This is a genomic window from Bradyrhizobium iriomotense, assembly GCF_030160715.1.
GTDB classification, from domain to species: Bacteria; Pseudomonadota; Alphaproteobacteria; order Rhizobiales; family Xanthobacteraceae; genus Bradyrhizobium; species Bradyrhizobium iriomotense.
Genome location: NZ_BSOW01000029.1, coordinates 56,301 through 111,452 on the forward strand (window position 1 = coordinate 56,301; position 55,152 = coordinate 111,452).

The 55,152-nt window shown below is 65.0% G+C and carries 60 protein-coding genes (2 of these 60 running past the window's edge); 24 read left to right on the forward strand and 36 right to left on the reverse strand.

Annotated features, from left to right (window positions below):
• On the forward strand, positions 1–640 hold the 3' end of the coding sequence (locus QQL28_RS33150; RefSeq protein ID WP_284272345.1) for a CHASE2 domain-containing protein. The gene continues 1,250 nt to the left of window position 1, outside the view; only the last 640 of its 1,890 coding nucleotides appear in the window; the start codon falls outside the window, past its left edge; it ends in the stop codon at positions 638–640.
• Between the two features lie 13 nt (positions 641–653).
• On the opposite strand, the gene QQL28_RS33155 is transcribed toward QQL28_RS33150, so the two are convergent.
• The 4 genes from QQL28_RS33155 to QQL28_RS33170 form a co-directional block, all read right to left on the reverse strand.
• Complete coding sequence (locus QQL28_RS33155) at positions 654–2,156, reverse strand: glycosyltransferase family 39 protein (RefSeq protein WP_284272347.1); 1,503 nt, start codon at positions 2,154–2,156, stop codon at positions 654–656.
• Between the two features lie 6 nt (positions 2,157–2,162).
• Positions 2,163–3,308, reverse strand: coding sequence for a glycosyltransferase family 2 protein (locus tag QQL28_RS33160; RefSeq protein WP_284272370.1), 1,146 nt, complete (start codon positions 3,306–3,308; stop codon positions 2,163–2,165).
• 238 nt (positions 3,309–3,546) lie between these two features.
• Complete coding sequence (locus tag QQL28_RS33165) at positions 3,547–3,750, reverse strand: hypothetical protein (protein WP_284272372.1); 204 nt, start codon at positions 3,748–3,750, stop codon at positions 3,547–3,549.
• Between the two features lie 91 nt (positions 3,751–3,841).
• Positions 3,842–4,204: a hypothetical protein gene (locus QQL28_RS33170; protein WP_284272373.1), complete on the reverse strand. Its 363-nt coding sequence runs from the start codon at positions 4,202–4,204 to the stop codon at positions 3,842–3,844.
• A 195-nt stretch (positions 4,205–4,399) separates the two neighbouring features.
• Here QQL28_RS33170 and QQL28_RS33175 point away from each other — a divergent pair, with 195 nt between their 5' ends.
• Positions 4,400–5,257, forward strand: coding sequence for a DUF72 domain-containing protein (locus QQL28_RS33175; RefSeq protein ID WP_431309683.1), 858 nt, complete (start codon positions 4,400–4,402; stop codon positions 5,255–5,257).
• 8 nt (positions 5,258–5,265) lie between these two features.
• Positions 5,266–5,727: a DUF488 domain-containing protein gene (locus tag QQL28_RS33180; RefSeq protein WP_284272375.1), complete on the forward strand. Its 462-nt coding sequence runs from the start codon at positions 5,266–5,268 to the stop codon at positions 5,725–5,727.
• 88 nt (positions 5,728–5,815) lie between these two features.
• On the opposite strand, the gene QQL28_RS33185 is transcribed toward QQL28_RS33180, so the two are convergent.
• The 9 genes from QQL28_RS33185 to QQL28_RS33225 all read right to left on the reverse strand — a co-directional run bounded on the left by QQL28_RS33185 (position 5,816) and on the right by QQL28_RS33225 (position 14,802).
• The gene (locus QQL28_RS33185) at positions 5,816–6,730 is read right to left on the reverse strand and encodes a PhzF family phenazine biosynthesis protein (protein ID WP_284272376.1); all 915 of its coding nucleotides are present in this window, start codon (positions 6,728–6,730) and stop codon (positions 5,816–5,818) included.
• Positions 6,731–6,849: 119 nt separating this feature from the next.
• Positions 6,850–7,749, reverse strand: a complete 900-nt coding sequence (locus tag QQL28_RS33190) for an amidohydrolase family protein (RefSeq protein WP_284272378.1) — start codon at positions 7,747–7,749, stop codon at positions 6,850–6,852.
• Between the two features lie 23 nt (positions 7,750–7,772).
• Positions 7,773–9,017 carry an MFS transporter gene (locus QQL28_RS33195; protein ID WP_284272379.1) on the reverse strand — a complete coding sequence of 415 codons (1,245 nt, stop codon included), beginning with the start codon at positions 9,015–9,017 and terminating at the stop codon, positions 7,773–7,775.
• A gap of 47 nt (positions 9,018–9,064) precedes the next feature.
• The gene (locus QQL28_RS33200) at positions 9,065–9,796 is read right to left on the reverse strand and encodes a GntR family transcriptional regulator (protein ID WP_284272380.1); all 732 of its coding nucleotides are present in this window, start codon (positions 9,794–9,796) and stop codon (positions 9,065–9,067) included.
• A gap of 79 nt (positions 9,797–9,875) precedes the next feature.
• Positions 9,876–11,180: an adenylate/guanylate cyclase domain-containing protein gene (locus QQL28_RS33205; protein WP_284272381.1), complete on the reverse strand. Its 1,305-nt coding sequence runs from the start codon at positions 11,178–11,180 to the stop codon at positions 9,876–9,878.
• A gap of 31 nt (positions 11,181–11,211) precedes the next feature.
• Positions 11,212–12,375: an ABC transporter permease gene (locus QQL28_RS33210; RefSeq protein WP_284272383.1), complete on the reverse strand. Its 1,164-nt coding sequence runs from the start codon at positions 12,373–12,375 to the stop codon at positions 11,212–11,214.
• The gene (locus QQL28_RS33215) at positions 12,372–13,310 is read right to left on the reverse strand and encodes an ABC transporter ATP-binding protein (protein WP_284272385.1); all 939 of its coding nucleotides are present in this window, start codon (positions 13,308–13,310) and stop codon (positions 12,372–12,374) included. Before QQL28_RS33215 ends, QQL28_RS33210 begins: the two co-directional genes overlap by 4 nt.
• Entirely contained in the window at positions 13,307–14,110 is an 804-nt protein-coding gene (locus QQL28_RS33220) for an HlyD family secretion protein (RefSeq protein ID WP_284272387.1), read from the reverse strand. Before QQL28_RS33220 ends, QQL28_RS33215 begins: the two co-directional genes overlap by 4 nt.
• The gene (locus QQL28_RS33225; protein WP_284272389.1) at positions 14,107–14,802 is read right to left on the reverse strand and encodes a TetR/AcrR family transcriptional regulator; all 696 of its coding nucleotides are present in this window, start codon (positions 14,800–14,802) and stop codon (positions 14,107–14,109) included. The genes QQL28_RS33220 and QQL28_RS33225 overlap by 4 nt, the downstream gene beginning before the upstream one ends.
• 110 nt (positions 14,803–14,912) lie before the next feature.
• Between QQL28_RS33225 and QQL28_RS33230 the strand changes: the two genes are divergently transcribed.
• Genes QQL28_RS33230 through QQL28_RS33240 form a run of 3 tightly spaced genes read left to right on the forward strand, consistent with a single transcriptional unit; the run spans position 14,913 to position 16,147 of the window.
• Positions 14,913–15,248, forward strand: coding sequence for an ArsR/SmtB family transcription factor (locus tag QQL28_RS33230; RefSeq protein WP_284272502.1), 336 nt, complete (start codon positions 14,913–14,915; stop codon positions 15,246–15,248).
• The gene (locus tag QQL28_RS33235; RefSeq protein ID WP_284272391.1) at positions 15,245–15,718 is read left to right on the forward strand and encodes an SRPBCC family protein; all 474 of its coding nucleotides are present in this window, start codon (positions 15,245–15,247) and stop codon (positions 15,716–15,718) included. The genes QQL28_RS33230 and QQL28_RS33235 overlap by 4 nt, the downstream gene beginning before the upstream one ends.
• A 15-nt stretch (positions 15,719–15,733) precedes the next feature.
• Entirely contained in the window at positions 15,734–16,147 is a 414-nt protein-coding gene (locus QQL28_RS33240; protein ID WP_284272393.1) for a GFA family protein, read from the forward strand.
• Positions 16,148–16,246: 99 nt separating this feature from the next.
• On the opposite strand, the gene adhP is transcribed toward QQL28_RS33240, so the two are convergent.
• The gene (adhP, locus tag QQL28_RS33245; RefSeq protein ID WP_284272395.1) at positions 16,247–17,272 is read right to left on the reverse strand and encodes an alcohol dehydrogenase AdhP; all 1,026 of its coding nucleotides are present in this window, start codon (positions 17,270–17,272) and stop codon (positions 16,247–16,249) included.
• Between the two features lie 143 nt (positions 17,273–17,415).
• The gene (locus QQL28_RS33250) at positions 17,416–17,826 is read right to left on the reverse strand and encodes a DUF2000 domain-containing protein (protein WP_284272396.1); all 411 of its coding nucleotides are present in this window, start codon (positions 17,824–17,826) and stop codon (positions 17,416–17,418) included.
• Positions 17,827–18,160: 334 nt separating this feature from the next.
• Here QQL28_RS33250 and QQL28_RS33255 point away from each other — a divergent pair, with 334 nt between their 5' ends.
• Positions 18,161–19,834: a CYTH and CHAD domain-containing protein gene (locus QQL28_RS33255; RefSeq protein ID WP_284272397.1), complete on the forward strand. Its 1,674-nt coding sequence runs from the start codon at positions 18,161–18,163 to the stop codon at positions 19,832–19,834.
• Between the two features lie 168 nt (positions 19,835–20,002).
• Here the strand turns inward: QQL28_RS33255 and QQL28_RS33260 are convergent, their stop codons facing one another.
• The 9 genes from QQL28_RS33260 to QQL28_RS33300 form a co-directional block, all read right to left on the reverse strand.
• The gene (locus QQL28_RS33260; protein WP_284272398.1) at positions 20,003–20,392 is read right to left on the reverse strand and encodes a DUF4189 domain-containing protein; all 390 of its coding nucleotides are present in this window, start codon (positions 20,390–20,392) and stop codon (positions 20,003–20,005) included.
• Between the two features lie 186 nt (positions 20,393–20,578).
• Entirely contained in the window at positions 20,579–22,183 is a 1,605-nt protein-coding gene (locus QQL28_RS33265) for an NTP transferase domain-containing protein (RefSeq protein ID WP_284272399.1), read from the reverse strand.
• A complete protein-coding gene (locus QQL28_RS33270) occupies positions 22,180–22,881 on the reverse strand; it encodes an XdhC family protein (protein ID WP_284272402.1) in 702 nt (233 codons plus the stop codon). Before QQL28_RS33270 ends, QQL28_RS33265 begins: the two co-directional genes overlap by 4 nt.
• A gap of 2 nt (positions 22,882–22,883) precedes the next feature.
• Positions 22,884–23,207, reverse strand: a complete 324-nt coding sequence (locus QQL28_RS33275) for an XdhC family protein (protein WP_027525321.1) — start codon at positions 23,205–23,207, stop codon at positions 22,884–22,886.
• Between the two features lie 10 nt (positions 23,208–23,217).
• Positions 23,218–24,420, reverse strand: coding sequence for a vWA domain-containing protein (locus QQL28_RS33280; protein ID WP_284272405.1), 1,203 nt, complete (start codon positions 24,418–24,420; stop codon positions 23,218–23,220).
• A 141-nt stretch (positions 24,421–24,561) separates the two neighbouring features.
• Positions 24,562–25,470, reverse strand: a complete 909-nt coding sequence (locus QQL28_RS33285; protein WP_284272407.1) for an AAA family ATPase — start codon at positions 25,468–25,470, stop codon at positions 24,562–24,564.
• A gap of 104 nt (positions 25,471–25,574) precedes the next feature.
• Positions 25,575–26,378 carry an FAD binding domain-containing protein gene (locus tag QQL28_RS33290; RefSeq protein ID WP_284272409.1) on the reverse strand — a complete coding sequence of 268 codons (804 nt, stop codon included), beginning with the start codon at positions 26,376–26,378 and terminating at the stop codon, positions 25,575–25,577.
• A gap of 38 nt (positions 26,379–26,416) precedes the next feature.
• Positions 26,417–26,902, reverse strand: coding sequence for a (2Fe-2S)-binding protein (locus tag QQL28_RS33295; protein ID WP_027525325.1), 486 nt, complete (start codon positions 26,900–26,902; stop codon positions 26,417–26,419).
• 133 nt (positions 26,903–27,035) lie between these two features.
• Positions 27,036–27,482 carry an SRPBCC family protein gene (locus QQL28_RS33300; RefSeq protein ID WP_284272413.1) on the reverse strand — a complete coding sequence of 149 codons (447 nt, stop codon included), beginning with the start codon at positions 27,480–27,482 and terminating at the stop codon, positions 27,036–27,038.
• 169 nt (positions 27,483–27,651) lie between these two features.
• Between QQL28_RS33300 and QQL28_RS33305 the strand changes: the two genes are divergently transcribed.
• The 3 genes from QQL28_RS33305 to QQL28_RS33315 all read left to right on the forward strand — a co-directional run bounded on the left by QQL28_RS33305 (position 27,652) and on the right by QQL28_RS33315 (position 30,312).
• Positions 27,652–29,007, forward strand: a complete 1,356-nt coding sequence (locus QQL28_RS33305; RefSeq protein ID WP_284272415.1) for a 3-carboxy-cis,cis-muconate cycloisomerase — start codon at positions 27,652–27,654, stop codon at positions 29,005–29,007.
• Positions 29,008–29,021: 14 nt separating this feature from the next.
• Positions 29,022–29,804, forward strand: coding sequence for a 3-oxoadipate enol-lactonase (pcaD, locus tag QQL28_RS33310; RefSeq protein WP_284272416.1), 783 nt, complete (start codon positions 29,022–29,024; stop codon positions 29,802–29,804).
• 115 nt (positions 29,805–29,919) lie between these two features.
• Complete coding sequence (locus tag QQL28_RS33315) at positions 29,920–30,312, forward strand: carboxymuconolactone decarboxylase family protein (RefSeq protein WP_284272418.1); 393 nt, start codon at positions 29,920–29,922, stop codon at positions 30,310–30,312.
• Here QQL28_RS33315 and QQL28_RS33320 read toward each other — a convergent pair.
• Both QQL28_RS33320 and QQL28_RS33325 read right to left on the reverse strand, forming a co-directional pair.
• On the reverse strand, positions 30,274–30,837 hold the full coding sequence (locus tag QQL28_RS33320; RefSeq protein WP_284272420.1) for a hypothetical protein: 564 nt from the start codon (positions 30,835–30,837) through the stop codon (positions 30,274–30,276). The genes QQL28_RS33315 and QQL28_RS33320 overlap by 39 nt on opposite strands.
• A 201-nt stretch (positions 30,838–31,038) precedes the next feature.
• The gene (locus QQL28_RS33325; protein ID WP_284272422.1) at positions 31,039–31,197 is read right to left on the reverse strand and encodes a hypothetical protein; all 159 of its coding nucleotides are present in this window, start codon (positions 31,195–31,197) and stop codon (positions 31,039–31,041) included.
• Positions 31,198–31,459: 262 nt separating this feature from the next.
• Here QQL28_RS33325 and QQL28_RS33330 point away from each other — a divergent pair, with 262 nt between their 5' ends.
• The 5 genes from QQL28_RS33330 to QQL28_RS33350 all read left to right on the forward strand — a co-directional run bounded on the left by QQL28_RS33330 (position 31,460) and on the right by QQL28_RS33350 (position 36,551).
• A complete protein-coding gene (locus QQL28_RS33330) occupies positions 31,460–32,377 on the forward strand; it encodes an ABC transporter permease subunit (protein ID WP_284272424.1) in 918 nt (305 codons plus the stop codon).
• Between the two features lie 13 nt (positions 32,378–32,390).
• Positions 32,391–33,716: a high-affinity branched-chain amino acid ABC transporter permease LivM gene (gene livM / locus QQL28_RS33335; RefSeq protein ID WP_284272427.1), complete on the forward strand. Its 1,326-nt coding sequence runs from the start codon at positions 32,391–32,393 to the stop codon at positions 33,714–33,716.
• Positions 33,713–34,546 carry an ABC transporter ATP-binding protein gene (locus tag QQL28_RS33340; RefSeq protein ID WP_284272429.1) on the forward strand — a complete coding sequence of 278 codons (834 nt, stop codon included), beginning with the start codon at positions 33,713–33,715 and terminating at the stop codon, positions 34,544–34,546. Before livM ends, QQL28_RS33340 begins: the two co-directional genes overlap by 4 nt.
• On the forward strand, positions 34,543–35,283 hold the full coding sequence (locus tag QQL28_RS33345; protein WP_284272431.1) for an ABC transporter ATP-binding protein: 741 nt from the start codon (positions 34,543–34,545) through the stop codon (positions 35,281–35,283). The genes QQL28_RS33340 and QQL28_RS33345 overlap by 4 nt, the downstream gene beginning before the upstream one ends.
• Before the next feature lie 149 nt (positions 35,284–35,432).
• Positions 35,433–36,551: a branched-chain amino acid ABC transporter substrate-binding protein gene (locus tag QQL28_RS33350; RefSeq protein ID WP_284272433.1), complete on the forward strand. Its 1,119-nt coding sequence runs from the start codon at positions 35,433–35,435 to the stop codon at positions 36,549–36,551.
• A 108-nt stretch (positions 36,552–36,659) separates the two neighbouring features.
• Here QQL28_RS33350 and QQL28_RS33355 read toward each other — a convergent pair whose 3' ends face one another.
• Positions 36,660–37,037 (reverse strand): response regulator, encoded by a 378-nt coding sequence (locus QQL28_RS33355; RefSeq protein ID WP_284272435.1) that lies wholly within the window; start codon positions 37,035–37,037, stop codon positions 36,660–36,662.
• Positions 37,038–37,331: 294 nt separating this feature from the next.
• On the opposite strand from QQL28_RS33355, the gene QQL28_RS33360 reads away from it, so the two are divergent.
• Positions 37,332–40,112 (forward strand): PAS domain S-box protein, encoded by a 2,781-nt coding sequence (locus tag QQL28_RS33360; RefSeq protein WP_284272437.1) that lies wholly within the window; start codon positions 37,332–37,334, stop codon positions 40,110–40,112.
• A 62-nt stretch (positions 40,113–40,174) separates the two neighbouring features.
• Entirely contained in the window at positions 40,175–41,173 is a 999-nt protein-coding gene (locus tag QQL28_RS33365) for a P1 family peptidase (protein ID WP_284272439.1), read from the forward strand.
• Positions 41,174–41,270: 97 nt separating this feature from the next.
• On the opposite strand, the gene QQL28_RS33370 is transcribed toward QQL28_RS33365, so the two are convergent.
• Entirely contained in the window at positions 41,271–42,113 is an 843-nt protein-coding gene (locus tag QQL28_RS33370; protein ID WP_284272441.1) for an EF-hand domain-containing protein, read from the reverse strand.
• Positions 42,114–42,371: 258 nt separating this feature from the next.
• Between QQL28_RS33370 and rpe the strand changes: the two genes are divergently transcribed.
• A complete protein-coding gene (gene rpe, locus QQL28_RS33375) occupies positions 42,372–43,073 on the forward strand; it encodes a ribulose-phosphate 3-epimerase (RefSeq protein WP_284272443.1) in 702 nt (233 codons plus the stop codon).
• 500 nt (positions 43,074–43,573) lie between these two features.
• Positions 43,574–43,765 (forward strand): hypothetical protein, encoded by a 192-nt coding sequence (locus tag QQL28_RS33380; RefSeq protein WP_284272445.1) that lies wholly within the window; start codon positions 43,574–43,576, stop codon positions 43,763–43,765.
• A gap of 9 nt (positions 43,766–43,774) precedes the next feature.
• Here QQL28_RS33380 and QQL28_RS33385 read toward each other — a convergent pair whose 3' ends face one another.
• From QQL28_RS33385 to QQL28_RS33405, 5 genes are all read right to left on the reverse strand, one after another.
• Entirely contained in the window at positions 43,775–45,214 is a 1,440-nt protein-coding gene (locus tag QQL28_RS33385; RefSeq protein ID WP_284272447.1) for a serine/threonine protein kinase, read from the reverse strand.
• A gap of 3 nt (positions 45,215–45,217) precedes the next feature.
• Complete coding sequence (locus QQL28_RS33390; protein WP_284272448.1) at positions 45,218–45,958, reverse strand: metallophosphoesterase family protein; 741 nt, start codon at positions 45,956–45,958, stop codon at positions 45,218–45,220.
• Positions 45,959–46,075: 117 nt separating this feature from the next.
• Positions 46,076–46,681, reverse strand: a complete 606-nt coding sequence (locus tag QQL28_RS33395; RefSeq protein WP_284272451.1) for a hypothetical protein — start codon at positions 46,679–46,681, stop codon at positions 46,076–46,078.
• Positions 46,674–47,345, reverse strand: coding sequence for a DUF2135 domain-containing protein (locus QQL28_RS33400; protein ID WP_284272452.1), 672 nt, complete (start codon positions 47,343–47,345; stop codon positions 46,674–46,676). Before QQL28_RS33400 ends, QQL28_RS33395 begins: the two co-directional genes overlap by 8 nt.
• Positions 47,342–48,112 carry a MotA/TolQ/ExbB proton channel family protein gene (locus QQL28_RS33405; protein ID WP_284272454.1) on the reverse strand — a complete coding sequence of 257 codons (771 nt, stop codon included), beginning with the start codon at positions 48,110–48,112 and terminating at the stop codon, positions 47,342–47,344. The genes QQL28_RS33400 and QQL28_RS33405 overlap by 4 nt, the downstream gene beginning before the upstream one ends.
• Positions 48,113–48,300: 188 nt before the next feature.
• Between QQL28_RS33405 and QQL28_RS33410 the strand changes: the two genes are divergently transcribed.
• The 3 genes from QQL28_RS33410 (at position 48,301) to QQL28_RS33420 (ending at position 50,725) form a co-directional block, all read left to right on the forward strand.
• Complete coding sequence (locus tag QQL28_RS33410) at positions 48,301–49,671, forward strand: sensor histidine kinase (protein WP_284272456.1); 1,371 nt, start codon at positions 48,301–48,303, stop codon at positions 49,669–49,671.
• Between the two features lie 7 nt (positions 49,672–49,678).
• Positions 49,679–50,332 carry a response regulator gene (locus QQL28_RS33415; RefSeq protein ID WP_284272458.1) on the forward strand — a complete coding sequence of 218 codons (654 nt, stop codon included), beginning with the start codon at positions 49,679–49,681 and terminating at the stop codon, positions 50,330–50,332.
• A 96-nt stretch (positions 50,333–50,428) separates the two neighbouring features.
• Complete coding sequence (locus QQL28_RS33420) at positions 50,429–50,725, forward strand: hypothetical protein (RefSeq protein ID WP_284272459.1); 297 nt, start codon at positions 50,429–50,431, stop codon at positions 50,723–50,725.
• Positions 50,726–50,732: 7 nt separating this feature from the next.
• Here the strand turns inward: QQL28_RS33420 and QQL28_RS33425 are convergent, their stop codons facing one another.
• Positions 50,733–51,320 carry a TetR/AcrR family transcriptional regulator gene (locus QQL28_RS33425; RefSeq protein WP_284272461.1) on the reverse strand — a complete coding sequence of 196 codons (588 nt, stop codon included), beginning with the start codon at positions 51,318–51,320 and terminating at the stop codon, positions 50,733–50,735.
• Positions 51,321–51,844: 524 nt separating this feature from the next.
• Here QQL28_RS33425 and purB point away from each other — a divergent pair.
• Both purB and QQL28_RS33435 read left to right on the forward strand, forming a co-directional pair.
• The gene (gene purB, locus QQL28_RS33430) at positions 51,845–53,152 is read left to right on the forward strand and encodes an adenylosuccinate lyase (RefSeq protein ID WP_284272463.1); all 1,308 of its coding nucleotides are present in this window, start codon (positions 51,845–51,847) and stop codon (positions 53,150–53,152) included.
• Between the two features lie 109 nt (positions 53,153–53,261).
• The gene (locus QQL28_RS33435; protein ID WP_284272465.1) at positions 53,262–54,434 is read left to right on the forward strand and encodes a M20 aminoacylase family protein; all 1,173 of its coding nucleotides are present in this window, start codon (positions 53,262–53,264) and stop codon (positions 54,432–54,434) included.
• Between the two features lie 12 nt (positions 54,435–54,446).
• Here the strand turns inward: QQL28_RS33435 and QQL28_RS33440 are convergent, their stop codons facing one another.
• On the reverse strand, positions 54,447–54,944 hold the full coding sequence (locus QQL28_RS33440) for a YcxB family protein (protein ID WP_284272467.1): 498 nt from the start codon (positions 54,942–54,944) through the stop codon (positions 54,447–54,449).
• Between the two features lie 118 nt (positions 54,945–55,062).
• A protein-coding gene (locus tag QQL28_RS33445) for a LysR family transcriptional regulator (RefSeq protein WP_284272469.1) crosses the window boundary here: on the reverse strand, positions 55,063–55,152 show its final stretch. Its footprint extends 837 nt past the window's final position; the window shows 90 of its 927 coding nt (coding positions 838–927); the start codon falls outside the window, past its right edge; its stop codon occupies positions 55,063–55,065.

A 55,152-nucleotide genomic window follows, 5' to 3' on the forward strand; every position in this document is an offset into this window, starting at 1 on the left:
CGATCCCGATTTCCTGGCAGAACCGGTCCACCAGAATGCCGCCGTCGTCTTCATCGACCTCTCCGGCTTCACGGCACTCAGCGAACGGCTCGATCCGGACACGCTTCGCGACCTGTTGAAGGCGTTTCATGCGCTGGTCGACAAGACGGCGCTCTCGTACGGTGGAATGATAACCGGATTTCTCGGCGACGGCGCCATGATCCTGTTCGGCCTGCCACGCGCAGCGCCTGACGACGCGGCCCGCGCCGTCAAATGCTCAGTCGACCTGCACCGCGCTGTGGAAAGCTGGATGGCATCGCTGCCGGTGCCGATCAGGGATCAGCTCGGCTTCAAGATCGGCGCGCATTTCGGCCCCATCGTCGCCTCGCGTCTTGGCGAAAGCCACCAGCACATCACCGCGACGGGCGACACCGTCAACGTGGCGAACCGGTTGATGGAGGTCGCCGCCCAGCACGATGCGCGGCTCGCGTTCAGCGATACCCTGCTTGATACGGCCGACTTCCACGGTGATCCCCACGGCGTTCTGACAGGACCGTTGCAGACGCAGGTTCGCGGCCGCTCCGGCGCGGTCACCGTCTGGTTCTGGCGCGAAGAGCGGCAGCCGGGACAGGCCGCGGCTGAGGCCGACGTCGCGGGCTGAAGGCTCGAAACCGTTACCGGACTTCCGGCGGCGACGAACGGTCGAGGACCTCGCCCTTGGCGCCCTCCAGCAGATCGATCCCGTAGGTCTCGACGACAAGCGGCCCGCGCTTGCGCTGCAGTTCCGTAACGCGCGTCACCTGCGAGAAGATCTCGTTGAGGGAGGGATGACCGTCGGCGCGCAGCTCGTCGACATAGAGCAGCTTGCCGGCAAGCAGCTTCGGATCGGGCTCACCCATGTTGACCCAGCGGATGCGCTGGCCCTGCTGAACCACGCAGGTGCCGCGCGGCAGATAGAAGGCGAGCCAGCCTGTGGTGCCGTAGTCCGGCGTCAGGATGCAGGTCGCGCCGGTCTTCACGCGTACCACCTCGATCTCGGACGCAAGCGCGCGCCAGCCGACGCCGACGCTGCGCACGGTGGCGTCGCGGCGATAGAAGGATAGCCAGCCGGTATTGGCCTGCACGATGAGGGCCGCAAACATCGCGATGCCGGCGGGTGCCGCCCATTTCAGGCAGAATGCGACGAGCTCCTGCTGTCGCGGCTTCCATTGCGCGATGTGCGCGGCGACCGCAGCCGCGACCGCGAAGGCGGGATAGACCGGCGCGAACCAATTGGCCTCGACGCGGGCGTGCAGCGAATGCCAGACGAAATAGACGACGATGGTCCAGAACATCGTCTCGATCAGGATGCGCGAGGCCGATGCGCCGGTCCGCCGCCATGTCAGCACATGAAGGCCCATCGCACCGAGGATGAAGACGAGCGGAGTTGCGAAGGCGAACTGGGTCGGGATGAGCTCGGCGATGAAGACGGGACGGAAATCCTCGATCCGCGCGCGGCCGAACTGCTTAAGGAACGACACCCATTGATGATCGGCATTCCAGAGCACCACGGGCGAGAAGATCGCGAACGCCACGATGCCGCCGAGATAGGGCCAGGGCGAGATGAACCAGCGCCTGAGCTTCGGTACCGCCGCGAGCCAGATCAGGATCGCGACACCGAAGAACAGCGCGGTGTATTTCGACAGCAGCGCAGCGCCGACCGCAGCGCCCACCGCAAGCCACCACACGCCGCGGCCGGTCTCCAGCACCTTTGCGAGGAAGAACAGCACGAAGCTGGAGGCAACCAGCAGCGGCGCATCGGGCGTGACGATCAGCGTGCCGACGGCGGCCATCAGCGTCGCGTTGAGCAGGATCGCGCTGGTTGCGGCAACGCGCGTGCCGCCGAACAGGATCGCGGCGGCGCGATACACCGCATAGCTCATGGGCAGCGCAAGCAGGATCGAGACCAGCCGAACGCCGAGCTCGGTATCGCCCGCGATCATGGTGCCGGCGCGGATGACGTAGGCGACCATCGGCGGGTGGTCGTAATAGCCGCCCGCCAGGCTCTTCGACCACATCCAGTAATAGGCTTCGTCGAAGGTGATCGGCGTGAAGGCGGCGGCGACCAGCCGCAGCACGACCATTGCAATGATGATCAGCGCGGTATTACGAACGATCCGCGCGTCGGCCCCGCCCATGATGCGCTATTTCTTGCGCCAGACGAACAGTCCGGACATCGCGTAGTTCCACACCACGCCCATCAGCGCACCGGCCATGCCGGCAAGCCACCAGATCGGCTCCTGGTCGTAAACCGAGAAGGCGACGCCGACATTGGCGAACAGGCCGACGCTACAGACGATGTAGAAAGCGATCAGGCCGCGCAGGATCGCAAGCCCCTTCAGCCGCTGGTCGCGATAGGTGAGGAAGTTGTTGAGGATGAAGTTGCTGGTCATGGCGACGAGCGCGCCGGAGGCCTGCGCCTCCGCGAACGGCGCCTTGAAGATCTCGAGCCCGATGAACAGCGTCGTGAGATGCACGACGAGGCCGATGCCGCCGACCATCGCGAACAGGAGGAAACGCAGCGACACCGCGTCGTTGGTCAGCTTCGCCAGCACCAGGCCCAAAAAGTCCAGCGCGACCATGGAATCGAGCTTGCTCTCACCGTGCTGGCGTGCGCCAAAGGTGTAGGGAATTTCGACCGTGCGCAGCGTGCCGCGCGCGGTCGCGACGATATCGAGCAGGATCTTGAAGCCGTGCACCGAGAGTTTTGGCGCCAGTTGCTCGAAGCGGTCGGTGCGGATCATGAAGAAGCCGCTCATGGGATCGGCGATCTCGACCTGCAACGCCTGCTTGGCGACTTCGGTCGCAAGCGCGCTGGCGCCGGCGCGCTGCTTGTTGAAGCCTTCGCTCTTGTAGCCCTCGATATAGCGGCTGCCGACGACGAGCTCGGCCTGCCCGCTCGCGAGCAGCGAGAGCATCTTCGGCAGTTGCGTCTCGTCATGCTGGAGATCGGCGTCGATCACGGCCGCATAGGGCGCGCTCGAGGCCAAGATGCCTTCGATGCAAGCGCCCGACAGGCCGCGGCGGCCGATGCGGCGAATGCAGCGCACCCGGCTGTCGCGCCGGGCGAGCGCGCGCACCACGTCCCAGGTGCCGTCGGGCGAATTGTCGTCGACGAACACGACCTCCCAGGCGATGCCGGCCAGGCTCGCCTCCAGCCGCCGGTACAGGACCGTGACGTTGTCACGCTCGTTGAAGGTCGGGACGACGACGGACAACTCCGGCGACCGCTGACCCGGCTGCGGAGCCTGCGGCTGGGATTCGGGGCCCGGTCTGATCGCTTCATTCATGACGGGGAGCGTATATCCGCCGCGTCCCGTGATGCCAAGCCGGGGTTTTAAGGGGAAAGCGCCGAAAACGGGGCCAAAAATGCCAACGACCCCAGAATAACGGGCGCGCGTACATCCGGCGCAGCCGAGCTATTCCAAGGTCGTCCCGGCGCCGGAGCGGTGAGCTGCAACGTCGCCGTTAGAACCTAAATAGGAACTGCAATGCCCGTCCGCAAGGGGCAAAATCCCTCTTGAGGCTCTATTGGTTCGGCACTTCCCGAATCACCGGTCCCCGCGGGGCCGGAGTCGCAGGGGCTGAGACAGCAGCCGGTGCAGGCTGGGCCGCGGCCTTGGGCTTCGGCGGCTTGCCATATTGCCCGATCGGACCGAACACGACGGCGACCGCCAGCACGACCGCCGCGACGATCGCGCCAAAAATGCCTCCGACCGACTCAGACGTCATCCTGCCCGTTCCCGTTCCGATGAGCCCTTCTGATATCACGGAAGCGCGTCCAGCCGGAAGAGCCGCAGGTTCCGACGGTTAATTCGTCCGGCTAGCGCTGAGGCGGCCTGTGCTTCGCGAAGGCCGTCACGATGTCCTTCTGCGCCGATTCGACCGCCCTGTTCGCGGTCGCGAGATGAGCGCCGGCATCGATGTTGGGATATTGCGTCGTCAGATAGTCGAGCAGCGCGACCCGATAATACTGCCGCTCGGAAGGACAGGCGCCCGCGACCGAGCGGGAAAAATCCTGTTCCGAGAGGCCCTGATTGCTGTCGCGCGAATATTCCCGTGCCAGGCAGTGCCAGTAGTCGTCGCGGCCCTGAATCGCCAGCTTCTGCCCCCCTCCCGCATCATCGTCATCGGCAATGGCGGCAGACGTCATCATGACCAGCGCCAGCGCGATCAGCATCCGCATCTTGTTCTTCTCCTGTTATCGCAGATCCCGATCGCGAGCTTAGACGGGATGCTGCAACTGGCCAATCACATCTCGCGACTAAAGCGCGATGAAATCGCGCTTTAGGTTATTGTTTGAGCATGATCTCCGCGCAAACGCGTTCCGCGTTTGTCGCGAGCGAAAACCGCTTCACACTTTTCCGGATCATGCTCTAGGATGAATGCCCTCCCCTCATCCGCGCGAGACCCTCCCGTGGCCAAAGCAAAAACCGCGTCGCAAAAATCGGGCAACATCTTCATCGGCATCGGCGGCTGGACCTTCGAGCCCTGGCGTGGCGTGTTCTATCCGGAGAAGCTCACGCAGGCGAAGGAGCTGTCCTATGCCGCATCGAAGCTGACCTCGATCGAGATCAACGGCACCTATTACGGCTCGCAGAAGCCGGAGAGCTTTCGCAAATGGGCCTCCGAAGTGCCCGACGGTTTCGTCTTCTCGGTCAAGGGACCGCGCTTTGCCACCAACCGGAGGGTGCTGGCGGAGGCAGGCGACTCCATCAAGCGCTTCTACGACTCCGGCGTGCTGGAGCTGCGCGATCGCCTTGGACCCGTGCTGTGGCAATTCGCCCCGACCAAGAAATTCGATGGTGCCGATTTCGGCAAGTTCCTCGAGCTGTTGCCGCGCAAGCTCGACGGGCGCGCGCTGCGCCATGTGGTCGAGGTTCGTCACGACAGCTTCTGCGCGCCCGACTTCGTCGCGCTGCTGCGCGAGTTCGAAACCCCGGTGGTCTTCGCCGAGCACGGCAAATATCCGGCGATCGCGGATGTCGTCGGCGATTTCGTCTATGCGCGACTCCAGAAGGGCAATGACGAGTTGAAGACCTGCTATCCGCCGAAAGACCTCGATGCCTGGGGCAAGCGGTTTCAGGCCTGGGCCTCGGGTAGTGAACCGGATGACCTGCCGAAGGTTGACAAGGCAAAGCCCAAGAAGGAGCCGCGCGACGTGTTCGCCTACGTCATCCACGAGGGCAAGGTGCGCGCGCCGGCCGGCGCGATGGAACTGATCGCGCGGGTCGCCTGAGGTCTGGCATGGCCAAAGCGAAAAAGCTCTTCACCATCGGCTATGAGCAAACGCCGCCCAAGGCGGTATTGGATGAATTGGAGCAAGCCGGCGTCAAGCTGCTCGTCGACGTGCGCGCGGTGACGTCGTCGCGCCGGCCGGGCTTTTCCAAGAAGCAGCTCGCGGCCGGGCTCGACGAGCGCGGCATCGCCTATGTCCATCTCGCGGCCCTCGGCACACCCAAGGAGGGACGGCTCGCCGCGCGCAGCGGCCAGTACGCGGTGCTTGAAAAGATCTACTCAAAGCACCTGAAGACGCCGCAGGCCAAGGAAGAGCTCGACGAATTGTCGGCACTGGTGAAGAAGGCCGGCCCCGTCTGCCTGCTCTGCTACGAGCGCGACCACACCCACTGCCATCGCCAGATGATCGCCGAGATCATCGAGGAGCGCGACGGCGTGAAGGTGGAGAATTTGGCGGGGCGGCAGGTGTGAATGTCGTTCCGGGGCAGCCCGCAGGGCTGAACCCGGAACCTCGAGATTCCGGGTTCGATGCTGCGCATCGCCCCGGAATGACAGCAATCTAGCCCTCGCCCGCCAGGCGGAACGTTCCTTCCATCATCTGCACGCACTGGCCGCCGACATGGGAGGACAGAAGCGCGCCGTTCCGCTTCACCACGCGCGTCCGCAGGATGCTCGGCCTGCCCATGTCGAAACCCTGGCCGATCGTGAGCTTCAGCTCGCCGTCGCGCTGGGGATCAAGATCGGCGAACAAGGCGGCGGCGGCGACCGTGGCACTGCCGGTGGCGGGGTCCTCGATCAGGCCGCTGGCGCCGGGGAAGAACATCCGCGCCTGGAGATCGCTGGGCGCTTCCGCCGCAAGCACCTCGCGCGTGTAGAAGTAGATCGCGAAGGCCCCGTCGCGCGGCAACACCCGGCCGTAGGCCGCAGCGTCGGGCTTGGCCTGCCGCACCGCATCGCGCGAGCGCACTTCCGCCACCACGAACGGCGTTCCGACGCCGACGACCTGCGGCGCGTGGCGATCGATCGCGATGTCCTTCGCGCTCAGCGAAAGACAGGCTGCGACGTCATCAGCAGAGACCTGCGAAAGGCGGCTCAGCGGCTGCGGCGCGGTGAGCTCGGCGTTGACCACCCTGCCCTGCTCCCGCTGAACGTCCACCGGCACGAGGCCCGCCTTCTCCTCGAACAACAGACGTGGCTTCTGCTCCCTGGCGAGCGTTGCGAGCACGAACGCCGTGCCGACATTGGGATGCCCCGCAAACGGTAGCTCCCTCACTGGCGTGAAGATGCGCACCTCGGCATCGTTTGCCTTGTCGCGCGGCGGCAGCACGAAGGTGGTCTCGGAATAGTTGAACTCGGTCGCGATCGCCTGCATCTGCTGCGTCGATAGCCCGCCGGCATCGAGCACGACGGCGAGCTGGTTGCCGCCGAAGGCGCGGTTGGTGAACACGTCGACAGTGATGTAGCGCCGTTGCATCTTTCTTCCCTCACGCAAAGTGCAGCCTCGACCGGCTGCATCGCCCTGCATGTTACAGGCCGATGCTATCAGCCGTCATGCCCCAAAACTCGGAGCACTCGGTGCAATCGCGTGAGAGATCAGAAGCGGAAGAGCTGACGTGGCGATGCCAGCACCTGCGCGCGCTCGCCCTTGTCAGGCACGAGTTCGTCGAGGAAGCGGCGGTTCTTCTCGTAAGTCTGCGTCGCCTCGAACTGCGTATGCGGCCAGTCGCTCCCCCATAACAGGCGATCGAGACCATAGGCCGTGCGCAACAGCGGATAGGCTTGCTTCGCAAAGCTCTCGCCGGCTGCGCCGTTGCGGTATGGCGCGGAGATCTTGACCCAGACGTTCCTGGTCGCACCCAGCTTCAGCACCGCCTGGAAACCGGGATCGGCGACGCCGAGCTTTGGATCGGGCAACGCGAAGTGATCGAGCACGACGGCGACGCCGCGGTCGAGAAGCTGCGGCGCCAGCGTTGCGAGATCGGAGGCATTGCGCTGGATCTCGACCTGCCAGCTCAGCGATTTGACCGATGTGAGCAGCGCCTTCCATTCCGGCGCAGCAAGATCCGGCAAGGGCTGGCCAACGAGATTGAGTCGGATGCCGACGACGCCGACGCGATCGAGCGCGGCAAGCTCCTCCGCAGGAACCGCGGGATCGACGACGGCGATGCCGCGCAGCCGGCCGCCGGTCGCCTTCAGGCATTCGACGAGATAGGAATTGTCGGTGCCGAGAAAGCTCGGCTGCACCAGCACGCCGTTGGTCATGCCGTTGCGATCGAGCTGATCGAGATAAAGATCGAGCGGCGCGTCATAGTCCGGCGCATAGCGCCGGCCGGGCGCAAGCTTCAGGCCGCGATGAAAGACGTGCGCGTGGGTGTCGATCGCCGGCATCGTCACCTCACTCATCGCCCTGCCCGCACTGGCGATCGCTGAGGCAAGGGCAACGGCGCCCGCGCCGAATTGACGGCGCGTGAGGCCGCGTTCGCTTCTCGTCATGTTCGTTACTCCACATACGCAGGTCAGGCGCGCCCGGCGGCGGTCTGCTCAAACACCTTGCCGCGGGTTTCGGGCAACATCAGCACCGCGATCAGCACCAGCGAATAGGCAAAGGCCGCATCGATGCCGATCGCAGGCCCGAGGCCGATGTGGTCGCTGAGATAGCCGACGAGAAACGGAAAGGCGGCGGAGACGATGCGGCCGAAATTGTAGCAGAAGCCGACGCCGGTGCCGCGCACGCCGGCCGGGTAGAGCTCGCTGAACAGCGCCGCCATGCTCGCCGGAATGCCCGCGGAGAAGAAGCCGAGGGGAAAGCCCAACAACAGCATCTGCGAATTGGTCAGCGGCGCGAAGATGTAGATGAGCACGGTGACGATGCAGGCAGTGGCGAACAACGCGACGTTGGCGCGCCGACCGATGCGATCGCTGATGATGCCGCTCGTCACGCAGCCGCAGAAGAAGGCGATGATGATGACGGCGAGATAGCCGCTCGAGCCCAGCACCGAGAGCTGCCGCACCTCGCGCAAATAGGTCGGCAGGAACGTCGTCAGCGCGGCGTAGCCGCCGTGCGCACCGATTCCAAACAGGCCGCCGATCATCGTCGCGCGCAGCACGTCGGGATGAAAGATGCCGGCGAGAGTAGCGAGGAATGGCGGTTCGACGTCACGCGACACGGCGCGCTGCGGCTCTTTCAGGCCGCGGCGGATGAAGATGATGAGGAGCGCGGGCAATAGTCCGACTGCGAACAGCATCCGCCAGGCGATGTCCGCCGGCGCATAGGTGAAGACCAGTGCGGACAGCAGCACGGCTGCGCCCCACCCTACCGCCCAGGCGCTCTGCACCGAGCCGAGCGCCTTGCCGCGATGCTCGGGGCGGATGATCTCGGCCATCAGCACCGCGCCGCAGGCCCATTCCGCGCCAAAGCCGAGACCTTGAATGGCTTTGAGGACGAGAAGCTGGGTGTAGCTCATCGCGAAGGCGCAGGCGAAGGTCGCAAGCGCAAAGGTCGCAACCGTGATCTGAAGCGCCTTGACGCGGCCGAAGCGATCGCCCAGCGCGCCGCCAATCCAGCCGCCGAAGGCGCCGAAGAACAGCGTGATCGAGCCGAGCAGCCCGGCATCAGCCTTGCTGATGCCGAACGCCGCGATCAGCGCTGGAATTGCAAGGCCGAACATCTGGACGTCGAGCGCATCGAGCGCCCAGCCGCCAAAGCTTGCCCAGAAGGTGCGCCGCTCCAGCGGCGAGCTTTCGCTGTACCAGTTTGCCATCGTCTCTTCCCTGAATTCGTTGTTGGTTGATTGTCTTAAGTCCGCGCTCACCGGATCTCGGCGTGGTAGCGGAAGCGGTTGGCCGGCCCGCGCGAGCGGCGCCATTCGATCGGGCGCCGTTCGAGATCGAGCGCGAGGCGCTCGATGACGATCAGCGGCGCGTTGGCCTCGAGCCGCAGCAGGCGCGCCTGCATCTCACTGGCGGTCTCGACCGTCAAAATTTCCTCGGCCGACACCACCACCTCGCCGCAACGCTCCTCATAGAGCGGATAAAGCAGGTCGCCGAACTCGGACGGGTCGATGTCGAGGATCGCCGCGAAGCGCGATCTTTGCAGCCAGATCTCTTCGGCAAGCAGCGGCACGTCGTCGATCAGGCGCAGGCGCGACAGGCTGATCACGGGCTCGCCGACGGGGATGCGTAGCGCGGATGCAACGGCGGAGGTTGCCGGCACGCATTTCCGCCTGAGTATGCGGCTTTGCGGCACACGGCGCTCGCCGCTCTCGGACTGGAAGCGGAAGAAGCGGAAGAGCGAGGAGTTGAAGCGCGCGCGGCGGACGAAGGTGCCACGGCCCTGCTGGCGCTCCAGCACCGCGTCGCTGACGAGCTGGTCGATCGCCTTGCGCACCGTGCCGATCGCGACGCCGTAATGCGCGGCGAGCTCCGCCTCGGACGGGATCGGCTCGCCCGGCCGCCATTCATTGCGATTGATCCGCGCAGCGAGATCGTCGCGCAGGCGCTGATAGCGTGGCAGGCGGTCGTCAAGCGGGGCTGAATTCATATAGTCATATAGATGACTATATGAGAAACGAGTCAAGCGCTACCATATTACCCTCACATTCGATTTCTGAAGGTTGGCCCTACCCCAGCTGGAAAACCGCCATCGGCCGTTCGTAGCCGCGCACCTCGACCTCGCCGAGCGAGACGGCATCGCCGCCGTCATCGCCCAAGGCTTCGCGCACGGCGGACGAGATCAGGAGCTGAGAGCCGAAATCCTTGTTCAGCGCCTCGAGCCTTGAGGCGAAGTTCACGGTGTCGCCGATCACCGTGTACTCCTTGCGCCGGGGCGAGCCGATATTGCCGGCGACGACCTCGCCGAAATGGATGCCGATGCCGATCCGCAGCGGCCAGCTCGAGCCAGCGTTGATATGATCCATCGCCGACAGCATCTCGCGGCCGGCAGCTACCGCCCGATGCGCGGCGTCGGAGGCCGCGAGCGGCGCCCCGAACAGCGCGAGAAAGCCGTCGCCCAGAAACTTGTTCACGATGCCGCCATGGCGGTCGAGGATGTCGACCAGCACGGCGAAGGCGCCGTCGAGCCGGTCGACGACGTCCTGCGGCGAGCGCGAGCGCGCGCCCGCGGTGAAGCCGCGAAAGTCGACGAACATCACCGCGACGCGCCTGATGTCGCCGCCGCCGCTGGTGCCCTCTGCCATCAGTCGCTCGACGACCTGCGGCGAGACGTGCTGGCCGAACAGGTTCGTCACGCGGTCACGGGCGGTCGCGGCGGCAATGCTCGCGGCGAATTGCCGGCGAAGCTGCGCGCCGACGGCGCCCGCGAGCATGCCGCAGATCAGGATGATCGTGCTGCGCACTGCGTGGAAGTAGGCCTGAGGCTCGCCGGCGGAAGTGACAGGATCATAATAGAGTGCGACGGCGAGGAGCTGGGCTGCCGCCACAAAGCCGGTGAAGGCCGACAGCCGGAAATCGAGGCGTAGCGTCGAGAGAATGATGAAGATGAAATAGACGAGCGGCACGGCAAAGCCGAGTGCCGGGCTCGCCCCCATGCTCCGAATCTCCAGGACCAGGATGACCGTCGGCAACGAGGTCTCGATCAGCGCGCCGATGTACCGCCTGACCACAGGCAGATCGCGATCGAGCCTGAGGTTTCGGCCAATCTGGGAGTAGATCCAGACCTCGAACAGAACGAACCCGACCAGTAGGCCGTACACCTCGATCAGCCCGGACGTCCCGCGCCAGACTCGGTTCACGACGCTGGGGGCGATCAGGTAGAGCGCGGTGATGAACAGGATCATCACGCATCCGGTGATGATCAGGGCCTTGACGCGCAACAGCTCGGTTCGCAGGACCTCGCGCGCCAGTTCGTGCTCGAAATCCGCCGATATCTCGGCACGCCCGGCTGCCTTGCTCCCGAAACTCACCATCTCGCCCCTCGCCTTTCCGGGGCATTTTGCCTCAATCGAGCGTGCGGCGGAAGCGCGTCACGGCGATGACCATGGCGACCAGCATGAGGGCTGCCAGCGCCAACGTGTCGTATTGCAAGTTCTGGACGGTTGCGCCCTTGAGCATGATGGCGCGGACGATCCGTACGTAATGCGTCAGCGGCAGCCCCTCGCCGAGATATTGCGCCCAGACCGGCATGCCGGCGAACGGGAACATGAAGCCGGACAGCAAGATGCTCGGCAGGAAGAACATCATCGACATCTGCATGGCCTGGAGCTGGTTCTGCACGATGGTCGAGAAGGTGTAGCCGATCGCGAGATTGGTGGTGATGAACAGCGTCGACAGCAGCGCCAGCAAGGTGAGGCTGCCGAGCACGGGCACGCCGAACAGCAGCACGCCGATCGAGAGGATCAGGAAGGCCTGGATGAAGCCGACCAGCACGTAAGGGATGATCTTGCCGAACATCACCTCGACCGGCTTGATCGGCATCGAGAGCAGGCTTTCCATGGTGCCGCGCTCGACCTCGCGCGTCACCGACAGCGCGGTGAAGATCAGCATGGTCATGGTCAGGATCGTGCCGACGAGGCCCGGCACGATGTTCAGCCGCGAGGACGCGGCCGGATTGTAGCGGGCGTGCGCGCGGATCTCGAACGGCATCTCCGGTGGATCGCCGATATAGAGATCATGCTGGAGCGCGGTCTGCACGACCATGCCGAGCGAACCGAGCGCGGCGCTTGCCGCGACCGGATCGGTGGCGTCGGCCGCGACCAGCAGCGCCGGCTTATCGCCGCGCCGCACCGCCCGCTCGAAGCCGCGGGGGATCTCGACGCCGAACAGCACCTTGCCGGATTTCAGGAGGTTGTCGAATTCGTCGACGTCGTGCACCTCGCGGGTGAAACGGAAATAGGCGGTGTTCTCAAGCGCCTTCAGCACGGAGCGCGCGAGATCGCTGTCCTCCTGGAGCAGCACGGCGCTCGGCAGGTTGTGCGGCGTGGTGTTGATGGCATAGCCGAACAGCAGAAGCTGCATCACAGGGATCATCACGATCATGGCGAAGGAGACGCGGTCGCGCCGGAGCTGAATGAACTCCTTCACCACCATCGCATAGGAGCGCCGCCAGAAGCCGAAGCGCTCGCGGATGTCGTGACCGTGATCTGATAGGTCTGTAGCGCTCATTGGAAGTTGTCCTTCGAGCGGTTCATGAGTTCGATGAAGACGTCTTCGAGCGAGGGATGCGATCTCTGCCAGTGCAGGCCATCTTTGTCGCGCCAGGGCGCGATGCTGGCCTCGAGCGCGGCGACATCGCGGCCCGAGACGTGCAGCGAGGTGCCGAACGGCGCGACCATGTCGACGCTGGGCTTGCCGGTGAGCTCTGCGGCGAGGCCGTTCAGGTCGTCACCGGTGACAGTGTAGGTGGTGAGCGCGGATTTCGCGATCACCTCGTCGACCGTGCCGTGCGTCAGGAGATGGCCGTAGGCGATGTACGCGATCTCGTGGCAGCGTTCGGCCTCGTCCATGTAGTGGGTGGAGACCAGCACGGTGAGACCTTCGGCGGCGAGCGCATGGATCTCGTTCCAGAAATCGCGCCGCGCCTTCGGGTCGACGCCGGCGGTCGGCTCGTCCAGCAACAGGAGCTGCGGATTGGGCAGCGTGCAGGCGCCAAGTGCCAGCCGCTGCTTCCAGCCGCCGGAGAGCTCACCCGCAAGCTGCTCCTCGCGGCCGGAGAGACCGAGCCGCTTGATCATCTCACCTGCCGCGCCGCGCGCATCGCGCATGCCGTAGAGCCGCGCGACGAATTCCAGGTTCTCCCGCACCGAGAGATCCTGATACAGGCTGAAGCGCTGGGTCATGTAGCCGACCTGGCGCTTGATGCGCTCGGCGTCGCGCCTGATGTCGTAGCCGAGGCAGGTGCCCTCGCCGCTGTCGGGCGTCAAAAGCCCGCAGAGCATGCGGATGGTCGTGGTCTTGCCGGAGCCGTTGGGACCGAGAAAGCCGTAGATCGAGCCGCGCTTCACCTGCATCGACAGATCATGCACGACCTCGCGGCCGGCAAAGGACTTTGTCAGCCCCTTGACGTCGATCGCGATACCGTTGCCGGCTGTCCCGTTCATCGCTTGTCCGCCACCGGAGTCTTGATTTCAGACGTCTTGGGATTGAGATAGATGTCGATCGGCTGGCCCACGCGCAGCGCATCGGGCCGCGAGGGCCGCGCCTGGATCAGATAGACCAGCTTGTTGCGCTCATCGAGGCTGTAGATGACGGGCGGCGTGTATTCGGCTGTGGTCGCTATGAAGTAGATCTTCGCGGTGAGATCGGCCGCGCAATTGTCGCAGACGACGCGCACCTGATCGCCGATCGCGAGCTTTGGCAGCTCGGTCTCCGGCACGAAGAAGCGCAGCTTCATGTTGCCCGGCGGCATGATCGACAGCACCGGCCGTTGCGCCGCCACCATCTCGCCCTCGCGGAAATAGATCTGCTGGATGGTGCCGGCGACCGGCGCAAAACCCTTGCGCCGCGCTAGGCGCGTTTGCGACGTCACCACCCGCGCCTCCGCGACCCGCAGGTCAGAGACGGCGGAATCGAGGGTCGCCTGCGTGCCGGAGCCGGTCTTTCGCAGCGACTCCGCGCGATCATGGGTCTGCTGCGCATTCGCCAGCGTCGCCTTGGTCTGGTTTAGATCGGCAAGCTGGAGATCGTCGTCGACGGAATAGAGGGCATCGCCGACCTTCACCTCCTCGCCCTCGCGGATGTTCAGCTTCGTGACCCTGCCGGCTTCGTCGGGGCTGACGAAAATCATGTCGGCCTCGACCCAGCCCTGGAAGCCGGGGTCGCGCTGCTCCTTGCAGCCGGCAAGCCCGGTTGCGAGCACAGCGACCAATGCAAATGCAAAAATTGGTTGCGACGACCTCATGTCGTCCTCCGTTCGCCAAAAATCAAATCGAGATGGACGCGCAGCATTTCCTGCGCGTCGAGCGGCGCATGCCGCGCAAACAGACTCTGCCAGATCACCGCGATCATCGCGGGCGCGACCAGGATCTGGGGAAAGCGCGCCAGGTTCTTCTCGCGGATCTCGCCGCGGGCAATCCCGAGCTCGATCAACGCGCGCATGCCCGCGATCCCGCGCGAGACGACCTCGCGATAGTAGAAGTCGGCCACGGCCGGAAAACGCGGTCCCTCCGCCACGATCAGGCGCACGAGATCGCCGCGCCTGGTGTTCGCAACCTCCTTCAGGAAATTGGTCGCAAAGGCCTCGACGAGGTCGCGCACAGAGCCGGTCGGCGGCGGCAGCGTGGTGAGCCGCTCGACCACCGGCACGATGACGATGCGGACCAGCTCCTCGAACATGGACTCCTTGTCCTTGAAGTGCAGGTAGATCGTGCCCTTCGCGACACCTGCGCGCTTGGCGATGTCGTCGAGCCGCGTCGCCGCGAAGCCGCGCGCGATGAACTCTTCCAGAGCCGCCTCCACGATCGCAGCGCGGCGCTCCGCCGCGCGCGCGGCGCGGCTTGAAGCGGGAGCGGCAGCCTCTTCGCTGGTCACGGGCACGTTGCCCTTGGCGCTGGCTGCTGACCGCGTGGCTGCTTTGGTTGGCTTCTTTGTCATCCTCGAATTATGACTGACTAGTCAGTCATTGTCAATGAATTAACTCGCGCGAAAGGGGCCGCAACGAATTAGCCTTGACTTATGCATTAGTTATCGCTAATTGAATGACGATGCTCGAAGCCGCCCCAAATGCCGTCACCACCGTCATGCGCGCGCTCGCCGATCCGACTCGCCGCGCCGTGTTCGAGCGCGTGTTCGAGAGCAAGGAGATCAGCGTCGCGGAGCTGACGCGCGGCAGCGGCGTGACCCAGGGCGCAATCTCGCAGCACCTGAAATCCCTCAAGCTGGCCGGTCTCGTCGTCGAGCGCGCGGAGGGCCGCAACGTCTATTACCGCGCCGCGCCGCAAGGCCTCGAGCCTCTGGTCGAGTGGATGGATCATTACGGCGTCTTCTGGCGCGAGCGCTTCCAGAACCTGCGTAGCCTGTTGAAGGAGATCGATCCGTGAGTGCTGTCGCTTCCAATGTTCAAACCCAGGACATCGTCCAAGACATTATTTTGGACGAGGTCTTCCCTCACGCGACCGAGACGATCTGGAAGGCGCTGACCAGCGCGCAGTTGATCGCGCGCTGGCTGATGCCGCCGACCGGCTTCGCGGCGATCGAAGGCAACACCTTCACGTTCCAGACCACCCCGGGCGGCAACTGGGACGGCGTGATCCATTGCCGGGTTCTGGAGGTCGTGCCGAACCGCCGCCTCGTCTACGCCTGGAAGGGCGGCGATGAGCGCAACACCGGCTACGGCGCGCCGCTCGACACCGTCGTGACGTGGTCCCTCACCCCGGTCGAGGCCGGCACGCGGATCCGCCTGGTTCATGCGGGCTTCGTCATGCCAAGGAACGAGTCGGCCTACACCGTCATGAGCGGCGGCTGGAAGAAGGTCGTCCGCAAGCTCGACGAGATCAGCGGCGAAGAGTGAGTGGGAGATATCACGATGGACAAGCCCTATACCGGCGGCTGCGCCTGCGGTGCGATCCGCTATTCGATTTCCGACGAGCCGCTGTTCGCCAACCACTGCCAGTGCCGGGACTGTCAACGTGAAAGCGGCACCGGCCACGGCTCGTACCTCACCTTCGCGCGCGACGGCGTCACGGTGACGGGCGAGGCCAGGAAATGGGACATGGTCGGCGACAGCGGCAACGTGAAGACGCGCGCGTTCTGCTCCGTGTGCGGCTTGCCGGTCTACATGACCTTCGCAGCACAGCCCGACATCTTCACCATCCGCGCCGCAAGCCTCGACGAGCCGGCCCGCTACAAGCCGCAGGTGATCACCTACGCCGCGCGCGGACATGGCTGGGATCACCTCGATCCGAGCCTGCCGAAATTCCAGACCATGCCGCCGGCGTGAGGCGCCGGGGCTCGGTTGTTGTTTGAGCATGATCTCCGCGCAAACGCGTTCCGCGTTTGTCGCGAGGGAAAACCGCTACGCACTTTTCCGGATCATGCTCTAGGCGAAATCGAGCACCATCCGGCCATCGATCTTGCCGGCCTTCATCTTGTCGAACACCGCGTTGATCTCGGCGAGCGGCACCTTGGTGACTTCGGCGTGGACCTTCCCGTCGGCCGCGAAGGCGATGGCCTCGTCGAGATCCCTGCGGGTGCCGACGATCGAGCCGCGCACGGTGATGCGCTTCAGCACGACGTCGAAGATCGGGGTCGGGAATTCGCCGGGCGGCAGGCCGACGAGACTGACGGTGCCCTTCCGGCGCACCATCTTCAGCGCCTGCGCGAAGGCGGCGGTGGAGACGGCGGTCACGAGCACGCCATGCGCCCCTCCCCCGGTTGCAGTAAGCACTTTATCGACGGCATCCGCATTCAGCGCATTGACGGCGAGGTCGGCGCCAGTCGTTCGCGCCAGGGCGAGCTTGTCCTCGGAGATATCGATCGCAGCCACCTTGAGCCCCATGGCCTTGGCGTATTGGATCGCGACATGACCGAGACCGCCGACGCCCGAGATCACCACCCACTCGCCGGGCCGCGCCTCGGTCTCCTTCAGTCCCTTGTAGGTCGTCACGCCCGCGCACAGGATCGGCGCAACACCGGCGAAATCGATATTGGCCGGCAGCTTCGCGGCGAAGGCGGCGGAGGCAATGACGTATTCGGCAAAGCCGCCATTCACGCTGTAGCCGGTGTTGTGCTGGTGCTCGCACAGCGTTTCCCAGCCGGTCTCGCAATATTCGCAGTGCATGCACGAATCGTGCAGCCATGCGACGCCGACGGCGTCGCCGATCCTGAGATTGGTGACGCCGGGTCCCAGCGCCGTGACGGTGCCGGCGACCTCATGGCCGGGAATGAAGGGCGGGGCCGGTTTCACCGGCCAGTCGCCGGAGGCGGCGTGCAGATCGGTGTGGCAGACGCCGCAAGCCTTCACCTTGACCAGGACCTCGCCAGGACCGGGCTGCGGCACCGGTACATCCTGGATCTCGAGCGGCTTGCCAAACTTCGTGACGACGGCGGCTTTCATTTTCGGCATCGGTCTGCTCCTTTGCATTGCGGGGGGCAGACTAACGGCCGCGCGCGGCGCGCCCTTGATTGGAGTCAAACAGCACAATGTTTGCGCAAGTCACGCGATGACGATCCGGTGACAACGACGCGGCCCGCGCGCCGCGCCAGGCGTCAGGTATGGAACTTCAAGCCGTCGACAATTTTATCGATCACCTTGCGCTCGGCGCGCATCGCGATGCCGACGAGGTTGAGATCGGTGCGCTGAACCGCCCTCACCGCCTCGCGATTGGCGACATCATGCGTGGTCGCGAACATGTCTTCGGTGTAGACCGCAGGCGTGACGTTGCGCGACAGCGCGCGATCAAGCGCGCGGGACAAGGCCGGACCATCGGCGCCATAGATCAGGATCGGCTGGCCGATCAGGGAGAGATATTTCGTCCCCGAGGCGTCCTCGTAGGGCTCGCCGATGCATTCGGGAAACCCAGCGGCGATGCCGCCGGCGAGAAACGACGCGACGTTGAGCTTTTGCCAAGCCTGAAGGTCGGCGCGGATCACGACGGCGATCTTGGTGTCGAATTGCATGAATTCTCCCCCGCACCCCGACACACCGAGAAAGTCAATTCTTTGTGCGCGGCCTGTTTGAGCATGAACGTAATCCAGATTGACCTAATCCACACAACTTGAAAATTTCAAGCTGGATGCAACTTGGCCGGCTTCTCGCCGCGAATCGAGTCGGGTATACGTTCCTGCTCTGTCATTAAAATGTCATACAGTCTAAATGTCGGAAACTGGCACGATAAAGCCGCCCCCCGAATCCGTGCGGAGTTTTGCGGGGCCCAACGGTCATCTTGTCGTGGAGGACCGGAATAAATCCGAAAGCAAAACCAAGAGCTCCATCGCTTCGAGCACGAAGCAAATGCCCAACTCCGAGGAGCTCTTTCACAACGAGTTCTCTCGCAACGAGTCGGTTCGCGCCGAAGAGCTTCGCGCTGACGAGCCTCACGCTGATGCACCTGCACCAGAGGTTTCTCCGTCTCGCGACGTCGTGCTGCGCGACACCGAGCTCGAACTCAAGCTACTTGTCGACGCCGATCGGTTGGCCACTTTCGGCGATGCACCGATCATCGCGGCGAACGCGCGCAACAAGGGGACCCGAAAGCACCTCAAGGCCGTGTACTACGATACGCCCAAGCGTGCGCTTCGACGCAACGGATTGAGCTTCAGGGTCCGCCAGAGCGGCGCGCGCTTCACCCAGACCGTGAAAGCCGAGTTCGGAAACGATCCGCTCCGGCGTGGCGAATGGGAAGCGAGCGTGCCTTCCGCTGCTCCCGATGTCGCACTGGCGCTGCCCTTCATTCCTGACCAGCTGCGGACCGATCTCGAACGTCGCCCGCTCGAGGCCGTCTTCACTACAGACATTCACCGGCATCAGCGCATCGTCGACTTGCCGTCCGGCACGGTCGAGATCGCTTTCGACCACGGCGTCTTGAAATCCGGTGACCGATCGATGCCGGTCAGCGAGATCGAGTTGGAGCTCAAGTCCGGCAACCCCTCTGCGATCTACGAGCTGGCACTTCGCCTCACGGAGCACGGGCCGATAAAACCCTCCATCCACAGCAAGGCGGCGCGCGGCTTCGACCTCGCGGCTGACACCCCGCCGGCTGCGCGAAGGCCGCGCAAGCTTCGCCTCGACCCATCGGCCTCTCTCGATGAGGCCTTTGCCGCGATCCTGCGCGCATGCCTTCACCATCTTCTCCAGTCACTTCCTGCTGCCGAGGATGGTCGCGATCCAGAGGGGATCCATCAGCTTCGTGTCGCGCTGCGCCGCCTCCGCTCCGCCCTGGACCTGATGCGATCGGTCGTCTCATTGAGCAAGCTCGACACGCTGCGGTCCGAGGCCAAGTGGCTGGCGCAAAGCCTCTCTGCCGCGCGTGAGTGGGACGTCTTCCAGCGCGAGACACTGCGCATTGTCGCGGAAGGTTGCCCCTCGATCCCCGGCTTCGACGCGCTGGAGGGCGTCTCGGAAAAACGCCGGACGGCCTCCTACGACGCGGTACGTCTGGCGATGGCCGACCGCCGTGCCTCGTGTTTCATGTTCGGGCTGGGCGGATGGATCGAAACGCGCGGCTGGCGCAGCGACGTCGCTCCGGAACATCTCGCGCAACTGGCCGAGCCCGCCATGAACTTTGCGCGACGCATTCTGTCAGCTCAGCATGCAAAAGTGCTCAAACGCGGCCGCCGCTTCAAATCGCTTGGCGTCGAAGAGCTGCACCGGCTGCGGCTTTCGGTAAAAAGACTGCGCTACGTCGCCGATTTCCTGTTGCCGCTCTACGGACAGCGAAAGTCCGCCAGACGCTTCTCCAACAGGCTGGCCGATCTCCAGCATGAACTCGGCATCTACAACGACATGGCGACGACGGCTGCGCTGCTTGCGGATATCGGCACGGAATCGTCGGGGACCAGCACTGCGGCAGCCGCGATCGCCGGCTGGCAGGCGCACGCAATGGTCGGCGCCGAACCGCGCCTGAGGAAGGCATGGTCGGATTTCGTGAAAGCGAAGGTGCCCTGGTCGATCGAGGCGGAGACTTGATCGACCACGCTGCCGCAAGCCACCGCGCGAGGTTTAAAGCATGATCCGGAAAAGTGTGAAGCGGTTTTCCCTCGCGACAAACGCGGAACGCGTTTGCGCGGAGATCATGCGCAAACAACAATCTAAAGCGCGATGACGATTTATCCTGATCCCATCGCGCTTTAGGCCTCACCCCTTGGCGTCACAGGCCCAGGCGCGGATCACGCATTCCTTGCCGCCATATTTATAGCATTCGCGCGTGGCGGCATTGAGCGTGCTCGAGATCTTCGGCTTCACGGCATAGCCATAGGCGCCGCAGGGATTGGCAAGATCGACCGACATCGCGGCGCAGGCGCGCTTCATGGTCACGGTCGTGCACTCGCCCTTGCACTGTTTTTGCGCGGCAGCCCGCGCCGCGGCTTCGCCGGGAAAGTCATAGGCATGGCCGTAGGCGCCACATTTGCCGACCGCGAAGGCGCCGGCGGCGTGCGCGTCCGTGACGTAGCGGGCCCCCGCCACGACAACGCTCAGCCCAAAGAAAAACATCGCGCAACGGCGCGCGACGACGTTCGAAGCCATGGAAATTCCCCTCCCCCGAGGCAGGCGGAGGCGACTCTATCGGCCGGTCGTTTCCAGATGGTGAACGAGTGGTTGAAATCGGCGCGAGATCGTACGGTGGGTTAGCGGAGCGCAACCCACCTCTTTGCGATCCGTGTTGTGACAAGTGGTGGGTTACGCCTTCGGCTAACCCACCGTACCGCCTTGTCAGCTTCGCCGTGCCGCTTCCAGCGCCTGCGGCGTGTCGATGTCGAGGAAGGCGCTCTCGCCGTCGACTGGCACTTCGGCCACGACTTCCGCATGCTTGGCGATCAGATGCCGCGCGCCGATGTCGCCGTCGAGCGTCATCAATTCGCCGAAGAAGCGGCGCGACCACAGCACGGGGTTGCCGCGACGGCCTTCGCTGACGGGCACCGCAATCAGATTGCCGCGGTCGGGCGCAAAACTGTCGATGAGACGATCGACCAGACCGGCATCGATCAGCGGCATGTCGCCGAGACAGACCATCGCGCCATCACAGCTGTCTGGCACGGCGGCGATGCCGGCCTTGACCGAGCTTGCGATGCCGCCAGCAAAATCCGGATTGCGAACGAACTTCACCTTCAAGCCTTTGAGCGCCTGCTCGACCAGCTCCGCCTGGTGGCCGGTGACCACGATCACCTCGGACGCTTTCGAGGCCAGCACCTGTTCGGTCGCGATCCGCACCAGCTTCTTGCCTTCGAGCTCGGCGAGCAGCTTGTTCGGCCCGCCCATCCGCGTCGAGCGTCCGGCGGCAAGCACGATCGCCGCGACGTGGCTGTTGCCCTCAATCTCGGGTTTCGCGCGCGGCTGCGGCCGCGTGACGATCTCCATCAGGAGGCCGCCGACGCCCATGCCCATCAGCTCGGCGCGCGTGACCTTGATGCCGGCGAGGAGCCGCATCAGCACCCAGTCAAAGCCGTTTTCGACCGGCGATCGTGCACAGCCCGGCGCGCCAAGCACCGGCACCTCGCCGGCGCGGCCGATCAGCAGCAGATTGCCGGGATCAACGGGCATGCCGAAATGCTCGATCGCGCCGCCGATCTCCGTGATTGCCGCGGGGATCACATCGCGGCGGTCGGCGATCGCGGAGGCGCCGAACACGATGACGAGCTCGGCGCCGAGCCCGAGTAGCTCCTTGATCGCAGCCGACAGTGCCCGCTCCTCATGCGAGACCCGCCGCTCGGCGATGATGCTCGCGCCGGCCGGCGCCAGCCGCTCGGCGGTGACGCGCAGCGTCTTGTCGACGACCTTGGAGGACAGGCCCGGCAGCAGCGTCGAGACGACGCCGACCCGCTTGATCACGTAGGGCGCAACGCGCAGCACGTCGCGACCTGCAGCCTTCACCGCGGCGTCGCGCAAATTGCCTTCGACACCGAACGGGATGATCTTGACCGTGCCGACCATCTCGCCTTCGACCACCGGCTTGAAGGCGGAGAGCGTTGCGAAGGTGATGGCTTCATCGACGTTGTTGATGCGGTCGACCGCCGCGCGGTCGATCACCAGCACGCCGGCACGGGCGGCGAACAGATTCGCGCGGCCGGTGAAGGCGCGCTCGACATGGATGCCTTCGCCGCCGACGGCGAGCGCAATGCTGGCGGCCGCGACGTCCTCGGAGACGTCGCCCGCCTCCATGCGCACCACGACGATGTCCTTGATGCCGGCGCGCGTGAGCGCTTCGACCTCGGCAGGCCCGATCGTCGTGCCTTTCTTCAGCACCAGCGGTCCCTGGCGCAGGGTGTGGACGGTCACCCCGCCGATCGCATCCTTCGGGCTCGCCGGGCCGAACTTCATGCCGCTTCTTCTTTTTCTTTCGGAGGCAGGCGGAGCACCGCCGTGATCTCGGCCATGATCGACACCGCGATCTCGGACGGCGAGACCGCGCCGATTGCAAGTCCGATCGGCGCGTGGATGCGGGCGATGTCGGAATCCTTCGCGCCCTGCACCCGCAGCCGGTCGCCGCGCTTGGCATGCGTCTTCCGCGAGCCGAGCGCGCCGATGTAGAAGCAGTCGCGCTCGAAGGCGTGCAGCAGCGCAGGATCGTCGATCTTGGGATCGTGCGTCAGCGCGACGAAAGCCGTGTAGTGGTCGATGTTGAGCGGCGGCAGCGCGACGTCGGGCCACTCCGCGATCAGCGGCACGTCCGGGAACCGCTCGGGGCTCGCAAAGGCCGTGCGGGGATCGACGACCGTGACGTCGTAGCCGAGCGAGCGCGCCAGCGGTGTCAGCGCCTGGCTGATATGGACCGCGCCGACGATCACCATCTTCGCGGTCGGCGCATAGACGTTGAGGAACAGCTTCTTGCCGCCGGCCTCGACATTGCCGCTCTTGCCCATGCGGAGCTGCTTTTCCAGCTCGGCGCGCAGCGGATCCTTGGCAAAGTCCTTGGCCTTCACCAGGCGCTGCTCGCCGCTCTCGGTGTCGGTGACGAGGATGACCGGCCGCCGCGCGGCGCGCTCGGCATTGAGTTCGTGCAGGGTTTCCAGCTTCACGGCTAGCCGACCTTCTCGACGAAGACGCGGATAGTGCCGCCGCAGGACAGCCCGACGTTCCAGGCGGTCTCATCGGCGACGCCGAACTCCAGCATTTTTGGCTTGCCCGTCTCAATCACGTCCATGGCCTCGGTGACCACGGCGCCCTCGACGCAGCCGCCCGAGACCGAGCCCAGAAAGGTGCCGTCGTCGTTGATCACGAGGCTCGAGCCCGCGGGCCGCGGCGCCGAGCCCCAGGTCTCCACCACCGTTGCGAGGGCGACGCCATGGCCGGCCTTCTGCCAGTCCTCCGCCGCCTTCAGGATATCCTCGTCGCGATCGAGCATGGCCTACCTCTCAAGCTGCGGAACGGATCAGGCTGCGGTGATGCGGCGGCAGCGGCTGGGAGAGCGTCTTGATCAGCTCCTGGATCGAACTCAAATTATGCACGGGGCGGAATTCGTCAACGTGGGGCAGCATCATTTTGATGCCCTGCGCCTTGGCCTCGAAGCCGCCGAACCTTAAGAGCGGGTTCAGCCAGATCAGACGGCGGCAGGAGCGGTGCAGCCGGTCCATCTCGAAGGCGAGCTTGGAATCCGCCTCGCGCTCCAGCCCGTCGGAGATCAGGAGCACGATGGCGCCCTGGCTCAGCACGCGACGCGCCCATAATTTGTTGAAGTTGTGCAGCGAGGTCGCAATCCGCGTGCCGCCGGCCCAGTCTTCCACCGCGGCCGAGCAGCTTGCCAGCGCCTCGTCCGGGTCGCGCTGGCGCAGCGCGCGGGTGACGTTGGTAAGGCGGGTGCCGAACAGGAACACGGAGACGCGCTTGCGGGCGTCGGTGATGGCATGGAGGAAGTGCAGGAACAGGCGGGTGTACTCGCTCATCGAGCCCGAGATATCGAGCAGCGCGACGATGGGCGCCGGCTTCTCGATCCGCCCGAGGCGGTGAATGTCGATGATGTCGCCGCCGGTGTGCAGCGAGGCCCGCAAGGTTCGGCGCAGGTCGAGGCGCAGCCCGCGCCGATCGGGCCGCTGCCGCCGCGTCAGGAGCTCGGCCTGCGGCAGCTTCATCCTCTCGATGGCGCGCAGCGCCTCGGCGATCTCCGCGGCGCTCATCTGCGCAAAATCTTTCCTTTGCAGGATTTCCTTGTCGGAGACCGACAGGCGCAGATCCTGCTCCTGGCGCTGCGGCGTCTCCGTCATCTGCGGCTGCGACAGCGCCTCCTGGACCCGGCGCGAGGCCGGCGGCGGCTTCTTCTTGGCGTGATCGGGTAGCGGCACCGAATCCAGCATGTGCTTCCACTCTTCGGAAGGCCGGAAGAACAGGTTGAAGGCCTGCCTGAAGATCAGCGCATGCTCGCGGCGCTTGACGAAGATCGCCTCCAGCGTGGTGAAGACGTCGGCGCGGCTGCCGATGTCGATCACCTGGAGCGCGTTGACGGCGTCGATCACCGCGCCGGGGCCGACGGGAAGACCGGCGGCACGCAGCGCGCGGGCGAAGCCGACGATGTTGTCGGCGAACTGCTCGGTCTTGTCAGGCGCAAGGTGGTTGATGGCCATGGTCTCGTATCCATCCCTCGTCATCCCGGGGCGCCGCGCCAGCGGCGAACCCGGAATCCATTGATCCACAGTCCCTGCGGCCCGATGGATGCTCGCGCTACGCGCGCCCCGGAATGACGAGTCAGTTATGACGCACGCGCGTCAACTCTCGCTCGTCGCGTCCTTCAGTACCTTCTGCAAGGCATCGCCCTGCATGCGGACGATGTCGTCCTGATACTTGAGCAGCGCGCCCAGCGTGTCGCCGACGACCTGCGCCGTCAGCGAGCGGGCGTCGAGCTCGGACAGTGCCGTCGCCCAATCGATGGTCTCGGCGACGCCCGGGGACTTGTAGAAGTCCTGGTTGCGCAGCGCCTGCACGAAACGCACGACCTGCTGCGACAGCTTTGCCGAGATGCCCGGCACGCGCGTCTTGATGATCGCGAGCTCGCGCTCGGCAGAGGGGTAGTCGACCCAGTGATAGAGACAGCGCCGCTTCAGCGCGTCGTGGATCTCGCGGGTGCGGTTGGAGGTGATGATGACGATCGGCGGATGCGGCGCCTTCACGGTGCCGAATTCGGGAATGGTCACCTGGAAGTCGCTGAGGATTTCGAGCAGATACGCCTCGAACGCCTCGTCGGCGCGATCGAGCTCGTCGATCAGCAGCACCGGCGGGCCGGCAACGTCTGGCTCCAGCGCCTGGAGCAGCGGCCGCTTGATCAGGTAACGGTCGGCGAAGATGTCGGACGAGAGCTGCTCGCGATCGGTATCGCCGGCGGCCTCCGCCATCCGGATCGCGATCATCTGCGCGGCGCTGTTCCACTCATAGACCGCCGAGGAGACGTCGAGGCCCTCATAGCATTGCAGGCGGATCAGCTTCCGGCCCAGCGCTGCAGACAGCACCTTTGCAATCTCGGTCTTGCCGACGCCGGCCTCGCCTTCCAGGAACAGAGGCCGCCCCATCCGCAGCGACAGATACGTCACCGTCGCCAGCGACCGCTCCGCGAGATAACCGCGCGAAGTGAGGAGTTCGAGCATCGCATCGACCGATGCCGGCAGTGCCGCTGCAGTCATGAAAGAGCCAGTCTCACTACGCCCGAACCGGGCAGCTTTCGGGCAACTTATTGTTTGCGCATGATCTTGTCGGAAAACCGCTACACACTTTTCCGGATCATGCGCTACTCTTTGGCGTTGGCAGCGTCGACGGCACGCCGTGTCAGCACCCCGATCAGGTGCGCACGATACTCTGCGCTGCCGTGGATATCGCTGTTGAGGCCTTCCGCCGGAACGTTGCCGTCGAGCACCTTTGAGGAGAAGCGCTTCTTCAGGGCTTCCTCGAACGCGGTGACGCGGAACACGCCGTCCGAGCCGGCACCGGTGACGGCAACGCGCACATCCGAGGGACGCCGCGCCACGAACACACCGACCAGCGCATAGCGCGAGGCCTGGTTGCGGAATTTGATGTAGGCCGCCTTCTTCGGCAGCGGGAACATCACCTTGGTGATGATCTCGTCGGCCTCGAGCGCGGTCGAGAACAGGCCCTGGAAGTATTCCTCCGCCTTCAGGCGGCGCTTGTTGGTGACGATGGTGGCGCCGAGCGCGAGCACCGCCGCCGGATAGTCCGCGGTCGGGTCGTTGTTGGCGAGCGAGCCGCCGATGGTGCCCTTGTGACGGACGGCCGGATCGCCGATGCCGCCGGCAAGGCTCGCCAGCGCCGGGATCGCCTCGCCGACGATGGCCGATGTCGCGACATCGGCGTGCTTCGCCGTGGCGCCGATCACCAGCGAGCGGCCCTTCATCTCGATCGTGTCGAGACCTTCGATATGCGAGAGGTCGACGAGATGCGGCGGGCTTGCGAGGCGCTGCTTCATCACGGGAATCAGCGTGTGGCCGCCGGCGATCACCTTGGCGTCCTCGTTCTTCACCAGGAGATTGGCCGCCTGCCGCACGGTCCCAGGACGATGATATTTGAATTCGTACATAATGAATTTCCTGATCGCGAGATGCGCGCGAGTGTCTGCTACGCGAGGTCGGATTTCGCCATCGCCTTCGCGCCGGCGGCGATCGAGGCGACGATGTTCTGGTAGCCGGTGCAGCGGCAGAGATTGCCTTCAAGCTCTTCGCGAATCGTGTGGTCGTCGAGCTCGTGGCCCTTGCGATGGACGATGTCGATGGCGGTCATGATCATGCCGGGCGTGCAGAAGCCGCACTGCAGGCCATGATGCTCGCGGAAGGCCTCCTGCATTGGATGCAGTGGCGCGCCGTCCGCGGCCAGCCCCTCGATGGTCTTGACCTCATGGCCGTCGGCCATCACCGCAAGCGTGGTGCAGGATTTCACGGCCTTGCCGTCGAGATGCACGACGCAGGCGCCGCATTGCGAGGTGTCGCAGCCGACATGGGTCCCGGTCAGCCGCAGATGCTCGCGCAGGAACTGCACCAGCAGGGTGCGGGGGTCGACATTGGCGTTGACGGGATTGCCGTTCACGATAAGGGAAATTTTGGCCATCAGGACTCTCTGGTCAGCACCCCGCCGTGTCCGGCGAAGCGGTTCTTATAGTTATTCCAACCCATCATATGGGCCATTGCACATTCGGGCAACATCGCCCGAAATGCAGGCAGTTATGCTTTAGGACGCAGGGCTAACCCTGTACCGCCTTGGCGAAATTCGCAAAAAATTCGTCGGCCAGCTTCTTGGCGGCGCCGTTGATCAGGCGCTGGCCGAGCTGCGCCAACTTGCCGCCGATCTGCGCCTCGACATCATAGGAGAGCAGCGTGCCGCCATCCTTCTCCGACAGCTTCACCGCGGCGCCGCCCTTGGCGAAGCCGGCCACCCCGCCCTCGCCTTCGCCGGAAATCTTGTAGCCGTTCGGGGGGTCGAGATCGCTGAGCATCACCTTTCCCCTGAAGCGCGCCGACACCGGGCCGACCTTCATCTTGGCGACCGCGCGAAAACCGCCGTCGTCGGTTTTCTCCAGTTCCTCGCAGCCGGGGATGCAGGCTTTCAGCACCTCGGGATCGTTGAGCTTGGCCCACACGGATTCGCGCGACGCCGCAAGCTGGACTTCGCCGTTCATTGTCATGGCCATGGGCAGCCTCCCGGGATCACTGAAGCAACGCTGCTCAAGTAACGCAGGGCCGCCGCAAAGGAAAGGGCGGCCGGCGATCACATGCAATGCATATTCGCAACTGCAAAAAGCTTGCGCCAGCGGTTTGGGATTGGCAGACGCGGCCCGTGGTGGTTAGGTCCCGCGCAACATGAGCACATCCCTCTCCCCCCTGCTTGCGCCGATGCTGTCGAGCGCGGCCATGCGCGCGGTCTGCGATGACCGGGCTTACCTGCAAAACATGCTCGAATTTGAGGCAGCGCTGGCCCGGGTGGAAGCAGCGACCGGCGTGATTCCCGCAAGCGCGGCCGGCCCGATCGAAGCGGCCTGCAGGGCGTCGGCGTTCGACCTTGACGCACTCGCGGAGGCCGCGACCAGGTCGGGCAATCTGGCGATCCCCCTCGTCAAGGCGCTGACCGCCAGCGTCGCCAAGGCCGATGCCGAGGCCGCACGCTACGTGCATTGGGGCGCGACCAGCCAGGACGTCATCGATACCGCGACCATGCTCATGCTTCGCGCCGGGATCGATGCGCTGGACGCCGATCTCAGCCGCGCCATCAAAGGGCTGGCCGCGCTGGCGCGCACCCATCGCAATACCGCCATGGTCGCGCGCACCTGGCTCCAGCACGCGCTGCCGATGCCGTTCGGATTGAAGGCTGCCGAATATGCCGCAAGCCTTGCCCGCGCACGCTGCCGGCTGCGGCGGCTGCGCCGCGAAGGCCTCGCGCTGCAATTCGGCGGCGCCGCCGGCACGCTCGCCGCGCTGGGCGACAAGGGGCTCGTCGTCGCCGAGCAGCTTGCACGGGAGTTGAACCTGCAATTGCCCGAGGCACCCTGGCACACCCATCGCGACCGAATCGCCGAGGCGGCCTCGGCTCTTGCGATTCTCGCCGGCAGCTGCGGCAAGATCGCCCGCGACGTGTCGCTGATGATGCAGACCGACGTCGCCGAAGCCTTCGAGCCCGCCGGCGAAGGCCGCGGCGGCTCCTCGACCATGCCGCACAAGCGCAATCCGGTCGCGGCCGCAAGCGCGCTCGGCGCTGCGACGATGGCGCCGCAATTGGCCGCGACGGTGTTCGCGGCCCAGGTCCAGGATCACGAGCGCAGCGCCGGCCCGTGGCACGCGGAATGGCCGACGCTGCCGCAATTGATGCTGGTCGCCTCAGGCGCGCTCGCAGCCATCGTCGATATCGCCGAGGGCCTCGACGTCGACGCGGCGCGCATGCGCGCCAATCTCGACGCGACGCATGGCCTGATCATGGCGGAAGCCGTCACCTTCGCGCTCGCCGAGGCCATCGGCAAGAGCGACGCGCATCATCTGGTCGAGGCTGCCAGCAAGAAGGCGGTTGCCGAGAAGAAGCATTTGCGCGACGTGCTCGCGGCTGATTCAAAAGTCACTGCGCATCTTGCGCCCGAGAAAATTGCGGCATTGTTCGAGCCGATGGCCTATCAAGGCGCTTCCCAGGCCCTGATCGACCGGCTGCTCGACAGCCTCGACCGCGAATAAACGGAGACGCCGCCATGCCCATGATCGATGCCGACGGCTGCCTGCTCAACGTCTCCGTCGAGGGCCGCGACGGCGGGCCGACCCTGATGCTCTCCAACTCGCTCGGCTGCACGCTCCAGATGTGGGAGCCGCAGATGAAGGCGCTGACGCAGGTGTTCCGCGTCATCCGCTACGACCGCCGCGGCCACGGCAAATCGAGCGTAGCCCGCGCCCCCTATTCGATGGAGCGCTTCGGCCGCGACGTGCTGGCGATCCTCGACGACCTCAATATCGAGAAGGTGCATTGGTGCGGCCTGTCGATGGGCGGCATGGTCGGGCAATGGCTGGGCGCCAATGCGCCGGAGCGGTTCGGCAAGATCATCCTCGCCAATACGAGCTGCTACTACCCCGATCCGACTAACTGGCTAAACCGTATCAAGGCGGTCAAGGAAGGCGGTATCGCAGCCGTCGCCGACACCGTGATCGCCGGCTGGTTGACGGCCGACTTCCGCGAGCGCGAGCCTCAGATCACCGCCAAGATGAAGGCGATGCTGGTGGCCTCGCCGGTCGAAGGCTATCTCGCCTGCTGCGAGGCGCTGTCGACGCTCGACCAACGCGCGCTGCTGCCGAAGATCAAGAGCCCGACGTTGGTGATCGCCGGCCGCCACGACATGGCAACCCCGATCTCGGCGGGCGAATTGATCCGCAGCCAAATTCCCGGCGCTAGCATGACCATCATCGATGCCGCCCACATCTCCAATGTCGAGCAGCCCCACGCCTTCACCGACGCGGTGGTCGGCTTCTTGACGCAGCGGTAGTTTCACACAGGGCGTCATTGCGAGGAGCGCAGCGACGAAGCAATCCAGACTGTCTCGGCCGACACATCTCTGGATTGCTTCGCTTCGCTCGCAATGACGGAGAGGAGGACCACACATGGATGACGAGAAGCGCCGCGATGCCGGCATGAAGGTGCGCCGCAAGGTGCTCGGCAATGCCTGGGTCGACAAGTCGATCGCCAACCGCAATGCGTTCAACACCGATTTCCAGGACCTGATCACCCGCTACGCCTGGGGCGAGATCTGGACGCGGCCGCATTTCGACGAGCGGACGCGGCGCGTGCTCGTCATCGGCACCGTGGTCGCGCTCGGGCAATGGGACGAATTCCGCCTGCACGTGCGCGCAGCGCTCGCCGAGGGCGGCTTCACCCCCGACGACATCAAGGAAATCCTGTTACAGCAGGCGATCTATTGCGGCGTGCCGGCGGCCAACCACGCCGTCAAGGAAGCCTCAGCGATTGTGCAGGAGCTCGGGCTGCTCAAAAGCTAGCGGAGCTTTCGCTTCCCGAATCTTGGCTCCCCGAATCTTGGCTTCCAGAATCTTGGCTTCAACGGGTTGCCGGGCCGGCCGCTCGATCACGAGCACGATGGCGGCGCCGAGCAGCAGCATGAGTTCCGTCGCGTGCACCCGGAGCGCGGCCATCTCGCCGACCTTCGAGGCCATCACCATGCTTGCGAAAGAGATGAGACTTCCGATGAAGAGCGCGATGCCCAGCGCCTCGTCGGAACCACCCGCCTTGCGCACCCTGGGGATGCTCAGCAGCGCCAGGAAAATGGCAAGGAACGCCACCACGGTGAGGCGGCCGAGCGCCAGCAGCCACGCCGCACGGACCGTGCTCATGCCCGACATCTGGAGCTGGTCGCTGATGAACAGCGCCACCGCGACGCTCGGCCGCTCATAGAGGCCATGCACGGGAGCGACCATGATGTTGAAGGCAATCAGCGTCCAGGCCGGGATGAAATAGGCGGCCAACACCACGCCATTGATTGAGCCGATCCGCCAGTTATTCAGCATTGCCGCTTCCCGCTTGAGTCCGTTGGTTCCGAGCCGATTGGGCCTTTGCGGCAGCTAACTCCGCTCGACTTGAGGCGGCAATTTAAACTCCTTGTTTACCTTAACTGCTGTGGACAAGCCTCAGCCGGGCAAAAGGAAAAGTCCCGCCTCTCAGCGGGACTGTCACAACTCTAACTTGCACAACTCTAACGTGCTTCGAGATCAACGCTGATCCTGACCATGCTGGCCCGGCTTGTCGCCCTGGCGCATCGGATCCTGCTGCTGCTGTCCGGGTTTCTGGCCGCCACCCTGCTGCTGATCGGGGCGCTGGCCGGGCTTCTGATTCTGCTGGCCCGGATTCTGGTTCTGCTGCTTCGTCATCGCGGGGAACTCCACTATTGGACGTCAGGCCAGATAACGGCCCGCATCTCTTTTGGTTGCCTGGGAACCGGGTTCCTCCCGCTGACGGAACCAGAATGCGCGAAATGAACTCTGTACAAGCCTTTATGCCAAGGCCAGCCCAGTTGCAGCGGCCAGTTCCCTCCTGTTACAAACAACCGAATGCTCAAGGGCTGCCGGGGCCCCAAGAACTCTCTTTCAAGAGCTCCCTTTGAGCCGCGTCAGTTCCAGATAACGGCAGCCCATGGACTATTTCGCGCAGCAGCTCATCAACGGTCTCGTCCTCGGTTCGATCTACGGCCTGATCGCCATCGGCTACACGATGGTCTACGGCATCGTCGGCATGATCAATTTCGCCCATGGCGACATCTTCATGATCGGCGGCTTCATTGCTTTGATCAGCTTCCTGATCCTGGTCTCGTTCGGCCTGACCGCGGTTCCCCTCATCCTCCTGGTCGTGCTGCTGGTCTCGATGGTGATCACCGCCCTTTATGGCTGGACGATCGAGCGCATCGCGTACCGGCCGCTGCGCCACTCCTTCCGCCTCGCACCGATGCTGTCGGCGATCGGCATGTCATTCGTGCTGACGAATTATTCGCAGGTCGCGCAGGGCGCCCGGGTCAAGCCGATACCGCCGGTCATCACCGGAGGCTATACCCTGCATGAAGGGGCCGAGGGCTTTGCCGTGCAGCTTTCCAACATGCAGATCATCGTCGTGCTGGCCACCATCGTGTTGCTGACACTGTTCACCTGGCTGGTCTCACGCACGCGGCTCGGACGCGACATGCGTGCCTGCGAGCAGGACCAGACCATGGCGGCGCTGCTCGGCGTCGACGTCGACCGCACCATCTCCATGACCTTCGTGATCGGCGCCGGACTCGCCGCGGTCGCCGGCATGATGTACCTGCTCTATTATGGCCAGGTCGATTTCAACATGGGCTTCGTCGCCGGCATCAAGGCCTTTACCGCGGCCGTGCTCGGCGGCATCGGCTCGCTGCCCGGCGCGGTGCTGGGCGGACTTGCGATCGGCCTGATCGAGACTTTCTGGTCGGCCTATTTCTCGGTCGAGTACAAGGACGTCGCCGCGTTCTCGATCCTGATCATCGTGCTGATCTTCATGCCGACCGGCCTGCTTGGTCGTCCCGAAGTCGAAAAAGTCTGACGGGCATTAACGCGTGACAGCCCTTTCCCACGAGATCACCCAGACAAGCCGCGCAGCCGGCATCCCCTTCATCCTGAAAAGAGCCTTCTTCAACGCCCTCGTGGCGCTGGTGCTGTTCTCGCTGATGGTCGGCGTCCGCACCGAGGCCGGGCCCGACGGCCAGCTGACCTACTGGCCGCGGTTCGTGGAGCTCGCCTCGCTCGTGGGCATCGTGTTCGGCGGTTCGGTCGTCATCGAATTGCTGAGGCAGTGGATCGGCCCCTCCGGGGCGGAGCGGCTGGTGCCGCCTGCCCTGCACAGCGGCCTGTCGTTCCTGGGCCGTTACCTGGCGCCGGCGCTTCTGATCTTCACCCTGCTGGTGCCGGTCATTTTCTATGACCAGCGCTACATCCTCGACCTCGCGATCCTCGTGCTCACCTATGTGATGCTGGGATGGGGCCTTAACGTCGTGGTCGGGCTCGCCGGTCTGCTCGATCTCGGCTACGTCGCCTTCTATGCGGTGGGGGCCTATTCCTACGCGCTGCTCGCCACCAATTTCGGCTGGTCGTTCTGGATCTGCCTGCCGCTCGCCGGCATCCTCGCCGCCTTCTGGGGCGTGTTGCTCGGCTTTCCGGTGCTGCGGCTGCGCGGTGACTATCTCGCCATCGTTACGCTGGCCTTCGGCGAGATCATCCGGCTCGTCCTCATCAACTGGCAGAGCCTGACCGGCGGCCCGAACGGTGTCCCGGGCATTCCGCGCCCGACCCTGTTCGGCATTCCCTTGACCAACACCGACGACGGGCTGGCGGCACTGCTCGGCATCGAATTCTCGCCGACGCACCGCATCGTCTTCCTATTCTACCTGATCCTGGCGCTGGCGCTGCTCACCAATTGGGTGACGATCCGCCTGCGCCGGCTGCCGATCGGCCGCGCCTGGGAGGCCTTGCGCGAAGACGAGGTCGCCTGCCGCGCACTCGGTATCAACACCACGACGACAAAGCTCACGGCATTTGCGACGGGTGCGATGTTCGGCGGTTTCGCCGGTGCATTCTTCGCCACCCGGCAAGGCTTCATCAGCCCGGAATCCTTTACCTTCCAGGAATCGGCGCTGGTGCTCGCCATCGTCGTGCTCGGCGGCATGGGCTCGCAGCTCGGCGTCGCACTCGCGGCGCTCACCATGATCGGCGGGTTCGAGCTGTTCCGCGGCCTCGAGACCTACCGCATGCTGGTGTTCGGCTGGGCGATGGTGCTGATCATGATCTGGCGGCCACGCGGCCTGATCGGCCATCGCGCGCCGACCGTCTATCTGAAAAAGTCGCAGGCCATCTCCTCCGACCTCGTCAAGGAAGGCCACGGATGAGCGGCGAACGTATTCTCAGCGTCGATCAGCTCACCATGCGCTTCGGCGGCATCGTCGCCGTGCAGGATCTGTCGTTCGCGGCGGACCGGCGCAAGATTACGGCGCTGATCGGACCGAACGGCGCCGGCAAGACCACGGTGTTCAACTGCATCACCGGCTTCTACAAGCCGACCGGCGGCGCCATCCGCCTCACCCACGACGACGGCAAGGAGATCGCGCTCGAGCGGCTCAACGACTTCCGCATCGCCAAGCAGGCCAAGGTCGCGCGCACCTTCCAGAACATCCGGCTGTTTCCCGGGATGACCGTGCTGGAAAACCTGATGGTGGCGCAGCACAATATGTTGATGCGCGCCTCCGGTTTCACCTTCCTCGGCCTGATCGGGGCGCCGAATTACCGCAGTGCGGAAGCGCAGGCGATCGATCTCGCCACTGATTGGCTGAAGCGGGTCAGCCTCCTGGATCGCGCCGACGATGCGGCGGGCAACCTCGCCTATGGCGACCAGCGCCGCCTCGAGATCGCGCGCGCGATGTGCACCGGGCCTGCGCTTCTGTGCCTCGACGAACCGGCCGCGGGCCTCAACGCGCGCGAGAGCGCTGCCTTGAGCGAGCTCCTGCTTTCGATCCGCAACGACCTGGGAACCTCGATCCTCCTGATCGAGCACGACATGTCGGTCGTGATGGAGATCTCCGACCACATCGTGGTGATGGACCACGGCGTGAAGATCGCGCAAGGCACGCCGCGCGAGGTGCGCGACGATCCCAAGGTGATCGCCGCCTATCTCGGCGCCGACGAGGAAGAAGCGATGGCCGTGATGGAGAGCGGGTCGTGACGGCGGCATCCCCCCTGCTCGCGATCCGGGGCCTGCGCGCCGCCTACGGCAAGATCGAGGCGCTGAAGGGCGTCGACATCGAGATCAATTCCGGCGAGATCGTCGCGCTGATCGGCGCCAACGGCGCCGGCAAGTCGACGCTGATGATGACGATCTTCGGCAGGCCGCGCGCCCGCGCCGGCCAGATCCTGTACGACGGCAAGGACATCACCACCGTCCCGACCCACGAGATCGCCCATTTGCGCATCGCGCAATCGCCGGAAGGACGTCGCATCTTTCCGCGGATGAGCGTTGCCGAGAACCTCCGGATGGGGGCCGATGTCACCGACTCGACGGATGCGGAACGGGACAGCACGCTCGAGCGCGTGTTCGCCCTGTTTCCGCGCCTGAAGGAGCGCTTCGCCCAGCGCGGCGGAACCTTGTCCGGCGGCGAGCAGCAGATGCTGGCGATCGGGCGCGCCTTGATGAGCCGCCCTCGCCTGCTCCTGCTCGACGAGCCCTCGCTGGGGCTCGCACCGCTCATCGCGCGGCAGATTTTCGACGCGATCCGCACCCTGAACCGGCAGGACGGCCTGACCGTGCTCATCGTCGAGCAGAACGCCAACCATGCCCTGAAGCTCGCCCATCGCGGCTATGTCATGGTCAACGGCCTGATCACGCTCGCGGGCAGCGGCGCCGAATTGCTGCAGCGCCCCGAAATTCGCGCCGCCTATCTGGAAGGTGGCCGGCATACCTGACCGGCCCACGTGCCTGAGCAAGCGGCTAGATATCTTTGCCTATGCCCGTATTTTGCCGGTGACTTCTCCGTAAATTCATTCAAGAATGGCGCCGGTTTGAACCGGGCCTACCCGGCAACTCCCAACAGGCGACACCCGCGAGGTATCTCATGAAATCACTGAAACTCATCGGTCTGGCATTTGGCGCGTCCGTAGCGCTGTCGACGGCAGCGTTCGCGCAGGATATCACCATCGCAGTCGCGGGCCCGATGACCGGCACCGAGTCCGCGTTCGGCCGGCAGATGAAGAACGGCGCCGACTTGGCGGTGGCGGACATCAACGCCGCCGGCGGCGTCAACGGCAAGAAGCTCGCGCTCAACGCCGAAGACGACGCCTGCGATCCGAAGCAGGCCCGCTCGGTGGCGGAAAAGATCGCCGGCGCCAAGATCCCGTTCGTCGCCGGGCATTTCTGCTCGTCGTCCTCGATCCCGGCATCCGAAGCCTATGCGGACGGCAACGTCCTCCAGATCACTCCGGCTTCGACCAACCCGCTCTTCACTGAGCGCAAGCTGTGGAACGTGGCGCGCGTCTGCGGCCGCGACGACCAGCAAGGCCTGATCGCCGCACAGTTCATTGCCAAGAACTACAAGGGCAAGAACATCGCGATCCTCAACGACAAGACCACCTACGGCAAGGGTCTTGCCGACGAGACCAAGAAGGCGCTCAACAAGGCCGGCATCACCGAGAAGATGTATGAGTCCTACAATAAGGGCGACAAGGACTTCAACGCGATCGTCTCGCGCCTGAAGAAGGATAACGTCGACCTCGTCTATGTCGGCGGCTACCACCAGGAAGCTGGCCTCATCCTGCGCCAGATGCGCGACCAGGGCCTGAAGACCGTGCTGATGTCAGGCGACGCGCTGGCCGATAAGGAGTACGCCTCCATCACCGGCCCGGCCGGCGAAGGCACGCTGTTCACCTTCGGTCCCGATCCGCGCAACAAGCCGACCGCGAAGAAGATCGTCGAAGCGTTCAAGGCCAAGGGCATCGATCCGGAAGGCTATACGCTCTACACCTACGCTGCGCTGCAAGTCTGGACGCAGGCCGTCAAGAAGGCCGGCACCACCGACGCCAAGAAGGTCATGGAGACCATCAAGGCCGGGAAGTGGGATACGGTGCTCGGCCCGATCGAGTACGACGCAAAGGGCGACATCAAGCAGATCGACTACGTCGTCTACAAGTGGGATTCCAAGGGCAACTACGCCGAGCTCGGCGCCAAGGGCTCCTAACAGGGGCTCCTAACAAGGGCGCCTAACGCGCGCACTTGGCGCTTCGGCTCGAAGCTCCATCGTCACAAACGCCCCGGTTCGCCGGGGCGTTTTCGTGTCCCTACGATGTCAGATCGCCGCCTTGAGCTTGCCCGCCTGCGCCGATTTGAGCGCCTGGAGGAGATCGTTGGGCCGGAACGGCTTCTGGAGGCAAACCACGCCGGCCAGGCCGGGCGCCTCCTCCATGAAGTCGAGCGTGGTCATGCCGGAAATGGCGACGATCGGGAACCCCGGCGAACGCTCGCGGATCGCCGACATGACCTCAAGACCGCTGGTGTCGGCCAGGAAAATGTCCACGATCGCCGCGTCGAACGCTGCTTCGCCGAATGTCTTCAGGCCCGCCGCGCCGCTCTCCGCCTCCACCACCTCGAATTGATTGACCCGGAGCACGATGGACACCATCGCCCGGACCTCCTTCTGGTCGTCGATCACGAGAATACGGGGCATGGGAACAACTCCCGGCGTCATGACATTGATGGCAGTCGGAAAATCTGCCTCCCGGAATGGGATCCCGCCACAGCGGTAGAGGTATTATTTCCCCGGTCAGTAAAGGCCAGCTTACCCGGTCTCTGCTCCTCGTTCCCAGAAAAATTAAGTAAGCTCTAACCTTCGGTTGAGTCGCGTATCTTCCCATCAGAGCGCGTGCCCAGACCCCGCTACCGCGCTGAGAGGTAGCGGGCTAAGATACTCCCAGGGGAGTGTCCTACTGGAAGTGTCAATGGCGGTCCGCAAGAGGTGAACGTGCTGGCACCGAACGACCGAAGCACCTTTCTTTCGACGCTGCCCGCCTGCCAGAGCGATCGCACTGCAGCACTGGCGATCGTCGGGATTTCCACGGCCCTCTTTGCCCTCGCCGTTCCATTCGCCGGCATGCCGCTGGCGCGCGTACCGGCCTTCGTCGCGAGCTATCAATCCGCGCTCGTCGTCAGCGATACCATCACCGCAGTGCTGCTGTTGTCGCAATTCGCGGTGTTGCGCACCCGTGCTCTGCTGATGCTTGCAACGGGCTACCTTTTCACCGCGGCCGCGGCGATCGTCCACGCCCTCACCTTTCCCGGGCTTTTTGCGCCGGCCGGATTGCTCGGCGCGGGCCCGCAGACCACCGTGTGGCTCTACATGATCTGGCACGGCGGCTTTCCGCTCTGCGTGCTGGCCTATGCATGGGCGAAAGGCGCCGAAGGCGGCGTCAGGATCGCGGGACCGGTCCGCCATGCCGTCCTCGGGATCGTGCTCGGCGTCGTCGCGACGATGGCCGTCTTCACCTGGATCGTCACCGTCCAGCACGACCTGCTTCCGGTGCTGCTGCGCGAGGGCCGCTACACCACGACCATGATGGTCGTGGTGTCCTTCGTCTGGTCCTTGAGCTTTGCGGCCCTCGTCCTGCTGTGGTTCCGCAAGCCGCATTCCGTGATCGACGTCTGGCTCATGGTCGTCATGTGCGCGTGGCTGTTCGACATCGCGCTCTCGGCCATCGTCAACGTCGCGCGTTTCGATCTCGGTTTCTATGCGGGACGCATCTACGGTCTGTTCGCCGCAAGCTTCGTGCTCGCGGTGCTGCTGATCGAGAATGTCCGCCTCCAGGCGCAGACGATGGACCTGCTCGGCATGCTGCGACGGCAATCCGCCTCGGAGCGTGATCTTCACGGCGAACGCGAGCGGCTGTTCAGCGCGGTCGTGGAATCCTCCAACGATGCCATCATCACCAAGACGCTCGACGGCACCATCACCGCCTGGAACCGTGCCGCCGAACGCGTGTTCGGCTTCTCGGCAAAGGAGGCCGTCGGCAAGCCGATCGACATCATCATGCCGGAGGGTCGCCGCGAGGAGATGGAGGAAATTCTCGCCCGCACCCGCAACGGCGAGGTCATCGATCAGTTTGAAGCCGTGCGGGTGAACAAGAACGGGCAGCCGCTCGACGTCGTGCTCAGCCTGTTCCCGCTACGCTCGGCGGACGGCAAGATCATCGGCGCCTCCAAGATCGCCCGCGACATCACCGAGCGGAAACGAACGCAGGCGGCGCTCAATCGCGAGGTCGAGGAGCGTCAACGCATCTTCGAGACGTCGCAGGACCTGATCCTGGTCACCGACGGCTATGGCAATTTCGTCCAGGTCAGCCCGAGCGTGAAGGACATCCTCGGCTTCAGCCCGGAGGACATGATCGGCCATACCGCGACGGAGTTCATCCATCCCGACGATCTCGAGAAGACGCGCGAGGAAATGCGCGCCGCGCGGCGCGGCCAGACCAAGCGCAGCTTCGAGGCGCGCTACCCCCACAGGGACGGGCACGACGTCACGCTGAACTGGCTCGGCACCTGGTCGGAACCGGTGAAGCGCCATTTCTTCATTGGACGCGACCTCACCGAAAAGCAGGCGGCCGAGGCGCAGTTCAGGCAGGCGCAGAAGATGGACGCCATCGGTCAGCTCACCGGCGGCGTCGCGCATGATTTCAACAACGTGCTCACGGTCATCACGGGCACGATCGGGATCCTGTCCGAGGCCGTCGCCGACCAACCCGATCTGGCGGCGATCACCAGGCTGATCGACGATGCGGCCGAACGCGGCGCGCAATTGACCAGGCACCTCCTCGCCTTTGCCCGCAAGCAGCCGCTTCAGCCGCGCGAGGTCGACCCCAACGCGCTGGTCGTGGAAGCCGCCAAGCTGCTGCATCCGACGCTCGGCGAGCAGATCACCATCACCCCGCAACTCACCGAGGACGCCTGGCCGGCCATGGTCGATCCGAGCCAGCTCACCACCGCGATCCTGAACCTCGCCTTGAACGCACGCGACGCCATGCCCGACGGCGGCACGCTGGTCCTGGAGACCCGCAACATCTTCCTCGACGAAGGCTATGCGAGCATGAACCCCGACATCATCGCCGGCAATTACGTGATGATCGCGGTGAGCGACACCGGCACCGGCATTCCGGCCGCGCTGATCGAGAGGGTGTTCGACCCCTTCTTCACGACGAAAGAGGTCGGCAAGGGTACCGGACTTGGGCTGAGCATGGTGTTCGGCTTCGTCAAGCAGTCCGGCGGGCACGTCAAGATCTACAGCGAGGAAGGTCACGGCACGAGCGTGAAGATCTATCTGCCGCGTTCGACCGGCGTGCAGGAGACCCCGCTCGAGGCGCTGCGCAACGTGCCGATCGAGGGTGGCGACGAAAAGATCCTGATCGTCGAGGACGACGCGCTGGTACGCCAATATGTCGTGACCCAGATCAGGAGTCTCGGCTACAACGCGCTGGAAGCGGCGAATGCGGCGGAAGCGCTGACGCTGATCGACGGCAATGCGGACATCGACCTGCTGTTCACCGACGTGATCATGCCCGGCGCCATGAACGGCCGCCAGCTCGCCGACGAAGCAGCCAGGCGACGCCCGGCGCTGAAGACGCTGTTCACGTCGGGCTATACCGAGAACGCCATCGTCCATCACGGCCGGCTCGATTCCGGCGTGCTGCTGCTCGCAAAACCCTACCGCAAATCCGAGCTTGCCGGGATGCTCCGCATCGCGCTCGCCAGTTGAGCGCGGCTTGCGCCTGCGCTATCGCTGAAGGCACTGCCGCTTGCAGCGCCGGGAGTGCCGCCTTGAAGAACCTCCTCACCGACATCGCCGGCGTCCGCGTCGGGCACGCTCACGACGAAAAGCTCGCCTCGGGTGCGACCGCGATCGTGTTCGACCAGCCGGCGGTGGCGGCGATCGACGTGCGCGGCGGCGGGCCCGGCACGCGCGAGGACGCGCTGCTCGACCTTGCCAACACGGTCGAGCGCGTCGATGCCATCGCGCTGTCGGGCGGCTCGGCCTTCGGACTCGAGACCGGTGGCGGCGTGCAGGCCTGGCTCGCCGAGCAGGGCCGCGGCTTCCGGGTCCGCGAGGCGCTGATCCCGATCGTGCCGGGCGCGATCCTGTTCGATCTCCTCAACGGCGGCGACAAGGCATGGGGCCGCTTCCCACCCTATCGCGACCTCGGCTACGCCGCGGCAGCTTCAGCCGGCACTGACTTCGCGCTCGGCAGCGTCGGTGCCGGCCTCGGCGCCACGACGGCGAATTTCAAAGGCGGGCTCGGCTCGGCGTCCGCCGTGACCAGCAACGGCATCAAGGTCGCGGCGATCGCCGCCGTCAACGCGGTCGGCAGCGTCACGGTCGGTGACGGCCCCTGGTTCTGGGCCGCGCCGTTCGAGGTGGGCGGCGAGTTCGGCGGACGTGGCCTGCCGGATACCTTCACGGACGACATGCTCAAGATGCGCATCAAGGGCGGGCCGGCCCCGAGCGAGCGCGAAAACACCACGATCGGCCTCGTCGTCACCGATGCGACACTGACCAAGGCGCAAGCCAAGCGCCTCGCCATGATCGGGCAGACCGGCTTTGCCCGCGCGATCTATCCGGTGCATGCACCGACCGACGGCGACGTGCTGTTTGCCGCTGCGACCTGCGAAAAGCCGATCGATCCGATCGTCGGCCTCACCGAGGTCGGCATGGTCGCAGCCAACGTCGTGGCGCGCGCGATTGCGCGTGGCGTGTACAGCGCCACGGCGTTGCCGTTCACCGGCGCGCTAGCGTCGTGGAAGGATCGGTTCGGCTCTTAGTCGGACCGCTCCTCTCTCCGCGAGTCACCCCCCGTACTGGATACCCCGCTTTCGCGGGGTATGACACTTGAAGTGAGGCGAAAGCAATGTGCCTCGCTTAAACGCTCACAGACAGCGACGAGGCCGCGGTGGCCGACAAGGCTTGCGCCTCGCGCTGGATCATCTGCTCGATCCAGTTGTAGGACGATGTCGCCGAGTTCGAGCCGCCTGAGTTGGAGTTGGAGCTCGATGAGCTCGACGCAGCCGGCGTCGTCATCGAGACCTTCGAGCCGTCGGCATAGGTGACGGTGGTCGTGGTCGAGCCGTCGCTGTTGGTCACGGACGTCGAGGTCGCCCCGGTCAATGGATCGGAGCTGCCGTCCGAGCCGCTGCCGCTGGCGTCACCGGAGCCGCTGGAGCTGCTGGCGCTTTCGGCATGGTCGTGACCGTGATGTCCGCCCTTCAGCGCCTTCGACATCTCGTCGAGGCTGACGCTGCCGTCGCCATTGGTGTCGAGCTTGGAGAAGACGTCGTCGGCCTGCGCCAAATTGGTGCCGCCCGCGCCGAGCGCATTCTCGAACTCCGATTTGGTAATGCTGCCATCACCATCGGCATCGATCTGCGAAAACAGATCCTTCAGGGCGTCCTGCGGGCTCATCGAGGTCGACGATGAGCTCGCTGAGGAGCTCGACGAGGTCGAGCTGGAGGAGCTGCTCGTGCTCGCCGACGACTGGCTTTGCGCCGCAATCAGCGCGCTCATCGTCTCAGGCGAGATCTGCGGACAGTTGCCGGAATTGACCGACGAGCTCGCGCCGCTGGTCGTGCTGCTGCCGCTGTCGATCGAGAACGGGTTGGTCGCCCCTTGCGTGGAGCCGGTCTGCTGCGTCGAGGACGTCTTCGAGGACGTCAACGCTTGCAACGCGTCGAGCGCACCCGATACGGCACCAAGGGCGAACAACATTCGACGACTCCAGACGATGCGGCAAGCCGCGGCCAATGCTCCCATCCAGTCAGCAAGCGTCGTGCCAGCGCAAAAACCTCAATCAAATCCGGCTTTCGCGCGCTTTGGACCGTCGGGGAACACCGGCAATTCGTGCCGGTTGCGGCAGAATTTTCCGCCCACAGGAAGCGCCTTCCCTGCATTGCTCCCCCGCTTCGCCCATGTTAGGCGAGGCCCATCGTCACACGGCGCCAACGGCTTTTTCGGGAAACTGTGCCCATGACCCAAGCCCTCGCACTCCGCCCCCTGGTGATCGCACCGTCGATCCTGGCGTCGGATTTTTCCAGGCTCGGCGAAGAGGTGCGCGCTGTCGATGCGGCCGGCGCCGACTGGATGCATCTCGACGTCATGGACGGGCATTTTGTGCCGAACATTTCGTATGGCCCCGACGTCATCAAGGCGATGCGTCCGCACACCAGGAAGATCTTCGACGCGCATTTGATGATCTCGCCCTGCGATCCCTATCTGGAAGCCTTCGCCAAGGCCGGCTGCGACCACATAACCGTGCATGCGGAGGCAGGTCCCCACCTGCACCGCTCGCTGCAGGCGATCCGCGCGCTCGGCAAGAAGGCCGGCGTCTCGCTCAACCCGGGTACGCCGATCAGCGCAATCGAATACGTCGTCGACCTGATCGATCTCGTGCTGGTGATGTCGGTCAATCCCGGCTTCGGCGGACAGGCCTTCATTCCGTCTGCGCTCGGCAAGATCCGCGACATCCGCGCGATGACCGCGGGCAGGCCGATTGACATCGAGGTCGATGGCGGCGTCGGGCCCGACGTCGCGGGGGCCCTTGCGGCGGCCGGCGCCAACGCCTTCGTCGCCGGAACTGCGGTGTTCCGCGGCGGCACGCAAGAGGCCTACAAGACCAATATCGACGCGATCCGCAGTGCCGCGGCAAACGCGCGCGGCGAAGCGATCTGAGCGAACGCGCGCGAAATATATTGCGGGTTTCTACGGTGCTGCACCGCGACACACTCAAGATTGTGTCGTACCCCCGTAATCATCCCAGCTTCCCTGATTCGCACAAATCAATGCAAAAGAGCACTCCCCTTTTTGACGGGAGCACATCATGACAACGACCTTGGTCTGGACTGGCGTGGCGTTGTGGCTTGGCCTGAATGCAGCGATTGCGGCGCGCAGCATCTTGGTCGCGCGACCGGTACGAGTCGCGGCTCGTTCCGCCCGCATCATTTACCTCCACCGCCACCGGGGCTGATGCCCCGTGCAAGTCGCGATCGCAAAACGTCAACCGAAGCGCAGGTGCCGCATCCCACGGCGCCCGCATCCGGACCTCGATTATTTCTTCGGTCGCTACGAGCGTACCGCGTGCGATGCCAACGACGACACCGGGTCCGAGATCGTGGACCTGGACCAGTACTGGTCACAGCGTCCGCACTGAAATCCCTTTCTGGAATTATCTGATGAAACCGCTTTGCCCAAACTGCCTGACCGAGATGTCGAAGGCAGCCACCTCGCGGAATCTGTTCCACTGCGAGCCCTGCCGCGAGATCATCCAATTCTTCGGCGTCGGCCCCGACCGCAGCGACGCCGGCCCGGACTTCTGGCTGCCCGTCCGCCGCAAGCGCGACGGTCACCGCGCCTGCGCCGCCTGAGCTGTGGTACTAGCCCGCAGCTTCGTCCGCCCTCACCTCTTCTGAATCCGCAGCCATCCTCGGCGGCCGCACCACGGTGACGGTGCAGGTTGCTTCCGACGCGACCTTCGATGAAACGCTGCCCAGCAGCGTGCGCCTGAACGAGCTCTGCCGCGCCCCGATGATGACGTGGTCGACCTGGTTGATCTCGGCGAATTCCAGGATCGCGGCGGCCGGATCGACCGCCTCCAGCACATGAACCGTAAGCCGACTCTCGTCGAGCTTGAGCGGCGTCGCCCAATGCCTGAGTGCGACCATCCGGTCGATATGCTTGTTGGAGCCCTCTTCGTCGAGCGTCCGGTCGATCACGAGACGATTGAGCTTCAGCACGTTGACGCAGGCGAGCCGCGCCGAGGGTAGCGTCGCCAGGATCCGCTCGGTGGTGACGCGCAGCGCCTCGTTCAATTCGGCTGCGCCCTCGGCGGTGTCGAGCGCGACGGTGAGGATCGGGCTCGAGGCAATCTGCGCCGCCACATCCGATTTCGGCCGCGGCTGCGTCGCCTCCTGATTGAAGCGACGTCGCCAGGCGACGGACAGCGGATCGCGCTTGAGCCGCTCCGAGCGCGCGGTGAGCCTGACCTTGTCGGGATGGGTGAGATCGAAGGCAAGCTGTGCGGCGGTCGGATAACGCCACACCGGCTCGATCTCCAGACACCTGAGCACGATCTCCTGAAGCCAGGGCGGATAGTCGGGGCGCAATTTGCGCGGCGGATGCGGATCGCGCCACAGCCGGCGCCGCATCGCCCGCAGCGTCTCGCCCTCGCCGAACGGCCGCTCGCCGGTGGTGAAGAAATAGAGCAGCACACCCAGCGAAAACAGATCGCTGCGCGGATCGTCGCGCACCCCAAGCAGCCGCTCCGGCGCCATATAGGGCGCGGTGCCGTAGGGCAGCCGGAATTCCTCCTGCAACAGATCCGGCAGATGGTTGTGATGCGACAGGCCAAAGTCGATCAGCACCGCCTCGCCGCTCGCGCGGAACATGATGCTGCTTGGCTTGATGTCGTGGTGGATCACGTTCTGGCGGTGCAGATCGGCCAGCGCGGTCGCGATCTTCGCGACCAGCACGCGCGCCTCCTCATAGGGCAGCGGCAGGTCGGGCAGTCGCGGATAGAGCGTGGTGCCGGGAAGCTGCTCGATCACGACATAGGCCTGGCGCGCGAAATCGCCGGTGCCGAAGCAGTGCGGCACGTGCGGGCCGGCGAGCCGCGGCAGGATCATCTGCTCCATCTCGAAGGAGACGATCGCGGCGGGGTCCTCGCCCTCGGACACCCGCGGGACCTTCATCAGAAGCGGCGCGTCGATGCCGGGATGAGTGACCGTCCACAGCGTCGCCATGCCGCCGGCATGCACGCATTCGCCGACCGTGAAGCCGTCGATCTGAGCTCCGACCTTGACCAGGGATTTCGGCATCGCTCAGCGCCCCTGCGACAGCCGGTCCGCCAGCCAATGCGGCAGGCCGTTCTCGCGAATCCGGCTCGCCGCCGCCTCGATGTCATAGGGTACACGGCAATAGGTGATCTGACAGCTCTCGGTGTCGAACATCGTAAAGCAGGCGGATGGATCGCCGTCGCGCGGCTGGCCGACCGAGCCCATCACCGCGAGCCATTGCCGGCCGCGCAGCAGTTGCACGGCAACGCCGGTCTTGGGTACGAAACTCGTCATCTTCGCAGTCACCGACATCGAATAAAGCGCCGGGCGATGGATGTGGCCGCAGAATGTGACGTGGCACGGCGTCGCGATCAGGCTTTTTGCGGCGTCCGCCGTCGAGCGGACATAGTGCCATCGAGTCGGATGCGAGGCTTCCGAATGCACATAGAGACGATCGCTATCCTCGATGGACATCGGCAGTTCAGCGAGGAAGCGCCGCTGCGCGGCATCGAGCCGGCCGCGGGTCCATTCGATCGCGATCTGCGCCTCGGCGTTCATGGTCTCGGCCGACGATTGCACCGCCTGGTCGTGATTACCGCGCACAGCGACGGCGCCGTGAGCCATCAGTTCCATCGCGGTATCGACCACCCATTCCGGATCGGCGCCATAGCCGACGAAATCGCCGAGCAGGATGAAGCGCTCCGCTCCGCGCTCGCGCGCTGCCTTCAGGCACGCGTCAAAGGCCTGCCGGTTGCCATGGATATCCGAAAAGACGGCCAGTCGCACGCGTCCTCCACCCTCAAACTCTATTCGTATGCCGATAAAGCCAATTTGAGGGACGTCAACAAGATGCGACAGCGCGGGAAGGTTTTCCAGCACGCCTATGCCGGAATGGTGAAGAGCCTATTGTTCATCCTTTGGCGGCATACGGGGTGGCGGCAGCGGCGTGAACACGGCCCCCTGTGCACCGGCCGGCGGTGCGCTGAACTCACCGGTCGATGAGTCGCCGCCGGCCGTCTCGATCACGGCCTTCGGGGTCACATATTCCCTGACCATGTCGATGATGGTGCCGTCACCCCCGCCAAAATCCGCGGCGCGCCCGCCTTGCGGGCGTCCTGCCGCGATCTCGTTCTCCGCTGCATGGGTCTTTTCGGCCAGCGCGTCATTATAGGGAACGCGGAACGCCCTTGGGATGCCGCTCGGCCGGTGGTCGTCGTCGAGCTCCTCGACCCACAGATAGATCGAGCCGGGGTCCCCCTCCAGCGAATGCGGCTCGACGATGCGCGCGGCCAACAGCTTGAATGACACAGGCAGCCGGTCTGCGGTGGCCCAGCCGAGCAGCCCGCGCATCGCAGCGAAGCTGACGAGGTAGAAGACGCTGGTCACAATGACCGCCGTGGCCTTTTGCGACCAGTGCAGGCGTCCATAGACCAGGACGACCAGCAGCAGCGCGCCGATCACGGCATAAGCGACCGAAATCGTGAGAATGACCAGTTGCAGGCTACTCACGGCGCATCCTCACGCCGGTCTTCGGATCGATATCCGCGCCGTTGCGCCAACTGCTGCGGAACGTCTCCAGCAGCGATTTCGGCCGCTGGTCGACGTTGACCACCTTGCCCTCGGAATCGAGCCGGAACCGTACCGCGGTCTTCTCGTCGCCGGTATGGTTGACGGTCAGCTTGTTGTCGAAGATCACCTGCGCCGTCGGATTGAGCTTCTGCACTTTCACGTTGGCCGAGACCGGCTCGCCGGTGGTCGCCTGGAAGTGCGAGACGTTGACGGTGTATTCGCCGGCAACGATGCCGCGCACGGTGACGATCTCCTCGCGGATCGGGGATGCGATCTTCTTGCCGTTGACCACGATGAAATCGTTGGCCCCGCCGCGGTCGTCGCGATCGAGCGTGAGGAAGCCGGCCTCGCGATGCCGGTACCAGGCGATGTTGCCGGCGGGATCCTGCACGAACAGGTCGAGATCGTCAGGATGATTGTCCGGCCAGTCCAGCGTGATCATGAACTCGGCCTTGGAGTCGATCTTTCCGTCCTTGGCGTCCGGGGAGACGGCGAGAAGCGCGATGAAGAACAGGAAGGCGATCACCTGGAGCGCCTTGAACAGCATCACGCCGAGCGGATCGAACTGTTCCTCGCGCGGATAGAGCCCGAAATCATCCATCATGGCGGCGTTCCCGGACGCTTGCGTTCCAGAGCCGGCGTGACGTAGGTCTCGGTCAGCACGACGGCGTCGGAGAACACCCGCTGGGTCGCAGCGTCGAGCATGTAATACTGGATGCGGACCAGGATCGAGCCGACGAGGCCCGCCAGCGTCGTGTACATGGCGACCGCCATGCCGTCGCTCATCAACCCCATCGAGGACCGCATCGCGACCTTGTCGGCCGCATCGAGCCCTGCGATCGGCGCCAGCATGATGATGAAGCCGATGATGGTGCCGAGCAGGCCGAGCTTCATCAGCGTATCCGAGACGAAGGCGCCGAACCCGTTGGAGCCGCGCAGGCGATCGGCGAGCGTGCGCAGCAGCAGCGTCTGGTCGACCGGCCGATAGTCCTGCGCCGCGGCTTTCGTCACCAGGCTCTCGATGTGGTCCCTGACGAGGCCATTCGGCAGCGATGTGCCGGTGGTATCGAGCGCCTTGCTGCCGTCCTTGGCCGACAGCACCGCACGGCAGCGCCGCGCCGCCGCCCCCTCCCGCGCGATCGAGCGGGTCCGCCAGAAGCAATGACCGCAGGTGGCGATATAGAGCACCGCGATCAGGCTTGAAATGTAGGTGCGGTCGGAGACCACCATCAGATGGATCAGGCCGAAGCGCCACAGCAGCACCACGGCGAAGACCGACAGGCCGGTGAAGATCATCCAGAGCAGGAGCGCGCTCCGCTCCGACGGGTCGGCCGCAGGCGGCGCGCTCTTGCCGATGGTGATCGAACTCATGCTGTCTCGCTCCCCGGTCTGTTAGCGACCCGTCCCGCATTAGATCAAAGCCGCCGCGCGCGGTCCAAAGAGCCATGCCCAAATCGGCTTGGGAAATTTTCCCGAGCAGCACCGCCCGGCAGCTCCCGCGATTGGCAAGGTCCGGCGGCGTTGTTATCGTGACCTTACCAAACGTTGGGGGTGATCGCATGCGCCTCGTGCTTCAGCTCGTCGCCCGTTTGCTCCTGATCGTCGCGTTGTGCCTGACCGCCGCGACGGTCTGGGCGACTTTTGATGCCTATCGCAGCGTCGATCGCGCCACGGCCGCCTCCGCCCAGCGCGTTGCGCATGCGCTGGAGGCGCTGTACTGGCGCGAGCTCTTGCTGCGCAGCAGCAGGATGCGCGAGCATCTCGTACCGGTTCCGGACTGGCGCACGCTGGAGACGATGAAGCTGATTGCGCCGGGCGTATGCGTCCAGTTCCAGCCAGCGGCCGCATTCGAGAAGCCCCTGTGCGGCCAGAGCCAGGGCATCGGCCAGACCCCGCCGCGCTGGTTTGCGTCCCTGGTCCCGACCTTCCTCGGCAGCCATGCCGAGGTGGTGCGACCGGTGAGCCCGCGCGCGGCCGCGGCCGGTACGGTCGTGGCGACGCCTGATCAGGCTGCGGCGATCTCCCTCGCCTGGGAGTACATTCTCAACGTGATCGACGTCGCGCTCTTGATGTCGGCGGCGATCGCGCTGCTGGCATCGCTTGCGATCGCGCATGCGCTGGCGCCGGCCCGCTCGATCGTGACCGCCTTGCAGCGGATGGCGCGCGGGCAGTACCGCACGCCGCTGCCGCGCTTCCGTTCCATGGAGCTTGCGATGATCGGCAATGCCGTCGGCGAGCTCGGCGAGCGGCTCGAGGAAGCGACCGAGCAGCGTACGGCGCTGACGAGGCGCCTGCTCGAAATCCGCGACGACGAGCGGCGCGCGCTCGCGCGCGAGCTGCATGACGAGTTCGGACAAAATCTGTCCGCCATTCTCGCGTTCTCCAGCACCATCGAGACGGCGAGCACGAAGGAGGCGAATGCAGGCGGGATCGCACAGGATGCACGCATGATCTCGCAGGCTACGCATCGCATCATGGCGAGCTTACGCGACACGCTGAAGCGGCTGCGCAATCCCTTGCCGGATGAGCTGGGGCTCGAGGCGAGCCTCGTCAATCTCGTCGATAGCTGGCGCTCGCAGAGCGCCACGCAGCCGACGATCCAGCTCGACCTCAAGGGCAATCTCGCGGATATCGGCGGCACGGCTGCAACCACCGCCTACCGTGTCGCCCAGGAATGCCTGACCAATGCGCTGCGCCACAGCGCGGCGCGCAAGATCAACCTGCGGATCGAGCGGCGCGCCGGCGAGGACGACGCCCTCCTGATCCGCGTGGAGGACGACGGCGGCGGCGATGCAGATCGGGTGGCACAGTCGGCCGGCTTCGGGCTGACCGGCATCCGCGAGCGCGTCGCGGCCGCCGGCGGTTCGCTGTCGATCGCGCGCGCCAATCGCGGGCTGAGCGTGGCGGCGACCATTCCGCTGGCCGCATGAGGCTGACATGACGGAGGTGGCGGCAAAGGGCATCTCGGTGCTGCTGGTCGACGATCATCCGATCGTCCGGCAAGGCTACCGGCGCGTCCTGGAAAGCCAGGGCGACCTGCATGTCGTCGCCGAAGCCGACAACGCGGCGGACGCCTACGGCGCCTTCAAGACGCACGATCCCGACGTCGTCGTGTTGGACATCTCGATGCCCGGCGCAAGCGGCCTCGAGGCTATCCGCAATATCCGCGCCCGCAATCCCCGTGCGCGGATCCTCGTCTTTACCATGCACAACGAGGCCGTGCTCGTGAAGGCAGCCTTCAATGCCGGCGCCAGCGGTTTCGTCACCAAGAGCAGCGATCCCGCCGCGGTCGTCGCCGCCGTTCGTGCGGTTGCGCGCGGCGAACGCGCCATGAGCGACGACATCGCCCATGTTCTGGCCGAGGAGAGCCTGTCACCGACGGGCTCGCTGCTCGATCAGCTGGGCGAACGCGAAATCGAGATCCTGCGGCAGTTCGTCAGCGGCGCCACCACCGAGCAGATCGCCTCACACCTCAATCTCAGCGTGAAGACGGTGCAGAACTATCACTACCTCATCAAGACGAAGACGGGCGCGCGGACCGACGCACAGCTCGTGCGGCTGGCCGCTGCTTGCGGGCTGACGAGAATCTAGCAGGAGGGCTGCCGCACCTTGGCAGGCCCTGTTGCTGTGCGAAATGGAACGGAGACCCTTCGGCGCCAGTTAGTAGCAAAGTGGAGGAGTAACGCCATGAGTACTCGCAAGGCAGTCGTCCATCCCCCGATCATCACCGTAGGCGAGCTCATCGACGAGCTTTGCCGCTTGCCGGATACGGCCGCCGTGAGCTTCCGTTGCCCGATGCTTGCACAGGAGCTTACGTTCTACCGGCTGCGAAAGCGGTCAAAGGACGTCGTCGAAGTCGAAGTCAATGTGTATCCGGAGAGTCCCCCTGTCGCGCCATCGGCCGGCGCGTTTCGCGCGCAGAAACAGGCCCGTCACCCGCCGCCCGCGCACAACGGGGGTCTCCTCCACAAAGCGAGGGGGTGAGTAGCGGTCAGGCCGCCTTCAACCCGCGCAGCAGCAGCGCCAACAGCGCGTCCACGCGTGCCGGCAGATCGGCGTCCTTCCACTCGTCGGCGTGGGCGGGATGGTGATAGCGGCTGGTCGCATCGAAGATCGCGCGTGCTGTAGCCTTGGTATCAGTGACGTCGAACACGCCCTGCTTCACGCCGTCGGACAGGATGGCCGACATCTGCTCGACGAGGCCGTCCTTGTGGCATTTCACCGCCGCGCAGGCTTCACGCGCGAGTGTCAGATAGGTCTGGAACATCTCGGGATCGTCGCAGACGCGCTCGCGCTTGGCGGCAAAAAGCGTCCGCAGCCAGGTCTCCAGCCGCGCCGGCGCAGGCCCCGTATCCTGGGCGATCTTGCGCAGCGGCGCATCCATGCGCTCGAGCCAGCGCTTGGCCACGGCCTCGCGCAGCGAGGCCTTGCTCGGAAAATGGCGATAGACGCTGCCATGGCTCACATCGAGCGCACGAGCAACGTCGACCACGGTGGCCTTGGCAAGCCCATAGCGCCTGAGCACGTCCTCGGTAACTTCGAGGATGCGCTCCGGCGTCAAGACAACGGCTTCGTTCATGCCAGCACCATGTTCCCGTGAGAGGGGCCATTCACCCGGCGATTAGGCCGCGTTCCGAAGCGGCCGTGCCGGTCGTTCGGAAAGCTCTTGCCTTAATGCGGCAGTTTTGCAGCCTGCGCCGCGATCTGGCGCGCCACCAGGACATTGAGCCAGTGCCCAATCTGCCCGGCGATATTGAGGATTTCGGTCGTCATTGTCGTAAGTCTCCACTCGTCCGCGACCTACCCTCTTTGAATTACGGCCCAAGTGTCCCCTTTGTTTCGGACCTCGGGCTCCCTGGGCGGGAACGCGGGACGCCCAATCCGAGCGTCCGAAGACGGATATACACATCTCGCTGACAGATTTCAATATCTGTCAGTCAGCTTTTCGTGATTGATACCCTCGCGAAAACCCCTGGCTATCCCCCGCTTGCGGGACCAAGCCGTTTGTTTCGCCCTCTCCGCTCTGCTAAATCGCGGCGTAAAAAGCATTTTGGCCGGTGTCCGTGCCCTCAGGCGCGCCCCGCCCCACCTGGAGCGTCTGCGATGATCCCCCGTTATACCCGCCCGGAAATGGCCTCGATCTGGGAGCCGCAGACGCGGTTCAAGATCTGGTTCGAGATCGAGGCGCACGCGGCGGACGCCCTGGCCGAGCTCGGGACGATCCCGAAGCAGGCCGCCAAGACGGTCTGGGACAAGGCCCGTAACGCCACCTTCGACGTCGCCCGCATCGACGAGATCGAGCGCGAGACCAAGCACGACGTCATCGCCTTCCTGACCCACCTCGCCGAGATCGTCGGCCCGGAGGCACGCTTCGTGCACCAGGGCATGACCTCCTCCGACGTGCTCGACACCTGCCTCAACGTCCAGCTCACCCGCGCCGCCGATCTCTTGCTCGCCGATCTCGACAAGGTGCTGGCTGCGCTCAAGAAGCGCGCCTTCGAGCACAAGATGACACCGACCATCGGCCGCTCCCATGGCATCCATGCCGAGCCGGTGACGTTCGGCCTCAAGCTCGCCTTTGCCTATGCCGAGTTCTCGCGCGCCAAGGAGCGCCTGATCGCGGCGCGCAAGGAAGTCGCGACCTGCGCCATCTCCGGCGCCGTCGGCACCTTTGCGCAGATCGATCCGCGCGTCGAAGAGCACGTCGCGAAAGCCATGGGGCTGACGCCGGAGCCGATCTCGACGCAGGTCATCCCGCGTGATCGCCACGCGATGTATTTTGCGACCCTCGGCGTGATCGCCTCCTCCGTGGAACGTCTCGCGGTGGAAATCCGCCATCTCCAGCGCACCGAAGTGCTGGAAGCCGAAGAGTTCTTCTCGGAGGGACAGAAGGGCTCCTCCGCGATGCCGCACAAGCGCAATCCGGTGCTGTCGGAAAACCTCACGGGTCTGTCGCGCATGGTACGCGCCTACGTGACCCCGGCGCTGGAAAACGTCGTGCTCTGGCACGAGCGCGACATCTCGCACTCCTCCGCCGAGCGCATGATGGGCCCGGATGCGACCGTGACGCTCGACTTCGCGCTCGTCCGCCTCGCCGGCCTGATCGATAAGCTGCTGGTTTACCCTGCCAACATGCAGAAGAATCTCGACCGCCTCGGCGGCCTCGTGCATTCGCAGCGCGTGCTGCTGGCGCTGACGCAGAAGGGCGCGAGCCGCGAGGACGCCTACAAGCTCGTGCAGCGCAACGCCATGCCGGTCTGGCGCGGCGAAGGCGACTTTTTGCAGCTCCTGAAGAAGGACGCCGAGGTAAAGAAGTATCTCTCGGACGCCGAGATCGAGGAGCAGTTCGACCTCGGCTATCACCTCAAGCACGTCGACACGATCTTCAAGCGCGTGTTCGGGGAGAGCTGAGTACGCTTCCGTAGCCCGGGTGAGCGCAGCGACACCCGGGACCACTCACGAAAATCCCGGATGTCGCTTCGCTCATCCGGGCTACAACTCAAGAAAACGGACCCTGCCCATGCCCGTCATCAACCGCGTCGCCGCACTCTCCGACGAAATGGCCGCCTGGCGCCATGACTTCCACGAGAACCCCGAGCTGCTCTACGAGGTGCACCGCACCGCCGGCATCGTTGCCGACAAGCTGCGCGCGTTCGGCTGCGACGAGGTGGTGACCGGCATCGGCCGCACCGGCGTGGTCGGGGTGATCCGCGGCCGCAAGGCGACGTCCGGCCGGACGATCGGCCTACGCGCCGACATGGATGCGCTGCCGATCATGGAGACGTCCGGCGTGCCTTATGCCTCCAAAGTCCCCGGCAAGATGCACGCCTGCGGCCATGACGGCCACACCGCGATGCTGCTGGGCGCCGCCAAATATCTTGCCGAGACGCGCAATTTCGACGGCACCGCGGTCGTGATCTTCCAGCCGGCCGAGGAAGGCGGCGGTGGCGGCAAGGCGATGGTCGACGACGGCCTGATGACCCGCTGGAACATCCAGGAGGTTTACGGCATGCACAACATGCCGGGCCTGCCCGAGGGCCATTTCGCAACGACTCCCGGCGCGATGCTCGCTTCCTCCGACAACATCCAGATTACGGTCAATGGCAAGGGCGGCCATGCCGGCGCCGGCCCGCATAAGTCGGTCGACAGTGTCCTGATCGGCTCCCAGATCGTTAATGCCTTGCAGTCGATCGTCTCGCGCAACGTCGACCCGCTCAAATCCGCCGTCGTCTCGATCACGCAATTCCACGCCGGCACCGCCTTCAATATCATCCCGGAGGTCGCCGAGCTCTGCGGCACGGTGCGCACGCTCGACCCCGAAGTGCGCGATCTCGTCGAGCGCCGCATCGGCGAGGTCGCCGACAGCGTGGCGCGGGCCTATGGCGGATCGGCCGCGACCAACTACACCCGCATGTATCCGGTGACGATGAACCACGCGCGCGAAGCAGGCGTTGCCGCCGAGGTCGCCCGCGACATCGCCGGCGCCGATCGCGTCAACGAAAAATTCATTCCGATGATGGGCGCCGAGGACTTCTCCTTCATGCTCGAAGCGCGTCCCGGCGCGATGATCCTGGTCGGCATGGGCGACGGCAACGAGTGCCACCATCCCGCATACATCTTCAACGACAACATCCTCGGCCACGGCGCGTCATATTGGGTGCGCCTGATCGAGAAGACGATGCCGGCGGGCTAAGCCACCCTAACGTTACGCGGCACCGGAGCGCTTGCCGGCAAACTCGACGAAGCTGCGCTCGTCGTCGTCGGACTCGAAGGCGATGCGGGGGATGAAGACCCCCGCGGCCCGGTCCATCCAGAGAACGATGATGTTCCTGGCCACGCTCACCCCCTCGATCGCCGGCCAGTCCACGCTGAGCACGGTGCCGTTGCCGGCATCGACGAAGCCCTGCTCCGTCACGGTGATCTCGCGATTGCCGAGAACCCAGCCGGCGTCCTTGACGTGGCGGCGAAGCCCGAACCGCGACAGCGCGCCGATGACCACGAGCGTGCTCAGGACGCCGAACAGCACGGAGGTCGTGTCGACCGATCCCGGCCACAGCGCCGACGCTATGATGCCAAGCAGCATCGGCAAGGCACCGGCCGCCAGGAGCGCGAGCCGCATCCACTTTCCATAAACGCGAGCCTGCGCAAGGCGCACGAACTCGGTCCAGTGCGCCAGATCGCGATGGTATTTCAGCGGCGACATCCGTTGATCCCTGAGAAGAAACCGGCGCCCGCAGGCAAGGTGTCAGGCCACCATTGCCCGACAAGGTTTCGTCGCCCGACCGCGCCGTCAGGTTCGGACAAGCGCGCCGATTTGCCCGCTAAGATATGCGGCGGCGCGCGTCTTGCAGATCTGCGTCCATGCCGGCGGCAAGCCCGTCGGCGACGATTCGCGCGATCTTGGCGAACGG

Coding starts and splice junctions, on each gene's coding strand:
- QQL28_RS33155 (WP_284272347.1), bottom strand. CDS start 2,156: ATGGGCGGGGCCGACGCGCGGATCGTTCGTAATACCGCGCTGATCATC.
- QQL28_RS33315 (WP_284272418.1), top strand. CDS start 29,920: ATGGATGACGAGAAGCGCCGCGATGCCGGCATGAAGGTGCGCCGCAAG.
- QQL28_RS33185 (WP_284272376.1), bottom strand. CDS start 6,730: ATGCAACGGCGCTACATCACTGTCGACGTGTTCACCAACCGCGCCTTC.
- QQL28_RS33420 (WP_284272459.1), top strand. CDS start 50,429: ATGAGTACTCGCAAGGCAGTCGTCCATCCCCCGATCATCACCGTAGGC.
- adhP (WP_284272395.1), bottom strand. CDS start 17,272: ATGCCGAAAATGAAAGCCGCCGTCGTCACGAAGTTTGGCAAGCCGCTC.
- QQL28_RS33415 (WP_284272458.1), top strand. CDS start 49,679: ATGACGGAGGTGGCGGCAAAGGGCATCTCGGTGCTGCTGGTCGACGAT.
- QQL28_RS33380 (WP_284272445.1), top strand. CDS start 43,574: ATGAAACCGCTTTGCCCAAACTGCCTGACCGAGATGTCGAAGGCAGCC.
- QQL28_RS33180 (WP_284272375.1), top strand. CDS start 5,266: ATGGCCAAAGCGAAAAAGCTCTTCACCATCGGCTATGAGCAAACGCCG.
- QQL28_RS33385 (WP_284272447.1), bottom strand. CDS start 45,214: ATGCCGAAATCCCTGGTCAAGGTCGGAGCTCAGATCGACGGCTTCACG.
- rpe (WP_284272443.1), top strand. CDS start 42,372: ATGACCCAAGCCCTCGCACTCCGCCCCCTGGTGATCGCACCGTCGATC.
- QQL28_RS33165 (WP_284272372.1), bottom strand. CDS start 3,750: ATGACGTCTGAGTCGGTCGGAGGCATTTTTGGCGCGATCGTCGCGGCG.
- QQL28_RS33290 (WP_284272409.1), bottom strand. CDS start 26,378: ATGTACGAATTCAAATATCATCGTCCTGGGACCGTGCGGCAGGCGGCC.
- QQL28_RS33350 (WP_284272433.1), top strand. CDS start 35,433: ATGAAATCACTGAAACTCATCGGTCTGGCATTTGGCGCGTCCGTAGCG.
- QQL28_RS33405 (WP_284272454.1), bottom strand. CDS start 48,112: ATGAGTTCGATCACCATCGGCAAGAGCGCGCCGCCTGCGGCCGACCCG.
- QQL28_RS33215 (WP_284272385.1), bottom strand. CDS start 13,310: ATGAACGGGACAGCCGGCAACGGTATCGCGATCGACGTCAAGGGGCTG.
- pcaD (WP_284272416.1), top strand. CDS start 29,022: ATGCCCATGATCGATGCCGACGGCTGCCTGCTCAACGTCTCCGTCGAG.
- QQL28_RS33195 (WP_284272379.1), bottom strand. CDS start 9,017: ATGGCAAACTGGTACAGCGAAAGCTCGCCGCTGGAGCGGCGCACCTTC.
- QQL28_RS33300 (WP_284272413.1), bottom strand. CDS start 27,482: ATGGCCATGACAATGAACGGCGAAGTCCAGCTTGCGGCGTCGCGCGAA.
- QQL28_RS33325 (WP_284272422.1), bottom strand. CDS start 31,197: ATGACGAAGCAGCAGAACCAGAATCCGGGCCAGCAGAATCAGAAGCCC.
- QQL28_RS33425 (WP_284272461.1), bottom strand. CDS start 51,320: ATGAACGAAGCCGTTGTCTTGACGCCGGAGCGCATCCTCGAAGTTACC.
- QQL28_RS33170 (WP_284272373.1), bottom strand. CDS start 4,204: ATGCGGATGCTGATCGCGCTGGCGCTGGTCATGATGACGTCTGCCGCC.
- QQL28_RS33225 (WP_284272389.1), bottom strand. CDS start 14,802: ATGACAAAGAAGCCAACCAAAGCAGCCACGCGGTCAGCAGCCAGCGCC.
- QQL28_RS33260 (WP_284272398.1), bottom strand. CDS start 20,392: ATGGCTTCGAACGTCGTCGCGCGCCGTTGCGCGATGTTTTTCTTTGGG.
- QQL28_RS33240 (WP_284272393.1), top strand. CDS start 15,734: ATGGACAAGCCCTATACCGGCGGCTGCGCCTGCGGTGCGATCCGCTAT.
- QQL28_RS33220 (WP_284272387.1), bottom strand. CDS start 14,110: ATGAGGTCGTCGCAACCAATTTTTGCATTTGCATTGGTCGCTGTGCTC.
- QQL28_RS33400 (WP_284272452.1), bottom strand. CDS start 47,345: ATGATGGATGATTTCGGGCTCTATCCGCGCGAGGAACAGTTCGATCCG.
- QQL28_RS33285 (WP_284272407.1), bottom strand. CDS start 25,470: ATGACTGCAGCGGCACTGCCGGCATCGGTCGATGCGATGCTCGAACTC.
- QQL28_RS33250 (WP_284272396.1), bottom strand. CDS start 17,826: ATGCAATTCGACACCAAGATCGCCGTCGTGATCCGCGCCGACCTTCAG.
- QQL28_RS33440 (WP_284272467.1), bottom strand. CDS start 54,944: ATGTCGCCGCTGAAATACCATCGCGATCTGGCGCACTGGACCGAGTTC.
- QQL28_RS33340 (WP_284272429.1), top strand. CDS start 33,713: ATGAGCGGCGAACGTATTCTCAGCGTCGATCAGCTCACCATGCGCTTC.
- QQL28_RS33275 (WP_027525321.1), bottom strand. CDS start 23,207: ATGCTCGATCGCGACGAGGATATCCTGAAGGCGGCGGAGGACTGGCAG.
- QQL28_RS33190 (WP_284272378.1), bottom strand. CDS start 7,749: ATGACGAGAAGCGAACGCGGCCTCACGCGCCGTCAATTCGGCGCGGGC.
- QQL28_RS33295 (WP_027525325.1), bottom strand. CDS start 26,902: ATGGCCAAAATTTCCCTTATCGTGAACGGCAATCCCGTCAACGCCAAT.
- QQL28_RS33435 (WP_284272465.1), top strand. CDS start 53,262: ATGCCCGTCATCAACCGCGTCGCCGCACTCTCCGACGAAATGGCCGCC.
- QQL28_RS33175 (WP_431309683.1), top strand. CDS start 4,400: ATGAATGCCCTCCCCTCATCCGCGCGAGACCCTCCCGTGGCCAAAGCA.
- QQL28_RS33355 (WP_284272435.1), bottom strand. CDS start 37,037: ATGCCCCGTATTCTCGTGATCGACGACCAGAAGGAGGTCCGGGCGATG.
- QQL28_RS33305 (WP_284272415.1), top strand. CDS start 27,652: ATGAGCACATCCCTCTCCCCCCTGCTTGCGCCGATGCTGTCGAGCGCG.
- QQL28_RS33200 (WP_284272380.1), bottom strand. CDS start 9,796: ATGAATTCAGCCCCGCTTGACGACCGCCTGCCACGCTATCAGCGCCTG.
- QQL28_RS33370 (WP_284272441.1), bottom strand. CDS start 42,113: ATGTTGTTCGCCCTTGGTGCCGTATCGGGTGCGCTCGACGCGTTGCAA.
- QQL28_RS33280 (WP_284272405.1), bottom strand. CDS start 24,420: ATGGCCATCAACCACCTTGCGCCTGACAAGACCGAGCAGTTCGCCGAC.
- QQL28_RS33210 (WP_284272383.1), bottom strand. CDS start 12,375: ATGAGCGCTACAGACCTATCAGATCACGGTCACGACATCCGCGAGCGC.
- purB (WP_284272463.1), top strand. CDS start 51,845: ATGATCCCCCGTTATACCCGCCCGGAAATGGCCTCGATCTGGGAGCCG.
- QQL28_RS33255 (WP_284272397.1), top strand. CDS start 18,161: ATGCCCAACTCCGAGGAGCTCTTTCACAACGAGTTCTCTCGCAACGAG.
- QQL28_RS33410 (WP_284272456.1), top strand. CDS start 48,301: ATGCGCCTCGTGCTTCAGCTCGTCGCCCGTTTGCTCCTGATCGTCGCG.
- QQL28_RS33330 (WP_284272424.1), top strand. CDS start 31,460: ATGGACTATTTCGCGCAGCAGCTCATCAACGGTCTCGTCCTCGGTTCG.
- QQL28_RS33205 (WP_284272381.1), bottom strand. CDS start 11,180: ATGGTGAGTTTCGGGAGCAAGGCAGCCGGGCGTGCCGAGATATCGGCG.
- QQL28_RS33230 (WP_284272502.1), top strand. CDS start 14,913: ATGCTCGAAGCCGCCCCAAATGCCGTCACCACCGTCATGCGCGCGCTC.
- QQL28_RS33320 (WP_284272420.1), bottom strand. CDS start 30,837: ATGCTGAATAACTGGCGGATCGGCTCAATCAATGGCGTGGTGTTGGCC.
- QQL28_RS33265 (WP_284272399.1), bottom strand. CDS start 22,183: ATGAAGTTCGGCCCGGCGAGCCCGAAGGATGCGATCGGCGGGGTGACC.
- QQL28_RS33160 (WP_284272370.1), bottom strand. CDS start 3,308: ATGAATGAAGCGATCAGACCGGGCCCCGAATCCCAGCCGCAGGCTCCG.